Here is a 57,671-nt window from a genome sequence, read left to right as displayed (position 1 = left end):
CTCCTTGCTGATGTGTTGCCCTCCGCCTATATTGAGCCATTGCATTTGGGCTAGGGTGTCGCCAAAATGCGCGCTGACATGCTCTAGGGTTTCTTGCAAGGCTGGCGCGTCTTGTTCGCAATGGGTGTGGAAATGCAACCCGCTCACTCCCTCCAAACCATAGCGTTCTAGACCCTCTTTAAACGCCTTAGGGGTGATCCCCAAACGGCTATGGGGCGCACAGGGGTTATAAATCAAGGGGCGCACACGGCTAAAAAGCGGGTTGACACGCAGACCTATTTTAATGGGAGAAAGCCCTAATTTGTGCAGTTTTTGGTTTTTTTCTAGCACCAAGTTTTTATAGGCGTGGTATTGGGCAAAAGAATTAAAGATGATATGCGTGGCGATGGGCAAAATTTGGGCAATGTCGCTAGGCTTAAAAGCCGGACTAAAGACGCAGATCTCTTTAGTGCTCTCTCGTGAGCCAAATTCTTCATAAGCCAACAACGCCTCATGCACCCCACTTGCGCAACACCCATGCAAACTCGTGCGCACCCATTCAAAAGCCCGCCAAAAGGCAAAACCCTTCAAGGCTAATACGATCTTAATGCCCGCCTCCTTCTGGGCTCTCTCTAAGAGGGCAAGATTATGCTGGAGCTTGGCTAACTCTAGCACATAACAGGGCGAAGGGATGGCGTGGTAATCTAACATCACGCGCTCTTGACGGGCAAGAAATTCTTAATGATGCGCTCTACATCTAGGGGGTTGGATTTGGAGATAAAATCATCGGCGTGCAAGGAACGCGCCATCTCTTCATTAGAGCTCCCGCTCATTGAGGAATTCACCACAATGGGGATTTTAGCCATGGTCGAATCTAACTTCACGCGTCTAATCACCTCAAACCCGCTAGCCTCTGGCATTTCTAAGTCTGTGATGATGAGCCCGATGTCCTCTATAACGGTTTCTTTGTCAAAGAGATAGTTCAAGAGTTGTTGCCCGTTGATGAAATCTAGGTGTTTGATGCCTAGTTTGTCTAAGATCACCTGCATGGTCTTTAGCACGCTGGGCGAATCATCGGCTAACAACACCATTTTATCGCTGTAAAGCTTGGAGAGTCGACTAAGTTCTTCATGGCTTTCTTGTTCGATCCATGGGAAGACATCGGTGAGCATTTTTTCAATATCCACCACCTGCACCAAGCGCCCATCAAAATAACGCGTCCGGCTTACCAACTTGGAATTGCCACTATTGCCCCCCACGCCTGCGCTCTGTTCGATCTCCGTCCATTTCTTATTTAAAATGCGATCGGCTTCGTAAATACGCACCCCAATGGTCCAGCGCGAAAACTCGCAGATCATGATAATGTCGTCCTCATTAGGCTCTTTTTCAATCCTAAAGGGGCGCAAATCCTTGAGCTTGTTATTGCTATCGTAGTAAAACCACTTTTTCATGTCAATGAGGGGGATGGTGAGCTCCCTGATAATGATCAAGCCCTCCACCAAAGAGTTGGGCTCATGGCTAATCATGGTGAGAGTCCCATCGTATTTCACCACTTCGCGGATTTTAAACACATTCACCGCGTAGAGGTCTTTGTTCTTGCCTAATCTAAAGCATAGAAGTTGCAATTCATTGTTGCGGTGCAGATTGGTAACTTGATCGATGTGGGCAAGATTATTGGCCATGCATGTCCTTAAGGGTGAGATAAAACCCTATTATAGCACACTAGACATTGAACCTAAAGTGCATCACATCGCCATCTTGCACGATGTAATCCTTGCCCTCAATGCGTAACGCGCCCTTTTCCTTTGCGCCTTGTTCTCCCCCATAGGCGATGAAGTCTTCATAGGCGATTGTTTCTGCTTTAATGAAACCCTTTTCAAAGTCCTTGTGAATCACCCCAGCAGCCACAGGCGCGCTAGAACCCTTAGCAATCGTCCAAGCGCGCACCTCTTTGACTCCAGCGGTGAAATAACTAATGAGTCCTAATTGCGTAAAACCCATTTGGATAACGCGTTCCAACGCGCTTTGTGCGATCCCTAGACTCTGCAAAAACTCTTGGGCTTCTTGGGGGGGCATTTGCGCGATCTCTTCTTCTAATTTGGCACACAGACTTACAAAGCGCGCCCCGCGCTTTTTAGCCAAAGCCTGCACCTCCAAGGCGTAGCCATTGGGCGCGCTAGTATGTTCCTCACTGACATTGGCTGCGTAGATCACCTTCTTGGCGCTCAAAAAACGCAACTCCTGTTTGAGAGTGTCTAAATAGGGGTGGGGGTGGCTAAAGGTGCTTACTGGTTGCATGCGCTCTAAATGCGCTAGCAGGGCGCGCGCACATTCTAATTGCTCTTGGGCTTGTTTGTGGCTTTTGGCGTTCTTGGCTAGGCGTTCTAGGCGTTTTTGCAAACTCTGTATATCTGCCAAGATGAGCTCTAGTTCAATGGTCTCTATATCGCCTATGGGATCGATTTTGGAGTTGACATGCACCACGCTACTATCCTCAAAACAGCGCACCAAGTGCAAGATCACCTCACACTCTCGAATATGCGCCAAGAATTGGTTGCCTAAGCCCTCGCCACTAGATGCCCCCTTGATGAGCCCAGCGATGTCTATAAACTCCACACTGGAGTGTTGGATTCTCTGGGGCTTGACAATTCGGGCTAGAGCCTCTAAACGCGCATCGGGCACATCCACTAAGGCTTTATTAGGATCAATGGTGCAAAAGGGGTAGTTAGCGCTCTGGGCTTGCGCGGTGCGTGTGAGCGCGTTAAAGGTGCTGGATTTGCCCACATTGGGCAGACCCACAATCCCAATAGAGAGTCCCACTACTTCAAACTTTCTAGCACAAACTCCACACACGCGCGCACGCCCGCCCCGCTAGCCCCGGGGGTGTTGACATCCCAATCCTTTTCCACATAAGCTGGACCGGCGATGTCAATGTGCAACCATTTGTCCTTGTATTCCTCGCGGATAAACTCATTTAAGAATAGCCCTGCTGTGATCGCGCCCCCATAGCGCACGGGGGTGATATTGGCAATATCAGCCATTTTAGAGTCCAAGAGTTTGCGCAAGTGGCGGTTAAAGGGCAATTTAGCCATCAATTCCCCACTCTTGAGCGCGGCGTGCTCAAATTGGCTTTTGAGTTCCTCATTATTACCCATGATTCCGCTAGTGTAAGAGCCAAGACCCACCACGCATGCCCCCGTCAAGGTAGCAAAATCCACAATCAGATCGGGCTCTAAATCTTGAGCAAAACTCAAGCAATCTGCCAGCACCAAACGCCCCTCTGCATCGGTGTTGCGCACTTCTATAGTCTTGCCCTCTTTGGAGATGAGAATATCATCGGGGCGGTAAGCATCCCCGGCAATCATGTTTTCTGCCAAGCCTAACACGGCGTGCACCTCTGCTTCTACCTTCAGGTGTGCGAGCGCATTGACCACCGCTAACACCGCGCACGCTCCGCCCTTGTCCGCCTTCATGGTGATCATGTATTCAGGGGTTTTAATGCTCAACCCTCCACAGTCATAAGTCAAGCCCTTGCCCACTAACACAACTTTTTTCTTGGCGTTTTTGGGTTTGTAGATCACATGCACGAGTTGGGGGGGATTAGCTGAAGCGCGATTGACCGCTAAATAAGCGTTCATACCCTTTTCTTTGAGATAGTCCTCCCCGTGTACAAAACACTCCAGGGCATTTTTTTCAGCCAAATCTTGGGCTTTTTTGGCGATATAGGGCGCGCTGGCGACATTGGGGGGGGTGTTGACTAAATCGCGGGCTAAATTGACATGTTCGACTAGCACACGGGCTTTGTGGATCAATTTTTCTAGATTGTGCTCTAGGGTTTTAACCTCGTGTTTAAACTCGTGGGCTTCCCCTAAGGCTAGGACAACCTCTTTTAAATGCACGGGCTCTTTTTGACTCTTATAAGCCTCATAACTGTAAAGCCCAAATTGCAAACCCGTCAAGATCGCCAACATGGTTTGCCCTAAAGGACATTCGCCCTCGCTGGTGTGTTGGGCGGCATACAACCCCACTTTTGCGCTTTTGAAATGGTATTTTTTGAGTGTGCGCACCGCTAAACACGCCGCCTCTCTAAAGAGATGCGCATCATTGTGCGCCACCCCCACATACAGCCGTTTATGGGCTTGGTCCAAAAACACGCCCTCCCCTTCGTAGTGGAAAGTGTCTAGCACCTCTTTATGGTGCACCCATGGGTGGTTGCAATTTTTCTCCACCACAAAGACAATAGACACATCAGCTTTGACCTGCTCAAAGGGGGCATGGTCTAACTTAACTTGCAACATCGCTATCCTTTCTTGAGTTTTAAGCCTTGCTGGACTTGTTGGATCTTTTTGTCAATCTTCTTGGTGTGGGTTTGGAAATACCAAAACACAAGTCCCAAGACACAGACCAATAGTAGTATAACAAGGTAAGGATAATGCTTAAGCACGCCCAACACTTGGAAAATTTGTTCTCCAAAAAACCACGCCAGCACGATCGTGATAGAAGCCCACACAAAAGCGCTTAACAAATTGATCAAGGCGAATTTGAGCGCGCTGTAGCGGGTGAGCCCAATACTAATAGGGATAATGGTGCGCATGCCATACATGTAGCGCTGGATAAAGATCACAAACCAGCCGTATTTTTGCAAGAGCAAATGCGCTAGGGCGAGTTTACGCCGTTGTTTCTCTAGTTTTTTATTGATGTAAGCCTTGCTGGTGCGCCCGATGTAAAAGTAGATTTGATCCCCGCTAAAGCCCCCCAAAGCCGCCACCACAATCGCCCATAGCAAGTGCATATGCCCGGCATAACAAGCCATGCCCGCTAAGATTAGACCTATTTCGCCCTCTAAGATACTCCAGAAAAATAAAATCACATAGCCCCAAGTGGCCGCGTAATTGTTCCATAATTCTATGATATAGGCTTCCATCAATGCCGACTTTGAACATTTAACATGGATACTCCAAAACACTAAAGACATTGACCTTTTCCCCCACCTTCTCTAAGCCCCCCAGTTCTCTTAAGCCAATTAAAAAGCAAGCTTCTAGGCACTTAGCCTGCAACCTGTCTAAAAGTTCCAAGCTGGCTAAGGCTGTGCCCCCCGTGGCGATCAGATCATCAACCAGCAAAACACGCGCGTCCTTGATCTCTCTTAGCGCATCTGTGTGTATTTCTAGGCTATCTACGCCGTATTCTAACTGGTAGTCCACCCGTATTGTCTTAAAAGGCAATTTCCCCTTTTTGCGCACGGGCACAAAGCCTGCCCCTAAGGCGTAAGCCAAAGCCGCCCCCAAAATGAATCCGCGCGCTTCAATCCCCACCACAAAATCAATGCTATGGTGTTGGTAGCGCAATTTCAAATTGTCTATGAGCTTGGCAAATAGAGTAGGGTGGTTGATAAGCGGGGTGATGTCCCTAAACAAAATGCCCGCTTTGGGGTAATCCTCTATCTCTCTAATACACTCATGAAGCTGGGTTTTAAATTTCTGGTTAAACATGCACTTCCTTATAGCAACGCTTCTATTTTTTGCTCCAATTCGCGGATACGGGCTTTATATTGATCGGTTTCCAAGCGGTATTGGGCGTTGCGCTGCTTTAAGACCTTCACTTCATCCTTTAACATGTTCATCTCATGGGTGAGAATATCAATATTGCCCAGAGATCGCTGTAATTGCAACTGGTGCTTTTGGATCAGCACTTCTGCTTCCTGTAAGGTGAGTTTCATGGATGCGGCGTATTTTTCTTGGCGTTTGGCTACAGAGCGGTAAAAAAAGGCGCGAATCGCCATGTAAACCACGAACAAGACAATGAGAGTAACAATCATCCACTGGGCTAACATGGCATACCCTCCAACTTGGCGATGCGTCTAGCATGCCTACCCCCCTCGAACGCGCCTTGCAAAAAGGCTTCTAAAATGCTTTGAGCTACCCCAAAGCCCACCACATTTTGCCCCAAGCACAAGACATTCGCGTCATTGTGCAAACGCGCCATGGTCGCCATATACGCGTCCGTGCACAAAGCCGCGCGCACCCCGGGCATTTTATTGCATGCCATGCTCATGCCAATCCCACTCCCACACACCACCACCCCCACCACCCCCTGTTTGATCTCTTGGGCAACCTGTTTGGCGATATCGGGGTAATCCACCTTGATCCCCCTTGGGGGCTTAAACACGCGCAGGCGCGCCCCACGCGCCTGCAACACCCCTTGCAAAAACTCTGCCAAATCCAACCCGGCATGATCGCAACCTAGCACAATCTCCCTCATTTGCGCTCTCCAGCGATCGCTTCAAGCCCGCTTAGACTCTTAAACATGCGTTTCCAACGCACCTTAAACACATTCCTAGGATTGCTTGTGCCCTCGCTATTGGTTAGATTGAGACTAAAATATGTAAACCACGGTGTGCCCACGATGTGGCTATAGGGCACACTCCCCCAAAAGCGCGAATCGCTGCTGTCATCGCGGTTATCTCCGATCATAAAAAAGTGATCGGGTTGCACCTTGGTGTAAAACACCACCTCATCGCCCATATCTAATTCTTGCATACTCACCTTGAGGTCTGGATGATCTGCGAGTTGGTGGTGGTAGATCGCGCGCATCACATGAAAGGTTTGGTTGTGCTGGGCATAGAAAATCCCCTTGTGATCAGCTTGGTAGGGAGCAAAGACAAAGTCCTTCCCCATAAAGCGTTTGATCTTGTGTTGGGGGAAGTGTTTGGGAATGTAACTAGAATCGCTTTGGGCTTGAAAGGGACGCAGATAAAAGCCCTCGGCATTGAAGATCACTTCATCGCCCCCTGTAGCAAAAAGTCTTTTGACCCAGTAGCCCTTATTGGTGTAGGGGATAAAGACCACAATTTCACCCCTTTGGGGTCTTTTGCCCTCAAATAAATGCCCATTCCCCCTAAAATCAGGAAGTAGGGAAAAATCCAGCCATGGGAGTCTAGGTAAGGGGATGCCATAGCTAAACTTTTTCACAAAGAGCATGTCGCCTTCATAAAGAGTGCCCACCATCGAGCGCGAGGGGATGATAAAAGCTTGGGCGACAAAGAAGATCGCCAAGAGCACTAAGATGATTGTCCCTACCCAACTAGAAGCAAAGCGGTTAATCTTTTTTAACATGGGCGCTCCCAAGAAGTTTTAGCCGCTAAAAGAGTGTTTTGCAATAGCGCGCTAATGGTCATAGGTCCCACGCCCTTAGGCACAGGGGTGATATGGCTCACCTTATGGCGCACCGCCTCAAAATCCACATCGCCCACAATCCTATCTCCCTGCTTATTGATTCCAATATCCACCACCACAGCGCCCTCTTTAACCATGTCCGCTCCTATGAGTTTTGCACGCCCCACTCCCACGCATAAAATGTCTGCGCGCGCGCTATAGGCTTTTAAATCCTTAGTGAGAATGTGGCATAAACTCACGCTTGCCCCCGCGTTCAACATCAAGGACGCTAAGGGTTTGCCAATGATATTACTCGCCCCCACAACCACCACATCTTGACCCTTGACTTCAATGTTATAATGTTGCAAGAGTTGCATCACCCCCATCGCGGTGGCGGGCAAAAACCCCTTGAGTAAACTATTAGAATAAACCCGCCCAACATTCAAGGGATGGAAACCATCCACATCTTTAAAAGGGGCGATCGCCTCTAAAATCTCGCGCGTGTCCATGTGTGCGGGCAGGGGTAATTGCACCAAAATCCCATGCACGCTTGAGTCCGCATTGAGGGCATGCAATATTTCCAAGAGTTTGTCTTGAGAAGTGGAGTCTTCTAAATGCTGGAGTTGGCAGGTAAGTCCTACGCGCGCACAGGCTTTCATCTTCATGCTGACATACACCTGACTAGCCGGATTAGCGCCCACCAAGATCACCGCCAAAACAGGCGGTTTTTTTAACCGCGCCACTTCCTCCTGCAAGAGGCGTTCTTTGTGCTTTGCTAACGCCCACCCATCTAATAAGACCATATGCGTCCTAAGAACTTTTTGCGCTATTATAATCAAAAATCTTTGAAAAGGGCTGGTATGCGTCGAGCGTTCGCGCTGTGGTTGTGCTTAAGTGCTTTAGCGGAGGGCGCGCCCAATGCGCCCAAAAACAAAGAAAATAGCTTCATCACCATTTTAGAATACGGCAAGGAATTGTATAAAAACCCTAGAGATATTAGCTGTGTGAAATGCCATGGTTTGCTAGGCGAAGAAAAGGTGATCACGCGCTTTATCCAGCACCACAAGCCACGCGTTTTTAAAGCCCCTCCCATTTATAATTTGAGTTTTGAGCGATTCAAAAACGCCCTAGAGCGAGGGCGATCCATCATGCCTAAATACAATCTCACCCCCGAAGAGATCAAGGCGATCTATTACTACATCACCTCCACGCACAAGCACTAAGCCCCTTGGTTGTAGCGTTTAAACACCTCTTGGCTCACCTTATAGCTGCAAAACTTGGGTCCGCACATGGAGCAAAACTCCGCTTCTTTAAACACCTCTTGGGGCAAGGCTTCATCGTGATACTCTCTAGCCCTGTCGGGATCTAAAGCGAGCTCAAATTGTTTATTCCACTCAAAGGCATACCTAGCATCGCTCATCAAATCATCGCGCACGCGCGCATTGATACGCCCTCTAGCAATGTCAGCGGCATGGGCAGCAATTTTATAGGCTAAAATGCCCTCCCGCACATCTTTGGCATTGGGCAAGCCTAAATGTTCTTTAGGGGTTACATAGCACAACATCGCCACGCCCTTCCAGGCGGCTACACATGCCCCAATCGCGCTAGCGATGTGATCGTAGCCAGCCGCAATGTCGGTTACTAGAGGTCCTAGCACATAGAAAGGAGCTTGGTTGCAAAACTCTTGTTGGAGTTTGACATTGCGCTCGATTTGGTTTAAAGGCACATGCCCGGGACCCTCGATCATCACCTGCACATCTTTTTCATAGGCGCGTTGGGCTAACTCGCCTAGCACTTTCAACTCGGCAAATTGCGCGGTGTCGCTCGCATCTGCCAAACACCCGGGACGCAGCGAATCGCCCAAGCTCAAGCTCACATCGTATTGCTGGCAAATGGCTAAGATGTCATCAAAAGCTGTATAAAAAGGGTTTTGTTTGTGGTAATGCATCATCCACGAAGCCATCAAGCTACCCCCACGGCTCACAATCCCCATTTTGCGCTTACTTACAAAGGGCATGTGCTCGAGCAAGAACCCGCAGTGGATGGTGAAGTAACTCACCCCCTGTTTGGCTTGTTTTTCTAGCACCCCTAGCATCGTGTCAATGTCTAGTTTCATGACATCGTTATTGACATCGTGCAAAATCTGATACATGGGCACCGTGCCAATGGGCACGCTTGAGGCTTTAATGATCTGCGCACGGATCGCGTCTAAGTCCCCACCGGTGGATAAATCCATCACCGTGTCCGCCCCGTATTTGATGGCGGTTTGCAATTTCTCTACTTCTTCATCTATAGAGTGGATGATGGCAGAACTCCCGATATTGGCGTTGATTTTGGTTTTGAGCGCAACTCCAATGCCCATAGGTTCTAAATGGGTGTGCGCAACATTAGCAGGGATGATCAAACGCCCGCGCGCCACCTCCGCGCGCACCAGATTAGGGCTTACCTCCTCTATGTTGGCAATATAAGCCATTTCTTCAGTGATCACACCCTTTTTAGCGTAGTGCAACTGGGTTTTAATGGGATCGTTGGTGCGCTTGGCGCAGTATTCACGACTCATAAGACTCCTTTATTTGAAAGTGTCTAAGACTAGCACATTTTTATCTGCTCTGCGCTAAAAAAGCGCGTTGCTGTCCAAATCCCATACCCGCCAATTATCAAAATATTTCCCCCTAAATTGCATTTCAATGTCTAGTAGTGTCCATTTGTCGCTGTCATGCACACCACTCAAGCACTCATAGACAAAACAATGGCAATTGCGCTCATAATTTTCTGTAGGGACACTTCCATAACGCAGTGTCTGCCCCACCATCGCGCGTGCGCGCTTGGCTGCCTCAGGGAAACCCACCGCCTGTGTGCCCTTGCAAGCGACATAAATGCTCAACGCTTGGGTGCCACTGATAAATTGCTTGGGGGTGGAGAGGCGCACTTGACCTGAGCCTAGTAATTCCACAATTTGGTTTTCTCCCACATAAATACCCGTGTGGGTGGTGGGACCATACAGACGGCAATACAGAATGCTCCCTAGCTTAGGGGTAACTTTGTCAAAGATCACATTATCCACAAAAGATTCGGCTAAATTCAGCGCGGCAGGGATGCCTAGAATCATGAGGGGTAAAGCCATAAACTTTCCTTTTAGTGGCATTAAGCACAAAATTTTAACATAAAAACTCTTATCTTAATTCCTATTAAGTTTAAAAACGCTAGAATCGAAAGTTTTACTTTTTCTGCGTAAATCTTAAGAAGGGGCTTTTTTGGACGGGAATTTTCAGGTGTTTAAGCCCATGGGTCTTAGCCTCGTGTTGGCTGCTGCAGGGAAGGGCACGCGCTTTTTAGAGAGTTTGAAACACCCTATCAAGATCAAAAAGCAATGGTTGCTGGTGCGCTCCACGCCTTTGTGGCAAAGGGTTTGTGAACAATTCATGCGCTTGGGGTGTTTTGAGCGCGTGGTGGTGGTGGCTGGTGATCGCATAGAACAGGTGTTCATGCAAGCGCGTTTGCCTGACGCGTGCGTGGTGGTAGGGGGGGAGAGTCGCCAAGAGAGCGTGCAAAACGCCTTAAAACAAGTGCAGAGTCCTTTGGTGGTGGTGAGCGATGTGGCGCGCTTTGGACTGGATTTGGGGGTGCTTCATAATCTCTTGGATCGCATGCGTGATCCCAGCTTGCAAGCCATAGCCCCCGCTCTACCCCCCACAGACACGCTCATTTATCAAGATCGCCCCCTAGATCGCGATCACGCCCTTTGCGTGCAAACCCCCCAAGTGTGCCGGACTAACGCGCTCAAAAAGGCGTATAGTTTGGGGCGTTTTAGCGATGAAAGTAGCGCGTTGTTAGCCAGCGGGGCGCGCGTGGATTTTATCCCAGGAAGCGCGCATTTACACAAACTCACCACCGCAGGGGATTTAGCTATGCTAGCCCCCTTGCTAGACCCCCCAGCCCAGCATGTGGGTATGGGCTTTGATGTGCATGCCTTTGAGTCTAATAAGCCCTTGAAATTGGGGGGGGTGTTGATCGATCCTAGCGATTGCCAAAATTTGGGGCTAAAAGCCCATAGCGATGGCGATGTGCTCTTGCACGCGCTTTCTGACGCGCTCTTAGGGGCGATCAAGGGGGGGGATATTGGTATGTATTTTAGTGATCAAGATAGCGCGTTTGCCAATTTGGATTCTAGCGTGATCTTAGAGGCGATTCACGCTCTAGCCCAAAATATGGGGCATGAGATCAGCGGGGTGGATTTGAGTTTACTAGCCCAAATCCCCAAGATCGCCCCCTATAGGCAGCGCATTTGTGAGAATATCGCGCGCTTATTGCGCATTCCCCCCTATCTTGTCAATTTGAAAGCCAGCACAACAGAACATTTAGGATTTATTGGAAGAAAGGAAGGCATGGGGGCACAGGCTGTCGTGCAAACCAAAACCTACCCCCCCAAATACAATGAAAAGAGTTGAAAAAGTCTTGATTATTGAGGATGAGGTGCATTTAGCCCAGAGTATCGCCAACGCCCTAGCTGGGTTGGGTTATAAATGCCAAAGCGTGTCTAGTATTTTCCACAATTTCAAAGAAGACTACGATGTGGTGCTGGTGTCTTCTAAGGTTTGCGTGGATCGTTGCGAACACTTTGTGCGCAAGAACTCCAAGGCGATCACCATCATGATGGCTTCCTTCATTAGTGAAGATAGCGTGAATCGCCCCATCCAAGCGGGCGCTAGGGACTATATTCTCAAGCCCTTTAAAATGGACGATTTGATCCGCAAGATCACTTACCATAAGTCCTATCAAGAAACCCTGCAACGCGCTCGTCTGTATGACAAATATTTGGAGTTCATGCATGCCCCTAAGGATTTCAAGCCCCTTTTAGATCACAACCCCCCCTTCATTGTGCGCGCCCACGCCCAAAGCAGTGCGGATCTCTTTGCCCTGCACTACGCGCGCGCCAACCACCTGGATCTAGAATTTTTCTCTCTCAAGGACACCCCTCCAGAATCCATGCGTGGGGTGTTCTATGTTACCCATTTAGAAACCCTCAAAAGCGCAGAGCGCGACAAATGCTTAAAGGTCTTAAGCAAGCAACAAGCCATCATCTCCTATGTGGGCGCAGGACCCATAGAATTTGAAAGGGTGATCACCCTAGACACCAAGCAACCCCAAAGCACCCCTTTAGAATTACTCTCCATCCAAGATTACGAAAAATACGCGATCGTGCACTTTGGTCCCTTTTACACGGACACCCAATTAGCCAGACATCTAGGCATTAGCCGTAAATCTCTTTGGGAGAAGCGCCGGCGTTACAATTTACCCCGTAAGCCTAATTAGCCCCTAGTGCCAACACCACCCCAAAGTGCACCCGCACCCCAGCGTGCGCTAGAGTTTGCAAGGCTTGTTGCATAGTAGTTCCAGTGGTGAGAATATCATCTAGCAAAAAACAATCTAATCCCTCTTGCCCTTTGTAGATAAAGCCCTTGCTATGGCTTTGGCGGAAAGCTAGGCTTTGCCCGGCATAGGTGATCTCTTGCGTGGCTCTGAGTTGGTAATAGAGTGGGCTAAAGGGACTGTATTGGCAAAATTGCCTCAAGATCACGGCTGTGGGCGCGTAAGCGCGCTTGAGTGTGTCATCGATGCAAATCCCATGTAGGGGGTGGGGTAAATTAAGAGTGGGGTAGACTTGTTGCAAAAAGCTTGAGCGCGCCTTGCGGGCTAAAAGGGCTAAAAGGCGGCTTCCGATGTCGTGGTATTTGCTCTTTAACAACACTTTTACCTCATCATAGAGATAGAAGCCATAGACACTTATCCCCCCTAGCGCGCGCTTTAAGATCGTGGGGGTTAACAGGCTATCACAAGGCGCGCACACCAAGCTAAAGGGGCGCACCCATGTTTCACACAGCACACAGCGCATGCGCCAACACGATTTTTAACACGATTTCGTGCACCTGTTCTACACTCTTGGACGCGTCTATGCTATGCGTTGGCACGCCCAATAGGGTGGTGGCTTGCTCCAAGCGTTCCTGCACGCCCATGAGAAAATCCACTCCCTGAATTTCGATCCCATCGGGGTGTTTGGCGCGCAAACGCGCCTTTAAAGTGGGTTTATCTAGTTTTAAAAACAAGACAAAATGGGGCAATACATCTAAGTTGTGCGCGCAGTGTAATTCCCAAGCGCGTTCTAAATCATAGCCAGAGTAAGCCAGTCCAGAGACAAGGCATCGATCGCTAAAGAGGAGTTTGTCTAAATTAGGCTTGATGACTTGTTCCACATGCACAGCTCGATCGGCTAAGAATAAGAGAAATTGGGTAGGGGGAGAAAAAGCGTTATGCAGGGCAGCATGGCGCAAGCGCTCCCCTAAAGGCGTGCCTCCGGGCTCACAGCTAAAGATCGCTTCAGGGAAGAGGGGTTTGAGTAAGTTAATTTGGGTGCTCTTCCCGCTTGTGTCCACCCCCTCAAAGGCGATCCACATCGCCTCTCCTTTGGATGAAATCCACTACACTAGAAGGCACAAGATGGGCGATTTGCCCCTTATGGGCTAAAATGCTACGCACCACAGAGGCGCTAATGAAAGCGTTTTGCAGGGCGGGCATGAAGTAAATTGTTTCTAATTGCGGGTTTAAAGACTTGTTGGCATAACCCATTTGGAATTCAAATTCAAAATCGCTCAACGCTCTAAGCCCTCTAATAATATAACGCGCGTGGCGCTCCCTAGCTAAGTCCACCAAGAGTCCCTCAAAGCCCACGCACTCCACCCCCAAAGAGCTAACACTCAAGCGCATCATCTCTAGGCGTTCCTCTAGGCTAAAAAGAGGGGTTTTGGTTTTAGAGCGCGCGATAGCCACCACAAGTTTGCCAAACAAGGCATGCGCGCGCTGGATAATGTCCAAATGCCCATTGGTGATGGGATCAAAGGTGCCCGGGTAAATGGCGCAATGCTCTAGCATGGTTACCCCCAACGCTTGTAAAGATGATTTTCAATCCCCAAAGCGTCCAGCCACTTCCCCACTAAAAAGAGTTCCATGCTCTCTAGGGTTTTGGGTTGGGTGTAATAAGTGAGCATGGGAGGGGCAATACAAACCTGTGCGCGCGCCAAGATGCGCAAATTTTCTAAAGCGATAGCATGCAAGGGCAACTCCCTAGGGGCGATCAAGAGCTTTTTTTGCTCCTTTAACATCACAGCCGCGCAACGACTCATCAAATCATCGCAAATCCCATGCGCGATCTTGGCGATGATATTGAGACTAGCTGGGATGATCGCCATCGCTTGCGCCCCAAAGCTCCCCGAGGCGATGGGCGCGTCAATTTGGCGTTCCTCAAAGATGTTTAAGGGGCGTTGCATGGCTTTTAATGCGCTTTTAAGGCAAATTTGTTGTTCACAACGCGCCACGCGCTTGGCACTTTGGCTGATGATGACAAATAGGGTGTGTTCTTGGGGCACATGTTCTAGGAATTTTAAAGCCAATTGAGTCCCGCTAGCCCCGCTAATGCCCAAGACCAATTTCATAGCACTTCGCCTTTAAGCAATCCGGTGATACGCACCTGCACGCGTCTTTTGCTCTCTATATTCAAGGCTTCGATCACTTGGTTTAAACTCCCATTTTGCAGGGCTTGCAAAGAGGTTTCTAAAGAAATGGGTCCGCTTTGCAGGGTGGCGCTAAACATTTCGTTTTTGTAAACCAGAATCTTGGGCGCGATCTTGTCTATGCTCAAAAGGGTGTTGGGGGCTAAAAAACTCTTGGTGCTACTATTATTGATGTAAGAGGCATCTAGGGGCATGGTGTTGAATCGCTCAAAGGGCACGCTTTGGGAGTAGGTGTTGCTAGAGTCCAAATTGACATCTTTTTTGAGCATGTTCTTGGTTTTAAAGACTTCAATTTGGGCGATCACTTGGTATTTGAGTAAAGCCTGTCCCACGCGCACCAAACCCTCGTTTTTCAAAAACTGGGGGGGACGCAGGTTTAAAGGAGGCTTAGCTTGGGCTAAAAAGGCATCTAGGCGCGCTTGATCCCCGCTGACTAATTGCACTTGCACAGAGGTGATATGGAAGTGATAGGCATGGTAAAAATTCTGGTAGGCTTCTTGGATTTGCTGGGCGAGCAGGGCGATCGAGTCGCCAAATAGGCATTGCCAGCACAATAAGCTCAAGAAAAGCGCGCGCACTAACACCCCTTGATGATCTCTTTGAGGAAGGCTGAGGGGCGCAAGCCGTGTTGCAAAGTGTTAAAGTAGACTCTTTGTTGCGCGCTACACAAGTAAAGTTCCTCCTTAGCCCGCGTGATAGCCACATAGCACAAACGCCGCTCCTCTTCTAAATCCGCCTTGTAATAGGGAAAAAACCCCTCTTCAAAACCCACCACAAACACGACTCTAAATTCTAGCCCCTTAGCGGCGTGCACACTCATGCAAGAGAGCGCGTGCTGGGCTTTGGGGGTGGGTTCCTCTAAGACACTCTGCTCTAAAAAACTGCCTAGATTGGCTTGGGGCTCTTGCAGGTGCTCGTCTAACATGGATTCAAAGGCGTGCAAGTATTCTAATTCCTCCTCCTCATAGTGTATCTGCAAGGGCACGGCTTTCAAGAGGGCAGAAAACACCTGCTTGGGGGGGGTTTGTGCAAGCGCATCTAAGAGAGCGCAAAACTCCTTTAGGGCTTTGAGCGATCTTTTGGCTAGCACGCCTTGGAGCTGATCTTGTTGGCAGAGTTGATAAAGGCTACATCGGCGCGCTTGGCTAAGTTCTTGGAGTTTTTTAAGGCTATGACTCCCTATGCCCCTAGGGGGGGTGTTTATCACCCTAAGCAAGCTGGCATCATCATTGGGGTTGCTAACCACGCGCACATAGGCGAGTAGGTCCTTGATAATGGCACGCTCAAAAAACCCGGTAGCCCCCACCACCCTGTAAGGAATATCCGCCCGGCGCAAGCCCTCTTCAATCCCCTTAACTAGCATGTTAAAGCGGTATAAGATCGCCATTTGGTTATAGGGGATGCCCCGCTTGGCACATTCTAAAATCGTCTTGATTAAAAAAGCGTTTTCGGCTTGGTCGTCTAAGAAATGCTTGAAGACTAGGTGCTGGTGGGTAGGGATGGGGTTGTGGCTAAAGAGGACCTTTTGGTGGCGGCGCGTGTTGTGCTGGATTAGGGTGTTCGCGCATGCCACGATGTCTTTAGAGGATCGGTAATTTTGCTCTAACTTCACCACCTTAGCTTGGGGGAAGTGATCGCTAAACTCTAGGATATTGTTGATGTCAGCCCCCCTAAAACCATAGATGCTTTGATCGTCATCGCCCACCACGCATAAATTTTGGTGGGCGCTGCAGAGTTTTTGCAATAGCTTGAATTGGAGGGGGTTGGTGTCTTGGTATTCATCTACCATGATAAATTCATAGCGTTGGCTGGTGTCCATGGCGAGTTCATGGTAGGCTTCTAGCAGGGCGTAGGGCAGTGTGAGCAAGTCGTCTAAATCTATCCCATTGTGTTCTAGCAAAATATCTTGGTAGGCTTGATAAGCCCTTTGGGTGTCGGCATAACAATCGCGCAGGGCGATTTGGTGGTTTTTCACCATAGAAATGTATTTGAGGGCATTGCCCAAATAAGCCTTTTCTTCTATGTGCGGGGGTTTGTGCTTTAAAATCGCCTCTCTGCTTAGGGTTTTGGCTTCTTGGGGAGATAGGAGCTTGAAATCTTGCATATCGAACAAATGGGCATGCTGTTTGAGAAAAAAGAGTCCAAACTTATGGAAGGTGGTAAGTAGGGGGGGGTTTGGATCAACATACCCGCACGCGCGCAAGAGGGCGTTAGCGCGCTCTCTCATCTCACAAGCGGCTTTATTAGTGAAGGTAAGGGTGAGCGTGTTTTCAGGACGCACCCTTTCACAGGCTAACAAATAGGCTAGACGCGTGGTAAGGGTTTTGGTTTTGCCACTGCCCGCCCCGGCTAAAATGAGTAGGGGACCTCTGGTGTGCATACAGGCTTGCGCTTGGGGGGTGCTCAAGCCCGCTAAGAGTTTGTTTTTCATCGGAAGTCTTCTTGGTTGGTGGGGGGTTCGATAATGAAGTCTAAATAGGTGGATTGGAAATCCCTATCCTTAATCGCCCCAAAGTGGTTTAAACTCGCCTCTAAATTCCCATTGTGCTGGTAGAGTAATCCCAAACCATAGCGCACATCGTAATTATTGGGCAACTTGGTTTTGGCAAATTCTAAGATCAAAGCCGCATCGCTGTAGCGTTTCAGGGCGATATTTGCCAAAGCCCCTAACATTAGGGGTTCAGCGTCTGTTTCCTTGCGCTCATCAATGAGAAAATTAAACAAACTAACCGCCTTTTCGTATTTCTTTTGAAAAATGCTAATGAGAGCTAGCATGCGCACTAAATCCGTGCTCAAATCCGGATCTTGAGTCGCGCTTAGGCGCAAGCTGAGATCTCTTTCTTGCTGGTTTAATAGCCCTGTGATAAAGCCCAAGTAAATATACATTTTACGCGCCAACAAGGGACCATGCACAAGCTCTTCCCAGTTCATATGCTTATTAGTCAAAAAGGCGTAAGCCCCTAACATCTGTTTGATATCCGCGCGGTATTTGAGCATCATCTCATAAAACAGATTGGTGAGCATGTTATCTGGTTGCATGGCTTGCAAAGCCTTAAAGCTCTCCACAAGGCGTTGTTTATCATGGGCTTTGTGCGCGTAGGCGATATTGAGCGCGTAGTAAATTTTAAGGGGTTTGCGCACATGGCTTAACCAACTCAAGTCGTCATTGCTCGCGTCGTTGAGATAGGCGATGAAGGAGTGCAAGAAGGCGCGCTGAGTCTTGCTGGTGAAATTCATCGCCTGAAACTCTGTGGTGAGCCTTTTTAAAAACATCTGCGTGTCTTCGTAATTGAGTCGCCCAGCCAACACGGCAAAAATACCCGCTAAAACATTACGGCTATCTAGGTAGTAAGATTTCTTAAAATGGAAGCTCGCGTGGTCGAAATCTTCTAGTTGGGCGTAGATGAGCGCGGCGTTATAGTGGCTCACCGCGTTATTGGGGTTGGTTTGCAGGGCTAATTTGAGCTGGCGCAACGCGTTCCTCAAGTGGGATTTTCCCACATCTTTAAGGGCGATCAAGGTGTATTGATCCGAAGTGCTCATGTCCTTGCCCGTGTCTAGAGCTTTTAGCGCGCTTTGCAAATCCATGGCCCCATTGGTGTCCACAAAAGAAACCCCCTCTTGCACCGCCGTCAACCCACCTTTGACATCTATGAGATTGAAGGGCGCGTAATAAAAAAAGATACGGTAAATAGGCAAGCCAATGCTCTCTTTAAAATTGTTCTTCCAAAAGTCGCGCCTCACGGTGTTGATGTCAAAAAAGCGGGCGTTGAGGATGGGGGCGATGGGGTAGGTGTCGCTTAGGATTTTGAGTTTATGCGTGTCATTGGCGCTGTGCTGGTTGAGAAAATCCAGCATACGGCTCGCTTCAATGAGATTGCCCATTTTTAAATAGATGATCTCCATAGCCATGAACGCGCTCATGTCCTCAGGGTATTGATCGCTGTAGCGTTTGAGGTGTCCTAGCGCGCCATCGTAATCTCCCAAGCGCGCGGCTAGCAAACCTAGGGCTTTTTGATCTTTGGGTGTAGAGACCGCGTCCAAATTGTCGAGCGCGTTTTGCGCATCCCCAAAGAGGAGGTAAATTTTGCTAGCCAACCTTTGGCGCGCGCTTTTAAACAGCGTAAAATTAGAGTGGTTTAAGGTGGATAGGGTTTCAAAATAATGCCCCCCGTAGTAAAGCCCTAGCGCGTAAGTGTAGGCATAAACGGGCTGGTTGGCGATCTCAGGGAGATGTTGCATGGTGAGTTTCAAATAGCGGGTGTATAAATCCATGTTATTGAGATAAAAAGCGGCGACCATCGCGTTGATCGCGTTCACACTGGTGTTTTGCCCGGATTTAATGGCGTTATTGAAGGCCACAAGCGCGCCGGTGTAGTCGTGTTCGCGCATTTTAATCACGCCCAAATTGTGGTTAGCGATACTAGAAGAGAGGCGCGAAATATCATTGAAGATATTGAGGGCTTCTTGCTGTTGACCTCGCTGGTAGAGAATATCGGCTTTGGCGATCAGGGCATTGATCTGTTCTTCATTGCTCAAGCGAATCGCACTGCCTTCCTGCAAGGTGGGCAAGCGGGCAAAATCCTCATCTTGACTGGCATTACTTCTCTCGCGCTCTTTTTGGAGTTGCCCCTCCGCTTCTAAAAGCTCTTTGCGCTCGCTACGGTGCTTGTGGTGGATTGCCACTGAGATACCCAAGATCAACAACACAAGGACTAAAACCCCCCCACCCACGCCTATGGCTAATTTGGGGTGTTCTTTGATCCCAGCTAGGCTATTGGTGATCTTCTCAAAAGCGGTGTGGCTGAAGACCTGCTTGAGAGATTGCAATGACACGCCGAATTTGGATTTATTGGCGTTATTATTATTGTCATCAACCATGCTACACCCAGCTTTTCAAATAGGGTTCTAAGACTTTGGGGATGTGAATCTCCCCATGGCGATCTTGGTGGTTTTCCATGAGGGCAACCAAAGTGCGCCCTACAGCCAAAGAGGAGCCATTGAGAGTATGCACTAGCGCGTTTTTCTTGCCTTCTTTGTAGCGGATTTTAGCCCGCCGGGCTTGGAAATCGCGCGTGTTAGACACCGAGCTAATCTCGCGATAACACCCCTGCCCGGGCAACCACACCTCAATATCCACCGTGTTACTTGCGCTAAAACCTAGATCGCCACTGCAAAGTTGCACAAAGCGATGGGGGAGCTCTAGGGCGCACAAGATCGCGCTGGCTGCCTCTAACATCTTTTCTTGCATGCGATCACTTTCATTAGGGTGGGTGAGCGCGACTAACTCCACCTTGTCAAATTGGTGTTGGCGAATCATGCCATGTGTGTCCTTAGAAGCGCTCCCGGCCTCTTTGCGAAAACATGGCGTGCAAGCGGTCATCATAATAGGCAAATCCTCTAGGGGCAAAATCTCATCGGCGTAAAGATTGGTCAAACTCACCTCAGAAGTGGGGATCAAATACAGCGATTCGTCCTCAATCTTAAAAAGGTCTTCTTGGAATTTAGGGAGTTGCCCCGTGCCAAACAGACTTGCGCTATTGACAACCACCGGCGGGCTGACAATCTCAAAGCCACGCGCGGCATTGGAGTCGAGCATAAAATTAGCCAACGCGCGGTGCAGTAACGCCCCTTGGGCGCGCAAGACATTGAAGCGACTCTTAGAGATCTTCACCGCCCTCTCAAAGTCGATCCAGCCATTTTTTTGGGCAAGTGTGTGGTGTTCTTGGGGGGGGAAGTCAAAACTCTTAGGGGTTAACACCCTCTTGATCTCCACATTATCCTCTTCATCTTTGCCAAAGGGGGTAGCCAAATCTAACAAATTGGGGATACCCGCCAAAAGGGTGTCTAGCTTGTCTTCTAAGGTGTTGGCTTGGGCTTGCAGGTGGGCGATCTTGCTCTTGTTTTGCTCTAGAGAAATTTTGATCTTATCAGCCTGTGGGTCATTTTGGCGTTGTGCGGTGTAGAAGTCTTTAGAGATCTTGTTTTGGAAGGCTTGTGCTTCTTCAAGTTGGAGCTTTTGGGCTTTAAACTCCAGCAACACCCCCTTTAACTCCAGTAAAACTTGGGGATTTACAAAGCGTTTTTGCAGGTTTTCTACCACACCCTCAAAATCTTTCAGCAATAATTTTTTATCAATCATGGAACTCTCCTAGATGAGTTTTAGGGGTTCTAAAGCCCCATTCGCGCGCCCATGCGTCCAAATAAGCCTTTTGCACCTCTAGGTGCAAAACCCCCTCTTGCCCCTGCAAGCTGTCTTCAATCTGTCCATTGGGCAGAGCCACAAAGCTATCCCCATAAAAACGCCAAGCAAGATTGCATTTGTGTTCTTGGTAATACTCTTGGCGCACCATGCCCACTCGATTAGCGCGCGCCACTAACATAGAATTACAAAAAGCGCGCGCGCTACACACGGCACGCCAGCGATCAAAGGACTCAAAGGTGCTAGCTGTGCTCAACAGCACCATATCCACGCTGGCTTCCTGCAACATCACCCATAGCTTGTCAAAGTGCAATTCATAGCCAAAGAGCAAGGCGATCTTAATGCCCTCTAACACGAAATTTAAGGGCATTTGTAATTCTTGGTGCGGGTTAGCAAAAAAGGCGCGCTCATTCCAATGATCAAAGGCGATCAAGCGTTGCTGGAGGCAGTAACGCGTGTGCTTAGGGCTAATCCACGCCATTTGTTTGTAGAGCTTGTGATCTTGCAATGACAAAGTGGGCAGGGCTAAATGCACCCCCCTTTGGCGCGCTAGGGCTTCTAGCTGGGCTTGGCGGGCTTGGGCTTGGCTGGCGCAGTGTTGTGGATCGCTTTTGAGTAGATCCAAAAAGAACGGGCTTAACACATACTCGGGAAAAAGGCACAGCGCGCCCTCAGGGATTTGGGCTAAATTCCTTTGCAAGAACTCTAAATCTAGGCGCGCTATTTGGAAGATCGCTAGGTGCATGCTTACCCTTGTGCGTTTTTGAGCGCTACAATGCAAGACACGCTCTTACATAGGTAGTGCTTTTTCTCCACCACCTCCAAGCCCACCGCATTGAGCTCGTCTTCTAATTCGTCCACACTAATAAAACCCTCAATAGAAGCGGGCAAATAGGCATAAGCCTTGTAGTTGCGGCTAAGTAACATGCCAAAGATGGGCAAAATCTTAGCCGTGTAAAAATGCGCCAAAGTGCCTAAAATCCCGCGTTGATCGCAACGCATAAACTCTAGCACTAGCAACACTCCGTCCTTTTTAAGTGTGCGGCTAAATTCGCTCAGGGCTTGTTGCCTCTCTAGAACATTGCGTAAACCATAGGCGATAGCAATTAAATCCAAACTTTGGTTAGGCAATATGGAGAGATCCTTAGCCTGCAAGCACTCTAAAGAAATACAGAGGTGATCTTTAGCGCGCGCGGCGATCTTGGCTTGGGCGAGGTGCAACATCTCTTTAGAAGGATCGATCCCATAAATATGCGCCACACTTCCCCCAGACATCTCCAGCGCGCTTAAAATGTGCAAGAGCATGTCAGCTGTGCCACAAGCCACATCGGCTACGCGCAAACCGCGCAAATTCCCCCTAAAGGCGTAGACCCAGTGCAAAGCGCGCGCGATCGAATCCTTGCGCCATCTCTCATCTTGTTTGAAACTCAATAGGCGATTCGTGCTGTCATAAGTGGGCGCAATGGCATCAAACATGCCAATGATCTGATCTTGTTTGTGCTCGCGCCCTGAGCTCAAAAGAATTTCCCCACCACGCAAAAGACGATCACGATCATGCAGATTGTGGGCACTTCGTTGATCCACCTAAAGAAAGACGGGCTTTTATACGCACTATCATGGCGCAATGCGCGCATGAACTTTTTGCACATGAAGTGGTAGTGCAATAAGATCAGCACGCAGAGTAATTTCAAGTGCAACCACCCATGGTGGAAGACTTCTGTGCCTAAGATATAGAGCAAGAGCACTCCGCTGAGCACAGAGAGCACCATAGCAGGCATGGCGATGTAGCCATAGAGTTTGTCCTCTTGCACCTGCACGATGCGCACAAACTCCTGTTTGTCTATGTTTTCACGGTGGTAGACTAACAAGCGAGGCAGATACAACAACGCCGCCATCCAAGAGATGATCGAAATCACATGCACGATCTTAAGCCACACATATAAATTATCCACACACTTCTCCTAAAATATTCAAGGCTTGCGCGCCTTTTAAGCGCACCCACACGCCCTCTAATTCCAAACCCTGTTTTTCTAAGACCACGCCACACTTTTTAGCCCGCGCGCTCAGGCTGTCTAGCTTGGCATAGGGCACAAAGCGCAATAGGGGTTCTTCAAAAACCTCTAGGGCGTTTGTGGCGTGCATTTCTTGGATACAAAGTTGCACACTGGTCGCATAGGCTTTCATCAACCCCCCCACCCCCAAGAGTACCCCCCCAAAGTAGCGCACCACGATCACCGCGCTTTGGCATAAATCTTCATGGCGCAAGATGTCCAAAAGCGCGCGCGCGCTGTTTTTGGGTTCTTTGCCCTCATGCAAGGCTTCTTGGACTTGCCCTTTTTGCACACGGCGGTAGGCATACAAGATATGGCGCGCCTTGTGGTGTTCTTGCTGGATTTGGGCTAGAGTGTTTTCAAAGCGCGCGCTAGGCATTAAAAAGCCCAAGAATAGCGAACCCTTAACTTTGTGCTTGGATTGTATAGAGGTGTTGAGCGTATACATGGCTTCAATGTTGCAAGTAGATTTGCATTTTTTGGTTATCTAGCACCAAAGTCTTTTTATCGCGCGTGATGGTAAAAAGCCCTTGTAAATGCCCATAAAAGGCTAATTCAAAAGCCATTAATTTCTCATTCTTGCACACCCGGCGCGAAATACCCTTGTCTTCAATGTGGAGATGATCGTCATCGCGAAACGCGTAACTGATGAAATACTTATTGCAATAAGCCGTCCCATAGGCGCGTAATTGTTTTTGATCGAATTCCACACGCCCTATGGGGCTACTGGCGATCGCGCTGGCGTATTTGGGGTCTTGGGCGTTTTGGCGGTTGCGCGCGATGTCCTCTTGGAGGCGTTGGATGTCGCTTTTAATCAAGGAAGTATCGGGGGGCAAGCCCTGCGCGTTGAGATTTTTGATCTTGGTTTCTAGTTGCGCTTTGAGTAAATCCAATTTGTCCTTAGGGGCGGGGGGTTGGGGGTTGATCGCCTCTAAAATGAGATCGGCGGTGTTAAAGCTCTGTCCGTCCATCACCACGCGCACAATGCGGTAGGAATTATAGGCAAAATCCTTGCTAAAAAAACGCACCAAAAAACACCCACTCAAAAATAAGGCGATCAGGCACAAGCCCAAGCCCCAGCGCGCGCCCTTACCCATAACTCCAAAAACACTTCCTCGCACTCCAGCCCCTTACGCGTTAAAGCCTAATTATAGCATAAGCCCGCGCGCATATATTGCACGAAAATACGCAAACGCGCTAGCATGGTTTCCACATCGTCTAAATGCGCTTGCAGGATTTGCACCAACGCCGAACCCACGATCACCCCTTGCGCGCCCATTTGCAGGGCTACTTGGGCATGTTCAGGTTTAGAAATACCAAAACCTAGCAAACAAGGGGTGTTACCATGCGTGCGCAACTGGGCAATGACCTCTTTTGCCCCTCTTTGCAAACACTCCTGGGTCCCTGTAACCCCCGCGCGGGCTAGCACATAAATATAGGCGTGGCTGAGTCTAGCAATTTGCTCTAAGTGGGTAGGAGAAGTGTGGGGGGCAGCGATGAAAATAGGGGCGATGCGGTGTTTTTGCGCGCTTTGCAAAAAGGGCGCGCTCTCAAATAGGGGCACATCGGCTACCAGCACACTATCCACCCCGTTTTCCAAACAGGCACGATAAAAATCCTCAATGCCAAAGCGGTGCACCAAATTCGCATACACCAATAAACCAATGGGGATGTGGGCGTTATAGGCGCGGATTTTTGCTAGCCATGCAAAGTTGGCGCGCATGCTCACCCCAGCGCGCAACGCGCGCACATGGCTAGTTGAATCGCCGCCCCATCGGCTATTGGATCCGAGAAAGCAAACCCCAATTCGAGCGCATCCACCTCCAAATCTATTAGGGTTTTCACCACGCTAAAACTCACCTCATAGCAGGGATCGCCCAACATCACAAAGGGCACAAACACCCCGGGTTTTTCAAGTGCTTTTTTGTATCTCATGGGGGCTACATCGGCACACAAGTTAAACGCTAAAAGCCTTAAGCTTAACTTGTGCATAATCCCCTAAAAAGCAATAAAATGACTTGGATTGAGAACTATTTTTATGCGCCCAGCCTCCCCCAAAAGATTTTAGCCTACACACTCTACCCCTTTAGCCTTGTCTATGGGGGTGTGGCTACGATCAAACGCGCCCTAGCCCCCTATGAAGACTTGGGCTTGCCCATTATTAGCGTGGGGAATTTGGTGGTGGGGGGGAGTGGCAAAACCCCCTTTATTTTAGAGATCGCCAAAGCCCTAGAACCCTTGCATGTGGGGGTGGTGAGTCGGGGTTATAAGCGCGCTTCTAGGGGTTTGGTGGTGGTGAGCCAGCGCGCTCAAGTGCTAGTACCCCAAGAGTGTGCGGGCGATGAAGCCTATCTTTATGCGCTAAATTTGAAGGCGAGTGTCATTGTGAGCGCGGATCGCAAAGCTGGGGTGCTAAAAGCCAAAGCCTTAGGGGCGCAGGTGGTGTTGCTAGATGATGGGTTTCGCTTTAATTTTAAGAAACTCAATATCGTGTTACAACCCGCGCGCGCGCCTTACTTTAACTTTGTGTTGCCCAGCGGGGCGTTTCGCGAATTTCCCCGCAATTACAGCCAAGCGGATATGCTCTTGCAAGAAGGGCGCGATTACACGCGCCAAGTTTGGGTGCGCGATCCTACACCCAGAATGATCTTAGTGAGCGCAATTGCTAACCCCAGTCGTTTAGACCCCTTTTTGCCCGCGCAAGTGGTGCACAAACTCTACTTTAGAGATCATGCCCGTTTTGATCTGCGCGTTTTAGAACAAGCCTACCAAGCCCACCAAGCCACTTCTTTATTGGTTACCACTAAAGACGCGGTGAAACTTAGAGACTGCCCCCTGCCTTTGAGTGTGCTAGAACTCAGCCTAGAGATCGCGCCCGCTCATAAGCAAGCCATCTTAGATTACGCGCAAGTCTAGAGCTTTAGCAAATCCAACACCAAAGAAGCTCCTAAGGCGGGGGGTTGCAAGTTTAGTAATGTGCGATCGCCCTTGTGGGCAACTTGGACGCTTGGGCTGGGCTGGGCTAGGGCGTATTTGCCATCAATGATAATGGTGGTAGGTTGGGCGCGCTGGCTAGGATCGGCGACACTGAGTTGTAAGCCCTTGGGAGTGGTGATCTCTAAAAGAGAAAGCGCGTCTGTCAAATAGAGATTGGCGATTTTGAGCCCCCCGTGCTGGTATTTATTGATGGCTAAGAGGTGTTTAGAATTGACGCGCACGGCATGGTATGAATCCTTTTGGGCTAAGATCACTATGTCGTCAATGGGGTAGGTTTCCACCTGCGCTTTAGAAAAGTTGGGGAGCACCAAATAGGCGTAAGTGGCTTGGGGGGTGGTGTGCGTGATGAGGGCTTGCAAAAAGGGCGCGCGCAACACAAGGGGGGATTTGCCCCCAATTTGGGCGTAACTCCCACTTCTTAGCACTTCTTGAACGGACACGCGTAAGTCTTGCATGAGAATATAGCCGATGTTAAAACGCTTGGTGGGGTTGGTGAAGTTGAAAAAATCCCCTCTTTTGGACAGAGTGGCTAAAGCACTAAGGGGTTTACCATTGGCTTCAACGCTAATATGGTCTGTGGGGTTGATCTTTCTATTGTCTATGGTGGTGATGGCTTGCTTGGGGCTATGCACATTGCCTAGGGCTAATAGCACCCCATCTAGGAACAAGTAGGATTTTTTGGCGCGCAAATCCCCTGAGCGAAAATCCATCCCCACAAAGCCATAGTGTCCATTAGACACGCCCCCCACCCAAGTTTGGCTACTTAATTTCCCCTTACTAGGGGGTTCTTGGGTGGTGTTCTCAGTGGTTCCGGGCAATTTAAAGGGATCCACAAGGGGCCAATAATCTATAAACGCCCTAGCATCTCTGCCATAAATATAAGTCATCCCATCGCTGGTGTCAAACCCCTTGAGATTTTCTCCGTTCATTCTCTCGTAGTTCAAAATCCGCTTGGAGTGCATGGCTAGCACAATATTACCCCCCACCACGCGATCCATCGCCCCAAAAATACGCACAGAATCTAGGCGCAAGGGAGCCAGATCGCTCTTGGCGATTTGTTCTAGGGCTTGCTTTATGAAGGTGTGCTTGATGGTGGGGTGGAATTTCAAATTGTCCTTGATGAGTTGTTGGAGGGGGATTTTATAGGGGGGCGGTGCGTGCTGGGCTAAGATCGCCAAAGCAAAGATGAGACTCGAGGCGCGGCTAAAGTCATCTTCGCGATCACGGCTGATCGATCGCCCACATATTGAAGCGTTCAACCCCCCTTGGATCAAAAAATACGGGTAGGATTTGAGCACACTCGCATACAAACTAGGGCTAATCAAGTCTGCTTGCATAAAGCGCGTGTGATCTAACACCCACATGAACAGGGCTAAACCCCTCAGCAACACCAGTCCATAAGACCCATTAGAGGGGACATGTTGGTGCTGGATAAACGATCCGTCCGCATAAAAGCCATCGCCATGATCTACGATTTGGGACACCGGGCGCAGGGCATCAAGGGCTTGTTGGATTTGGGCAGTGTCATTTTCAAGCGCGCCCCTTATCAAGCTGATGAACGCGCTATCCACCCGGTTAGCCCCCTGACTTAGTCTTGGCTTGGGGTTGCTACTCACACGCGCCCCTGCGCTTAAGCCTGAATAGCGCGCATCGGGTTGGTAGTATGTTTGGGCACTCAAGAGTTTAGCGCGCAAGGCTGTGGGGATAAAAGTCGCCCCCAGCACCAAGATCTCATTGAGAAGTTTGGGAATCCCAATTTCATAATGCCACCAATTACCTCTTTCAAGCCCCCCCACGACATAGTAACGCGCAACCACCTCTAGGGCTTGCACGATTTGTAGTTGGAGTGTTGGGCTGTGGTAATAGGGATTCTTAGGGGTTTGTTCTAATTTGAGCAAATCTTCAATGCCTGCTAGTGTGGCTTGTAATAGCTTGCCTGAGCTTAGATCAAGATAGGAGCTAAAGACATGACTAGAGGACAAGTCCCACTGCTCTAAAGCTCTGCGCCCCCTTTTGAGATAAAGAGCGCTTTGGCTAGGCTCTAGCAAATAACGCTTAAAATTTTCTTGTAGGCGTCGCAAAGAGGTGTCCGCCTCCAACACCATAGCAATAAGACAGATCAACACCAAACGCGCCATAACAACCTTTTAATCTCATTTGGCAAATAAAGCCCAAATTAAGACGATCCTAAAGTATAATGCTTGGCAAATTTTGATCAAAGGTTTACCATGAATCCTCTGCAGGCGATCCTCCATGACTCCCAAAAGCGTTTGATCTTAGACGCGCGCGCCTACGCGCATAGAGTGTTAATGCAACACAAACCCTACCCATGGCATGATCCCACGCTCTATAGCAATTACATGAAACAAGTCGCCTCTTTACTAAAGGCGGACGCGTTGGTGTTGCGTTTTGATAAACTCTTAGAAGAAGAATTGCAAAACAATAGCGCGCTGGTGGCTAAGATGGGGGAGAAAAAGCGTAGCGGATACGCCCTTAAGGTGTTTTTAGGCGATGAGACATTGCGTGCTATCACAACTTCGCTCATCAACACCGCCACCCAAATTTTGCATGTGCATATCCTAACCCAGCTCCCCTCTCCACTCACACTTTTACAAATGACAGCTAAGGCTGTGGGGGCTAGCCAAGATTTTGAGGACGAACATATAGAAAACGCGGGGGTGTATTACGCCGATTGGTTGCGATCTTACAAGGATTCTAAGGTGCGTGGCTTGCTCTTTGATGCGCGCCCCCACGATCTCAACACAAGCTTATACCAACCCATCACCAACACCGCACAGAATTACGCATGGCTGGTGGGCTTTAGAAAAGAACAATCCCTAGAATTTTTAAGCGAGTCCAAGAGTATCCCGGTTTTAGACAGCGATTTTTGGATCGATCAAAGTCAGGGGGGGGCATGCGCGGGGGGGGCGTGTGTGAATCGCGTTTTTTTCACCGAAATCCACCAGGATGCCGTGCCTGAGGTGGTGTTAGAAAAACTCACAGAGTTTGTCAGTTAGTCTTTGAGGTGCGAAATCTCTGTAACACTGTAACGGGTAACCTGAAAGCCGGTTGGGTTTTTGGGCATGGGGGCGTAGTCAAATTTGGGTTGGGGTAGAAAGGTGTAGCTAAGAGTTACATTGTAGCGTTTCTCATAAAGCAATTTGCCCGCGCGGAAGAGTTTTGCGCTGATCTGGGCGTTGGCAAGATTAGCCCCCTTAGCCCTTTGTAAAATGGCGACATTGATGACCTTGATGTCGCGTTCCATGTGTGTGTCGGTGTAAATGCTGTTTTTAGAGGCGACTAAACTCTCAAAGATCGCCCACACCTTGTGATCGCTTTGCAGGCGCACCACCTCGTAGCGTTCTTGATCGTCAATGTGGTTAACGCTCTCGCGATTGAGGATATAAGTGCCTATGAGCGATCGCGCCAACGCCTCATTGCTGGAGATACTCTCATCAGCACGCTGGATAATGGCGTAATGCTTGTCTTGATTGGCGAAGTCCACAAAATGGTGTTCTGTGCGCTTGAGGGGCAAGAGCACCACCAAAGCGATGGCTAGGGCTAAACTCACCACACTCAACACGCCCACAAGTTTATAGGCGATAGCCACGCGTTGGCGTTCCAATCTAAAAACGCTGTTTAAGTCCAGTTTCTGGCTTGCCAAACTCTCCATTTGCCGGCGCATCTCGGTTTCAAAGGCTTGTTGTTGGCGCGTGAGTCGTTCTAGCAATTCTGCAAACAAGGCTTCTTGTAAGGGGTCTTTATCCATTGGGACCATTATAGTTAATCCTAACTTAACGCAAAGACCACTATAATAGCCCCATGTGGGAGAAGTTTGGGAGTTTTTTGCGCGCTAAGGCTTGGGATTTGCTCGTGGGAGTGAGTCCTAAAGTCTATTCTATGGTAGAAGAAAATAATATTTCGGGGCTTTATGACACGCGTTTTTTACTCACCAAACAAGAACAGCTCGTGGGAGCGGTGCAAATTGAGGGCTTGAGTCTGAGTGCCCTAGCCCAACAGGATTTAGAAAATTACTTTGAGTGCAAACACAACGCCTTGAGCCAACTCTGTGGCATTGTCTTGCGCATTTACACCAAACGCCAAGAAATCACCCTCAAGCAAAATCCCCGCGTGCAAAACCCGCACGCCCAAGAGATCATCTACAATTTTGAGAGCAAATCCATTTATGAGAATAGCTATTACCTTATTTTAGAAACCACCACCACCCCGCTTAAGGGCTTTTTTGAAACCAAAAAGCGCGCCTTGATCGCCTCTGATGCCAAAGACCCCTACGCGCACAAACTCTCTTTGCTCAACGATGCCATCGCAAAAATCACCCATGCCCTGCAAGATTTCCACCCCCAAATCCTCAACGCGCACGAAGTCCTAGAGTTTTACGCCGCGATCATCAATGGCATAGAATTGCCCTTGCAACCCCATTGGGGTTTTTTAAGCGATAGTTACATCGCCACTAATGTGTTCTTCCACAAGGATTATTTTCTGCAAGAACGCTATGGCATGCGCGTTTATAAGCGCATTTTAGGGATCAAAGCCTATGAGAGTCAGAGCATCACCTCCATAGCCCTGTCTTCTTTGCTCCACCAGCCCAAAGAATTAGACATTGTCTTTTCTATCAAGCCCTTGGGTTTGCAAGAAGCCCTAGCCTTTATCCAAGAGAAGATTCGTTTGAGTTTAAGCAAATTGGTGCGCGCCCAATTAGAACATTACTATGAACTCCTCAAATCCAAACAGCTTGTTTTGCAACAATGCGCTTTGAATATCATTCTTAAAAGCCCTAGTTTAGACGCGCTTAACCAGCACACCCAAGAGGTCTTAAGCCTGCTTTCTAACCAGCACTTGGTGGGCGTGGTAGAAACTCTGGGGCTCAAACCCGCTTATTTTTCGCTTTTTCCGGGGCGTATCCAGCTTAATCCCCGTTTGCGTCTGTTGAGCGCGCAGGCGTTGGCGTGTTTGGTGGTTTTTGAGCGGGCTAACCGGGGCTTTAAAAGCAATTCTTGGGGGGATATGCCCTTGAGTGTCTTCAAAAATTTGGATCACTCCCCCTATCTTTTTAATTTCCACAACCAAGAAGTGCGCCATAAGGGGGTAGCCGCCCATAGTGTCGCTAAAGTCAATGGGCACACGATGATCATCGGGGCGACAGGGGCGGGCAAGACGACTTTAATGGGCTTTTTGATGATGAGCGCGCTCAAATACGACCACCTCAATATTCTCGCCTTGGATCGCGCCTATGGGCTTTTTTCTTGCACGCATTACTTTGGGGGGGTGTATAATAGCGGGGCGCATTTCCAAATCAACCCCCTATCCTTAGAGCGCACCCAAGAAAACCACGATTTTTTGCACTCTTTTTACGCGGCGATGCTGGAGGTGGGCACACAGGACATAATAGAACGCAATGCGATCCACAAAGCCCTAGAGAGCTTGTATGCTACCCTCTACCCCCAAGCCTTTTGCTTGCAAGACTTCAAGGACGCGCTTGTGCACAACCCAAGACTTTCTCTTGCCCTAGAACCCTATTGCAACCACCCCCTTTTTAACGCCATGCAAGATAGCTTAGAGTTTAAAACCCCGTGGACAACCATCAACATGGACGCGATCACCCTCAACACTAAAGATTTGGGCTTACTAGCCTACTACATCTTTTACAAGGTCTTATCGCGCGCGCTCAAAACCAAGCAGGGCTTTTTACTCTTTGTCGATGAGTTTAAGAGTTACGCCCAAAATAGCGTGCTCAACGATCACATCAATACCCTTATTACCCAGGGGCGTAAGGCTAATGGGGTGGTGGTGCTAGCCTTGCAGGATGTCCACCAACTCTACGACTTAAAGCATGCCAAGAGCTTTATCAACAACATGGGCACTTTGATTTTCTACCCCCAAAAGCACATGGATAGCGCTTTACTCAGCACCCAGCTAGGCATCCAACTAAGCCACATGGAAGCGCATTTCCTAGAAAACACCCCCACCCACGCCCACCAAGTGCTCATCAAAAACATGGGCGATGGGAGTTCTAATATCGTGGATATTAGTCTTAAAGCACTAGGTCCCCATTTGCAAATCTTTAGCTCCAATGCCACCCATGCCCAGCATTTAGAACAACTCATGCGCGCCCACCCGCGTGATTGGCGCGCCAAACTTCTCACACAAGGGGCTTAGGAATGCTACTCACTTTACAGATTTTGGGCTTATTGGGGGCGATTTATCTAGGCGTGCGCTTGGGGGGTATGGGGATTGGCTTTGCGGGGGGCTTGGGGGTGGTGGTGTTGAGCTTGTTTTTAGGCATGCGCCCGGGTCATATCCCTTGGGATGTGATTCTCATCATCATGGCTGTCATCGGGGCGATCTCTAGCATGCAACTTGCTGGCGGGTTAGATTATTTAGTGGGTTTGGCTGAAAAAATCTTGCGGGGCAAGCCCAAATACATCAACTACCTAGCCCCCCTAGTTACCTACACCCTGACTTTATTAGCCGGCACGGGGCACACCGCTTTTTGTGTCTTCCCCGTGATTGTAGAGGTGGCTAAGGGACAAGGTATCCGCCCCTGTCGCCCCCTATCCCTAGCCGCAGTGGCTTCCCAAGTGGCGATCACAGCTAGCCCGGTGTCGGCGGCTGTGGTGGCGATGAGTGGGTTTTTAGAACCCTTGGGGGTGTCTTACCCCACCTTGTTAGCCATTTGTATCCCCACAACTCTGTGCGCGTGTTTGATCACCGCCTTTTTGGTGAGCGCGTTTTTGCCCAACCAGCTAGAAAACCCTCTTCCAATTACAAACATGCCCGAGCGCGCGCCCAAAGAGATGCGCAGGGGCGCAAAACTCTCTGTGCTGATCTTTGCTTTGGGGATTGTGGCGGTGGTGTTTTACGCCAGCGCGATCTCTAAAAATGTGGGCTGGATCAAGCCCGTAATTTTGCCACGCAACGATGCGATCATCGCCTTCATGCTCACCATAGCGGCTAGCATTGTGTTAGCGTGCAAAATTGATGCCAATGAGTTAGTGCATACCAGCACCTTTAAGGCGGGCTTGAGCGCGTGCGTGTGCGTGCTGGGCGTGGCGTGGCTGGGGGATACCTTTGTGAGGGGTTATATTGAACCCATCAGAGCCATCGCCTCTACTTGGCTCACCCACTACCCCTTTTTACTCGCCGTAGGCTTGTTTTTGACTAGCATGTTGCTGTATTCCCAAGCTGCCACCACCAAAGCCATTATCCCTAGCGTGATCATAGCTTTGGGGATCACCCCTGAGCACACCCAGCATGTCTATATCGTGGTGGCTTCCTTTGTAGCTGTTTCTGCGCTCTTTGTTTTGCCCACTTACCCTACCTTGCTAGGGGCTGTGCAGATGGATGACACGGGGAGCACGCGCATTGGTAAATACATCTTTGATCACCCGTTCTTTTTGCCCGGTTTATGTGTGGTGAGTTTGTCTGTGGGGTTGGGCTTTGGGCTAGCCCCTTTACTCATTTAAAGAGGGTTTAGGGGAGGGTTTAAAGAGCGATTCGAGCATGCTTAAACCGCTTTTGGTGGGGGTGGTGGGGGTGGTGGCTAGGACATCAAAATCAATATCGTAACCTGTGAGCATGCACGCTAGGCGCACATTGACTCCGCTTTTGCCAATGGCTTTACTCTTTTGATCCCCATGCAAAGTTACCAAAGCGTTTTTTTGCACCTTGTCTTCTAAGGGGGTTTGACTCAGTTCGATCTTGATGATTTGGGCGGGGGATAGGGCGTTGGCGATGTAAATTTCTGGCACTTCGTGGTAGTGCACGCAATCGATACTCTCATTGCAGAGTTCTTTGCTGATGGCGTTAATGCGCGTCCCTTTAACCCCCACAGTCGCGCCAATGGGGTCAATCTGGGCATTGTGTGAGCGCAAGGCAAGTTTAGCGCGATCGCCCGGAATGCGCGCGATCCCCATAATTTCAATTTCTTTATCGGCGATCTCAGGCACTTCTAAATGCAAGAGAGCTTCTAAAAACTTGGGCGTGGTCCTAGAGAGTTCTAAGATCAAGCCTTGCTTGCTAAAGCGCACACTCTTTAAAATCGCGCGCAAGGTGTCGCCCGCCTTGAAACTCTCTCCCTTGATACGGTTGCGCAGAGCTAATACCGCCTGCACGCCCTCGATCTCCACAAAGGTGTTCTGGTGCTTATCCACATCTAAAACCACGCCACGCACAATGGTGTTAAGCATGCCCTTGTATTTTTGGAAATATTGGTCTTCTAGGCTTCTTTGGATATTGTATTCCAAGTCCTTAAAAAGCGCGTTCACAGCACCGCGTTTCATGTCCTTTAAACTGATCTCATAATACACTAGATCGCTAGGCTTCAAAGAGGGGTCATCTTGCAGGGCTTTGCTCAAGGGTAGCGTGTTTGTGGGGTCTGATTCTAGCTTGGGATCGTCATCGGCGCACACTTCTACGGCATGCAATAGGGTAAAGTCCTTATTGTTATCATCAATGATAAAATTAGCCTGTGTGTCGATGGTGTTTTTTGCCACTTTCAAAATGCTATTTTTGACAACTTCTTTTACCATCTCTAAACCCAAGCCCTTTTCATAGGCGATCAATTCTACGATGTCCAAGATTTTTTCCATCTATGTCCTTAAAATGTGGGGATTTAATCAAAGTAGATAGGCGTAGTATAGCAAAATTCGGGTTAAAACCCCTTTGGGATCGATTAGCCATCGTGTTTTATAATGGGCAAAAGGATTGGAATGAAACAAATAGCTAGCGTGCGCGGTGCTTCGCGTAAACATTGGGTGGGCGATGGTTTTTATGTCAGCACCATGCTCAGTTATAACCACCAGCACGATCTTCACGATCCCTTTTTGCTTTTAGACTACAACCAGCCTTATTACTTTCAAGCAGGGGAAGTGCATGGGGTGGGCGAGCACCCCCATAGGGGTTTTGAAACGGTTACGCTTGTCTACCAAGGGGAGGTGGCGCATCGAGATTCGCATGGAGGCGGGGGCGTGATTGGGGCTGGCGATGTGCAATGGATGAGCGCGGGGTTAGGGGTGATGCACCAAGAATTCCACTCAGAGGCGTTTGCCAAAAGGGGCGGGGTGTTTGAGGCGGTGCAAATTTGGGTGAATTTACCCAAAGTCCATAAGATGATTCCCCCCAAATACCAAGCCATCCAAGCTAAGGATATTCCGGTGGTAAAGCTCAAGCAGAGTGCGCGCGCGCGCGTGATCGCTGGGGAATTAGAGGGGGTAGAAGGGATCGCGCGCACCTTTAGCCCTATTGGTATGTGGGATGTGTGTATGCATGCCAATAAGAGCTATGTCTTTGGCGTGCCAGAAACCTGTAATTTGGTGATCTTGGTATTGGAGGGGAGCGTGCTTATAGGGGAGCAGGAAGTTTCACAGGGGCATTTGGTGAGTTTTCAAAGGGGGGGATCTGGGGTAGAGATAAAGGCTAGGAGTGAAGCTAAATTGTTGATTTTAAGTGGCGAACCTTTAAATGAGAGTGTGATCGGGTATGGTCCCTTTGTGATGAATAGCCAAGCAGAGATCAAGCAGGCTATTTACGATTTGGAAAGGGGGGTGTTTGGGCAGATCGTGGGGGGCTGAAACCCTACTCCCGGATAAAGGCGCGGTGCTTCACTTTATAAGATTTGAAACCCATAAGTGAGGGTGAACATCAAATGGCTACGATCCGAGTCCACATTGCGGGGCAGGGGGAAGGCTCCCCATGAGCTACAATAGCCAATGCAGTAGCCCTTTTTGGTGATGTTGTTGTAATACTCTATTTTGAGATCGAATTCTAAATTGTATTTGCTCCAAAAGTAGTTGAGGAATAGGGCTAGGCTTTGTTCGTTGGCGCGCGGAGAACCTGTCAAACGCCCTAAGATCTTCCAAGTGAATCCCCGGTAGTGCGATCCAAAATACAAAAAGCCATTGAGCGCGTCCTTGCCTACAATGTTGTTAATCTCAGCGTCATAAATGCTATTAGTCCAGATGTTGTAACCCAAAGGGTCGCCATAAATCCCAATATCCCCATTGGCGTTGCCAATATTCTTATAGATACTGCCCCCAAAACTCCATTTATTGTAATAAAAGCGTGAGCGGAAGAATAGAGTTTGCCCGTCCTTACCCATGTTTTCTTGCTGGAAGAGAATGATGTCAGGTCCGCGCCCTGAGGGGGGGAAGAAGGGGAAAAAGCCCACGAAAGTGCCCACCCATCTAAAACCCTTGTCTTTGAAATTGGGATTAGTGTCGTAGGTGATATTGATTCCGGGGGCGTTCATGCGCCCAAAGATGGAGTAAAAATAGGGGTTGACTTTCCAGCCCTTCTTTTGGTAGCGCACTTCAGCGATCATCAAGGGTTTGCCGCTGGTGTAGTAACGCCCAAAGGGCCAAAACCAGTCGCTAGAGGCAGAGGCGCGCGCATCGGAGTAAAGCACGCGTAATTTGGTGTCCTTGTATTTGACATAGCCCTCCACGCCCTGACTAAAAGAAGTGAACCAATCGTAGTCAGAGAGTTCATAACGCCCTCCCTTGATCCCAAAAATACCCTTGTAGTCATAACTCAAATAAGCGTTATGCACCATAAAATAACGCGGTTTTTGCACATGCAAGCCACTGTGCCCGGCAAACCAACCGATGTATTCCCAAAATATCCCCCCATCATGCTGGTAATACTGCCCGGGTCCTCCGGGTTGACCCGGGGGGATATTATTGCCTTGATAAGCTGTGGAGTCGTAAGGCAGGGCTGAAGCCATGGCTCCCACTTCGGCGCGCAAACCCTTGTAAAGGTCTAAACTCAAATTCATCTCGGCTAAAAGAGAGGTGTAACTTCCGGTGGGGTAGATCAAACGCGCAGGGTTGTATTTTTGGTTATTGAAACCAAATTTGGTGTAGGTGCTTAACTTGCCCGTCAAACTCATGTCAAAGGCGGATAAACGCCCTAGAAATGCGAATAAAAACCCCAAAAGAAAGAGTGTTTTGTGCACGACAATCCGCCTTTAAGCTGTTTTTGCGATCAAAAGGCGATTATAGCAGATTCCGCCCCGCTTAAAAAGCGCAGGCAGACATCCCTTAGAAGCTGTAGCTGATATGGGTCATCAAGTGGCTGCGATCTTGAGCAACGGTGTTTCTGATATAGCCCACATTGGCAGGTCCTTGTGCGAACGCGCTAGAGGAGAAAAGCCCGGTGTTGATGTCTAGGGGCTGACCGTATTTACTCAAGTAGCCCACGCCCGGGTTATAGCCCGCGCGGATGACTTGCAAGAACCATTCGAGTTTGATCCCCGCTTTGATGTGTTTGCCAAATTGGTAGTCTAGATACAAGGCTAGGGCTTGACCATCTGCGCGCGGAGATGTGGTGTAACGCTCCGCTAGCTCCCAGTCAAATTTTCCATAAACACCCCCGACTTTTGCGTAAAGCGTTAGAGCGTCCGCAGCGGTGATGTTGTTGATGCTGGCAAACCCTAGCGAGTAGATACCACCCGTCCATTGTTCCACACCATCGATGGCAACGGGGTTACCATAGGTCCCGATATTTGGGTTGGGGTTACCTAGGGCGTAGTAGACACCAAAGGAGGCGTTGTGGTTATTGAAGTCAAAGCGTTGTTTGAAGAGCAAGACCGCCCCACCGGGTCCTTGCAACCCGCGCCATTGCCCTTGATCTAAGAAAGGGTCCCAAGTGTTATAACGCGCGGGAGCATAACGCCCAAAACTAGCGTTATCCCATTGGTAGACATACATGCCATAGAAAGTGGTTTGCGATCTAAAGCCCCGCCCATCAAAATCCGGGTTGGTGTCATAATAGATCTTCACTTCGGGTGCGGTGAACACCTGCGGGGAGAACCACACATGGGGGTGGACATAGAAATGTTTGTTCACTTGGTAGATAAACCCGATCTTGTGCTGACCCCAAGGCTTTTCGCGGTAGATAGGGAACATCCATTGCCCATCAGCGATACCACGGCCCCAGGAGCTAAACACTTGGAAAGTCAGTTTGTTGGTCAGCTTGAACATCCCATAAAAGCCCTGTGTGAGTTGGTAGAACCAGTCGACCATTTGTATTTGGGTGGTGTCATAACGCCCAAAGATCATCCACACCCTATCGCTTTTATACTGGATATTAGCCTTGTAGATTTCATAGCGGCGCGACTGCCCCGGGGTATAAGCGCTAGCTGGGTAGTAGTTGGGGAACAAGCCATTCCACTCGCCCATAAACATATAGCCAATCCCCCTAGGATCGGCGATGCCCCCGGGCTGGTATTGGTTGGCATAAGGACCGCCCGTAACGATGGACGAACAGAATTGACCGCCTGCAGTGCTACATTGGTTTGCGTATTGTTCCCATTGCTTCCACAACGCTGGATCGGAAGACTTGACATCTGTCGCATAACGATCGTAGCGCGTGCCATCGTAGGGCATACCCCCTAGCGCGCCTCCCACAGTGGCACTCCAACCCTTGCCCAAGTGCAAGGTGCCCTCTAGCTTACCGGTGAGCTCCACAAAAGTGCCCGTGGGGTAGATTCCCTTGATAGGATTGATGGGAGAAGTGTTAAAGCCCACTTTAGAGAAGTTGATGAGATCCCCATGCACCTCGTAGCTCAAAGCGTCTAAAGCGCACACCCCTAAGGACGAGGACGCGACAAGAGCCGGGACAACCCTACTCAGCCCCAAAGCGCGGAGCCACCCGTCCCTCTGCCCCTTTTGTTGATGATTGATTGTTACTTCCATGTTACACTCCCTTTCAAATAGCTTAATAAAGATTGCCTTGTTTAAAAGACCTGTTTAAAACACGCGTCCTTGTGCGCGCATTGTAATATTTTTTTTCTTAAAGATACCCTAGTTTCTACCTTTTTCTCCCTGCTTGAGAACATTATGTGATCTTTTTCACCCATTGCCCCACCTAGAACTTCAAAGTGATGTTAGTCATCAGGTGGCTTCGATCTTGGTAGTTGGCTTGGTAGGCGGGGTCGTTGAAATGGGGCAGACCAAAGTAACCCACGCGGTAGCCTTGATGGATTTGCACCCCATAATACTCAATTTTAAAGTGCAAAAACACAGAGGGGCTAAAGGCGTAGTCTAAACTCAGGGCGGCGGAGTATTCATTAGCCCGCCCGCGGTGCCCTTGGGCATCTTTATTGGCATTGCTCACGCGCCCAAAGATATGCCAAGCGAATTTTTTATACACACTCCCCACAGAGCCATAAATGGTTGTGGTGTTGGCGTTAATCATCGCGTCAGCCAACCCGTCAAACCCGGTATTATCCCAGAAATCATAAGCCACGATCCCATAAATATCATTGACATAAGAGGTGTTATTCCCCATGGGCATGGTATGGTAACCGATGATCGCATCTGAGTTGCCAAAGGTGTTATAGAATCCTAAAATGTAGGTGAATTTGTTCCAGCGAAAAATTTGGCGGATATTCAAAGTTACCCCGTATTTGCCCATGCGTGATCCAAAGTGCGCGCTGTCCCAAATGCTATAGAGCCCGGTTTGGGGATCATACCAGCCCGAGTTATAAACCGGGATTGTTACCATCAGCAAGGTTTGGGAGCGAAACCCCACTTGCTGGAAATTCCTATTGGTGTCATAAACGAGCTTAAAACCCGGTGCGTTGTAGGTTTTGGGCGCAAAGTAGTAGTAAACTTCCGCGCTCAAGCCTCCATGATCGTAGGTTGCGCTAATCCCATGCCAGCCGTAGTTGATGAATTTGCCATTTTTTTGCAAATAAGGCACAACGGCATAGAATTGGTAAATCCAAGAGTTAAACGCCAAACCCCGCCCAAAAGAGCTCCACCACCACAATTTGAGATTCTTCATGGGTCTGTAGTAAAGCTCCCAGCCTTGGTTAGACCCGCTCATCAGGTCAATATTGGCTGCGTAACGCCCCAACTTCACCCCAAAGATGTTTTTATACTCGTAATCTAAATACGCCGTGTCTAGCACATAGGGGCGCGCGTTGTAAGCCCCGGATTTGCTAGGTCCTTCATAATCCGGTCCAAAATACTTATTGAAGAAGTAGCCATGCCAGCCCCCAATGAAGTTGTAGACATCAGAGCCAAAGAGTTTGCCATTAGACTCGTCTATGAGATACTTAGTTGAGTTATAGGGCACTCCAGCCATCTCCCCACCTAAGTAAAAATTGAGTTTGTGGTTAGCCGTGTGCTTGGGCAGTAGACCTACGCGCACTTGGGCGATCCCGGCTACATCTACAAAGCTCTCTGTGGGGTAAATGCCCTTAGCTGAATTGAGGCGGGAGTGGTTAAAGCCGATCTTAGAGAAAGTGTCTAGGTGCCCGCTAAAACTATAATCAAATGCGTGTAAAAAATACACACATAACAGCCCCCATAGACTAAAAAGGCGCATCAACGCCATTTGTGTTCCCTTGGTTAGTTGGTTTATCATAGTAACTCCTTTAATATCTTGTTACCATAGAAGGTTTTTTTAGTCAAAAATTTTACAGGCATGCCACTCCATTGTGTTACCAAAATACTTAGAATTGTGCTTTTAAAGAGGTCATGATATAACTGCGATCTTGAGTGTTAGGAGCAAAGTTGGGGTTATTTGGGTTATAAGCCCCATTGTAGCCCACCTTATAGCCCCTATGCGTGCTCACTTCATGGTAAACCAAGCGTATATCGCTGGTGAAGTAACGACTCCATTTGATCCCAATATTAAAGGATAGAGTTTGTTCGTTGGCTCTAGGGGAATAGGTGAGCTTACCCAACATCCCCCAAGAGAGTCGCCTATACACCCCTCCCCCAAAGGCGTAAATGGTGATCGCATTGGGTGCAAGCATATTGTCCATTAACCCCCCATAGACGCTATTATCCCGGTAATCTATGGCAATGGGGCTTCCATACCAGTTAATTTTGGCGTTCGCGTTGCCGATATTTTGGAAATAACCCACTCCAAAGTTGAACTGGTTGTAGTCAAAGCGTTGTTGGAAATACAAACTCGCCCCCCAAGACCCCAAAGCAGAACCCCTAAAGTAGTCGTTGTAAAGATGGGGGCTATAAACCGGAAAGATCGCCACAAATTCGCTCAAGGATTTAAACCCCACCCCCTCGAATTTGGGGTTGCTATTGTAGTGGAATTTAAAACCGGGAGTTACATAGGTGTTAGGGGAGAAATACACAAAGGGATCAAAGAACACATAGGGGTTCTCATAAGTCAGCCCAAAGGCGTGGATGCCTAGGTTAATGGGTTTGCCCTCTTTAGTGGTGGTGGTTACTGGGGCATACCAATCGCGCACAAATTCCCCCACCGCCAAAGAACGCCCAAAGGAGCTAAACCACCTAGTCCGCAGGTGTTTCAAAAGCTGGTAAGAGATTTCAAAACCCTCTGTATAACCGCTCATAAAGGTTGCTTTGGCTAAATACCTGCCCGCTAGAATTGTGAGGGTTTTGCCATAGTCGTAGCGCAAATACGCGCTATAGAGCACATAGGGGCGCACACGCCGATCTGACTCCACATTGGAACTCTTCCATGGGGCATCGCCCAAATACCCCCACCACCTGCCTATGTAATAAAACACCTTAGAGCCATAAACCTGCCCGGTGCTTTGATCCACCAAATAGCGCGTGCTATCGTAAGCCACCCCCCCCAAAGCCCCCCCCAAACCGCTACTAATTTTGTGCATGCTTTTGTTAAACAAGGTCGCGTCCACTTGGGTTTTTAAAGTCATAGCCACAAAGGTTTCTGTGGGGTAGATTCCCTTTTGGGAGTTGATAGCAGAGTGGTTAAAACCCACTTTGGAAAAAGACTCCATCATCCCACTCAATTTATAATCAAACCCCCATAAGAATCCCCCCTTTAGCATGGACACCAAAACTAGCGCGCGGGCAAGCTGGCGCATCGCACTACAGACTTACCTTAATTTCTGTAAAGATATGGCTTCTGTCTTGATCGGTGGCTGGCTGGCTATCCAAGCGGGGACCATTCCAACCCATTTTATAGCCTTGGTGCATCCCCACATTGTAATACTCTACTTTGATGTCCGCGTAGAAGTGTTTAGAAAACTCATAACCCAAGTTGAAAGAAAACACCTGTTCATCTGCCCTAGGTCCATAGGTGAGTCGCCCCAAACAACCCCATAAGAAACGCCCATGCACACCCCCCCCAAAGAGAAAGGCGGTAAAAGCGTCCGCGTCCATCATGTAAGAGAGGGAGTTAATGGTGTTGGCATATACGCTATTGGTCCAAAAGTCAAAACCCAAACGGCTCCCGTGGTAGCCAATCATCCAGTTGGCGTTCCCAAAACTCTTGTAAATCCCGCCCCCAAAGTTGTAGTTATTGTAGTCAAAGCGTTGTTTGATCATCAAGCTATGCGCGTTCTTTTTAGAGAGCATGCCAAACTGGTAAGTGTCCCAAAAACGCTTGGCATAAAAGGGGTTTAAAACCGTGATGTCGGTTTGGGATCGCCAGCCCAAGCCTTTGAAGTCTGGCTTGCTATCATAGAGGATTGTGAAGTTAGGGTCGTATTCATTATTGGGTGAGAAGTAGACAAAGGGCACAATACTAAGCCCCTTATACTGCCAAGTGATATAGAAGGCATGCACCCCCGGGTTGATCTGCTTGCCATTAGCCAAAGTGTAGGTTTTAGGTGAGTAGAAATTATAAAGCCACTCATTATAGGCAAAGCCCCGCCCAAAGGAGCTAAACCACCAAAATTTAAAATTCTTAACCTTAAGGGTCATATCAAGCCCTTGGGTGTAACCACTCATGTAGTCTGCCGGGGATTCATAGCGTCCCCCCCTAAAGCGGAAAATGTCCTTATAGGAGTAGTCGAGATAAGCGTTGTAGATGACATAATGTCTAGAGTTGTCGGCATAACCCTGCGCGCAACTCTCATGGGTTTGATCGGAAAGGGCGGTGAGCTGGGCTTGGGTCATGCTCTGCCCTTGGGCATAACTACTCACCCCATTGCTCAAACTGCACTGTGCCCAAGGCTTTTGCCCCACCAGCCCACCCCAGTAGCCAAAGTAGTTCCAAGCCATATCCCCATAGGGTTTACCGGTGGCTTGTTGATGAGCCCGCGCGTGCCATCATAGATCAACCCCCCTCCCATACCCCCCAAACTCCCCGAGAGGTGATGCCCGGCCGCAGTCGCGCTTTTAGAGAGCAATTCTGGGAAATCTAGTTGTAAATACGCCACCACGGTTACAAAGGTTTCTGTAGGATAAAGCCCTTTGTTAGTGTTGATAGGTTTGTTATTGAAACCCACTTTGGAAAAGGATTCCGCCCCTGCCTTAAACTTGGCAAAAGACTCTAAATTGCGCCAATCCAGCGCGTCCACTTCGCCCAATAACCCCAATGCGGCTACCAAACTCTTGGATAGCAAAGCGATCTTCTTCAATGCTTGCCCCTTGTATGATGTAGGGAATGTTTGGGCGCGCGCTTTAAGTGCGCTTACCTTACATTGATTTTAACATGCTAGGCGTGAATTTTCTCTTAGTTTGCGTTTTTCAAGAAAAGACACCCCTAAAAGCCCTAGAAAGTGGCAATCAAGTTGGTGGTCAAGTCGCTGCGATCTTGATACCCACCCTGACAGCCGGTGGTGCAAAGTCCATTCAAGCCCGCTTGATAACCCTTGTTGGTGTGGATTCCATAGTAGGCAAGGGTGATCGCCCCACTGAGGATTTTATTAAAGGTGTAACCCAAGCGCAGGGTAACGCGCCCCTCATAGGACACCGGCGCGCTACTCCATTGCCATTGCATCTCCCAGCTGAAAGTGTCTTTAAAATGCCTGCCCCCATACCCAAAGTTGCCCGTAACCGCATCCGCCTTCATCGCCGTGCCCGATCCGCCCGCATACAAGCTATTGCCCCCCAGTAACACCCCAACAGGGTTACCCATGTTGCCCACTTTGAAATTGGGGTTTTGGAAGTTCTTGTAGAAAGTGCCCGCGATGAAAAATTCGTTGAAATCAAAGCGTTGTTTGATGGCTAGACTTTGCCCGGATTGGGTGGCTGGGGTGTCATAGGAGTAGTTGCGCGCGCCCTTGCTATTGAACACCACCCAAGGGTAGTAGGTGGGGAAGAATAAGAGCAATTCGGTTTGGGAGCGAAAACCTCTTCTAGAGAAGTTGGGGTTAGTGTCCCAAGTTAGCTTCACCCCCGGAGCGTTGAAGATCTTAGGCGAAAAGTAAAAGAAACCCTCCATTAAGAGTTTATTCCATTGGTAGTTGACCTGCACGGCATGCGTCCCTAAGAGCACGGGCGCGCCATGTTTATCCCAGCCCCCTTGGGCGTTTTTGGTGTAATTGCCCGTGTAGGTAGGGCGCGCGGCATACCAGTCCATGATAAAAGAGCCGTACGCAAACGCCCGCCCAAAAGAGCTAAACCACATTAAGCGGAAATCCTTAGTCCCTCCATAGACCTCAAAACCCTGAGTTTGTGCGCTACGATAGGACATGCGGGATTTATAACGCCCCCCCTTGAACCCAAAGTAATCTTTGTATTTATACTCGATGAAAGCCTCGCTAAAGACATAGTTGCGCACGGCTTTAGCAAATTTGGCGTTCTTGGTGGGCAGATCATCATCATCCAAGATATTGACATAGCCCCCCATAAAACCATTGTAATACCCAAAGTAGTCATGCACCACAGAGCCTCCGGGGAGAAACCTCGTGCCATCGTAGAGCACGCCCCCCACCATCCCCCCTACTTGGATCAAGGTCTGGTGGGGGGAATTTTTAGGAGTCAAATCCAGCTTGAGATTCAAATAACCTGTGATCGTGGCGTAGGTAGGAGTGGGGTAGATTCCCTTTGCTCGATCCATTTTGTTGTTGTTAAAACCAATGGTGGCAGATTGATCGGCAAAGCCTCCGATTTTATAGCTAAAGCCCTGTAAAGAGCCTGTCGCCAACGCCAAAGAACCCAAGAGGACTAGAAGAGAAGTCCTAGGGGGGGGTTGTTTGAAAAAACGCGATCCCTGTGGCATGTCGCCTCCTACAATTGAGATTTAAAAAATATTGCATTAAAACCCATTTGATTACAAATGGTTTACCTTAATGTAACTAAAAAATTGTAGGATAGCCTTTATTTGTGCGTATGCTTCGCATTTTCAGCGATAAAAATAGACCAAATGCTACATAAAGCAACAATTGGCGGGCTCTTATGGGCTATTTGAGTCCTTGAGCGCGTGTAAACTCTAGGGCTTCTTGTAGGCTGGCTTGGTTGGTGATACTCAAAGTAGGTTTGGAGCTCAGGCGTTTGTTGAGACTCTGTAGCACGCTTGTGCCAAACTCTAAATAATAGCGGGCATGTTCCTCACAGAGTTGCAAACACGCGTCATAGCGCACGGGTTGCACCAACTGCACCCCCAGACACTTGAGTGCCTCTGCTTTAGAGCGGTATAACAAGGCGTTAGCGTTAGAAACCACGCCAAAGTCATAGTTATCCTCCAAACTCTGGGCTAGGAGCGCGCTAAAATCCTCTAGCATGGGGGCTAAAATTTCACAATGACTCACCACGCTCATGGGCAATAAGACCAACTTTTTAGCCCCTAAATCCTTAGCTTGCAGGGCGCATAGCACTTCTTTAGCTCCAGCCAACACGATTTGAGAGCCATTAAAATTAGCCGCATACAGCACGCGCCCCTGCGATCTAGCTTGGGCGCAAAAATCCAATAGAGGCTCTTTAGACGCGCCTAAAACAGCCAACATGCCTAATTCTTGGGGGTTTTGCGCGCACACGCGCTCCATCAAACGCCCCCGCTCAAACACGAGTTTTAACCCCTTGGCTAGACTGAGTGCCCCACTAGCCCCATTAGCGCTAATTTCGCCCAAAGAATGCCCTAACCCAGCACTAATTGGCAACGCTCCCACCTCTGCTTTAAAGACTCTAAAAGCCACCATAGAAACCAAAAACAGCGCGCTTTGGGTGTAGGGGCTTTGGTTGAGTCGCGCATCTTGCTCCCATAGCAATGCCTGCATGTCCGTTTGCAAGACATCGCTAGCTTCTTCAAACATCTCCCTAGCCAAACTAAAATGCGCGCAAAAATCCTTGCCCATCCCCACTTGTTGCGCGCCTTGCCCGCCAAATAACGCCACTGCCATTGTGATCCTTTTTTAGAAGAAATTGTAGCCTAAAAATACCAAGTGTGGGAGAGAAAGATACTATAATCGCGCACAAATTTAGAACCGATCTCGCCATCAAGTGGGACCTTAAACCCAAACTCCACAGAAACATCATGGTAGAGAATAACCGTTTGGAAACGCACACCCACTTGGGCGAAGATTCTAAAAAAGGTATGCCTAAAGCGCAAACTGGTAAAGGAGCGGTAGTTTTCGATCAAAAAATTGCGCGAAAAACGCGAAGTCGTCCAAGTGTTACCCCCTACCATCATGCCATAGAATAGCCCCCACACATTCAAGGGGTTTTTATGGTATTCCACCACCAAATCCCCCCCCACTCCGTAAGTAAACATATTGGTTTCTATATTGCTATTTTTATCCAACATCACAAAACCATAATCTAAAAAGCCATAATAGCGGGTGTAAAACCAACGATCTAGGGGGTTGTATTCGTAACCAAAAAGGATACTCGCCCCCTCAATGGTGCGGTAATGCCTTTGTAAAGTGCCATTAGCACTCAGGGTATAAAAGTGCATCTGCCCCACCTGGTATTGGCTAAGCAGGAAAGTGCGACTCTTAGCAGCATGCAAATGGAGAGCAAAAAGCCCCCACACTCCCATAAAGCACAGAAGACGCGCGAAAATACCCGCTCCTAGTAATTGTGGTTGAGCGGTGAGCTCAAATTGTCTTCGTGGTTGTTCCAATTTTGCAAAACATTATTATTCTGCGGGGTATACATAGGACCTGTGGGCTGTTCAGCATTTTGAATCGCGTCTTCCACGCTGATAATTCGATCCACCTTTTGGGTGGTTTTGGCATCGTCAATGCGGTGTTCTAAGCCCTCTATGGCACTATCTTGCTTCACCACATTTTGGGGCTTGAGTTTTTGGGCGACTCCGGTTTGGGGCGCGTTTTGGGGGTGGGACTTGCTAGACCTTGGGGTATCCTTGCACCCCACCAATAAGCCCAAACAACCTAAGATGAGGGCACAAGATTGCAACAAGTTTAACATCGCATATCCTTCATTTTTGGGCTATAATAGCATGCTTGAGGTAAGAAAAGACTAACTAGGTGTGTTGGTGGCTAGATTAGATAGCAAACTGGATTTAGGCGTAGGGCTTTGCTTGGTAGATTTTTTAGAACTCGTGTTGCACCCCCCCAAGGGGTATAGCATTTACATGCTTTTAGAAAATCTCCAGCCAAACCAACAAGGTTGCCTAGAAGTGCAGTATTTGGGCATGAGTGCGGCTAAAGTGCTCAAAGTGCGCGCCCTAGCCCTAGCCTTCCAGCGCGAGATTGAATTAGTCTGCTTTAATTACTCTGCTTACCACACCCAAGTCCTCTCCCAAAAGCGTTACTTCGTCTATGGCAAGATTAGCCACAACAACTACACCGGCGCGCTCCAAATCACCCAGCCCCAAGTGATCCAAAACCCCCAAAGCATCGCCTTGTACTTCAAACAAGAAGCCAAATACACCCGCGCTTTCAAAGCCCAAAAAGCCATTAAAAATTATTCTAATTTTGTGCGCCAAGTCTTGAGTGTAGACAATCTTGCCAAATTAGCCCTAGTGGGCGTATCCCAAGAGATGATCCAAGACATCAGTCTACTCTTCCATCCCACTTTAGAATTTGTGCGCGCCTTTGATGCCCATAAAGGCATTTTTGGCAAATACCTAGAGGCGCTCAAATTTATCGAGGCGCTGGTTTATATGTTGCGCTTGAGTGGCAAAAAATGGGAGTTTCCTAGTAAATTTGCCGGGCATGCCAATACCCAAGCTCTTCAAGAGTTTATCCAAACCCTACCCTTCGATCTCACCTGCGATCAAGAACGCGCGATCGCTAGTATCCAAGAGGACATGCAAGGGGAATTAGCTAGCAAGCGTCTAGTGATGGGTGATGTGGGTTGTGGTAAAACGATGGTGATTCTAGCCAGTGTGGCTTTAGCTGCGCCCTATAAAAGCCTTTTAATGGCACCCACTAGCATCTTAGCTAAACAACTCTATGAAGAGGCGCGCAAATTCTTGCCTCCCTATATCAAAGTGGCATTACTCTTGGGGGGGTATACCCCCAAGAAAGCCTTGCAAACCCTGCAAGAAGCGACCTTTATCATCGGCACAACCACCCTTTTATACGCGCCCTTGGACATGTCTCAAGTCGCTCTAGTGCTCAGTGATGAACAACACCGCTTTGGGACTAAACAACGCCATGATCTAGAACAGCGCGCGCGTATGGGGTTTGCAGATGGTTTTGTGCACAAGCCCCATTATCTGCAATTCTCTGCTACCCCCATCCCCAGAACCCTAGCGATGATGGGCGCAAAATTTGTCAAAACCACTCTCATTAAAGACAAACCTTACCACAAAGACATCGCCACTCACTTGATTGATAAAACCCACTTCAACGCCCTATTAAACCATATCCACCAAGAGATCGCCCAAGATAAACAAGTCGTCATCATCTATCCCCTTGTAGAAGAGAGCACGCGCGCCACTTATATGCCCCTCAAACAGGGTGCGCTTTATTGGCAAAAACACTTTGAAAAAGTCTATATCACCAGCGGAAAAGACACGGATAAAGAGGAAGTGTTGGAAGAGTTTGCCAAAGCGGGCAATATTTTACTCACCACCACCCTTATAGAAGTGGGGATCAGCCTGCCTAAACTCTCTAGCATCGTGATTGTGGGAGCGGAACGCTTGGGGTTAGCCACCCTGCACCAACTCAGGGGCAGGGTCGCGCGCTTGGGCGGTAAAGGCTATTGTTTTTTATTCACGCATAACACTGATAACCCCCGTTTACAGGAATTTAGCAAAACCCTAGATGGGTTTGAGATTGCTAATTTAGATCTCAAATACCGCGATTCGGGGGATTTATTGCAGGGCACACAACAGAGCGGGGCGCATTTTAGCTATTTAGATTTGAGCGCCGATCAAGCCCTCATCACCCAAGCAAGCGCGCTATTTTAGTCCATTTCATTAGCCGACTTCGCTAGAAACTATGCTATACTCAAGCCTTTTAAACTAGATTGAGGAGTGTGCATGGATGTTGGCATGCAACAAGGCTACGCCAAATCTGTTGGGGTAGCAAGGGGGGAGGTCGCGGAGTATGACTACTCTATAGCGCGCCTTTTCATTATCGCCATGATCGCCTTTGGGGTCATTGGCATGGTGATTGGCGTGATCTTGGCGTTCCAGCTGGCTTTTCCTAAACTCAATTACATCGCCGGAGAGTATAGTATCTTTGGGCGTTTGCGCCCCCTCCACACCAATGGGGTCATCTATGGCTTCACTTTGGGGGGTATTTGGGCGAGCTGGTATTATATCGGGCAAAGGGTCTTGAAGATCACCTACCACGACCACCCGTTTTTAAAGATGGTGGGCTATTTGCATTTTTGGGTGTGGATTGCGGCGTTGGTGGCGGGTGTAGTGAGCTTGCTTGCGGGCATCACCCAAAGTAAAGAATACGCCGAACTAGCTTGGCCTATTGATATTTTGGTGGTGATCGTGTGGGTGCTTTGGGGGGTTAGCATGTTTGGGAGCATGGGGGTTAGGCGCGAAAATACGATCTATGTATCCCTGTGGTATTACATCGCCACTTATGTGGGGATCGCCGTGCTGTATATCTTCAACAATCTTTCTATCCCTACCTACTTTGTGGCAAACATGGGGAGTGTGTGGCATTCCATTTCGCTTTATGCGGGCAGTAATGACGCGTTGGTGCAGTGGTGGTGGGGGCATAATGCGGTGGCCTTTGTCTTCACCAGCGGGGTGATTGGCACGATCTATTACTTCTTGCCCAAGGAAAGCGGACAACCTATTTTCTCTTACAAGCTCACCTTGTTTTCTTTTTGGAGTTTGATGTTTGTCTACATCTGGGCGGGTGGACACCACTTGATTTACTCCACCGTGCCTGATTGGGTGCAAACCCTCTCCTCTGTTTTTTCGGTGATCTTGATTTTGCCCTCTTGGGGGACAGCTATCAACATGCTACTCACTCTTAGAGGACAATGGCATCAACTCAAAGAATCGCCCTTGATCAAGTTTTTGGTCTTGGCTAGCACCTTTTACATGCTCTCCACCTTAGAAGGCTCCATCCAAGCGATCCGCTCTGTTAACGCGCTCGCCCACTTTACCGATTGGATCATCGGGCATGTGCATGACGGCGTGTTGGGCTGGGTGGGCTTTACAATGATCGCAGCGGTCTACCACATGGTGCCCCGCGTCTTCAAAAGAGAGTTGTATTCGGCTAAATTGATGGATGTGCAATTTTGGCTCATGACCTTGGGGATTGTGCTCTACTTCTCCTCCATGTGGGTGGCGGGCATCACACAGGGCATGATGTGGCGCGATGTGGATCAATACGGCAATTTAGTCTACCAATTCATCGACACCGTGCGGGTGTTGATCCCCTACTATGTGATTAGGGGTATAGGGGGTAGTTTGTATCTAGTTGGGTTCTTCATCTTCCTTTACAATGTGTTGATGACGATCCAAAAAGGGCGTGTGTTGGAGAAAGAACCCGCTTACGCCACACCTATGGGTGTGCGCTAAGGAGTAGCCATGTTTGATTTCCTAGAAAAAAACCCGTTCTTTTTTACTCTAGCTTTCGTGGTTGCCTTTGCCATTGCGGGGATTGTAGAGATTCTGCCTAACTTCTTCAAGTCGGCTAGACCCATTGAGGGGCTAAAACCCTATAGCATTTTAGAAACCGCCGGACGGCAGGTTTACATCAAAGAGGGGTGCTATAATTGCCACTCCCAGCTTATCCGCCCTTTTCAAGCAGAAGTGCAACGCTATGGGGCTTATAGCTTGAGTGGGGAATACGCTTACGATCGCCCCTTTCTATGGGGTTCTAGACGCATTGGACCGGATTTGCACCGCGTGGGTGATGTGCGCACCACCGCTTGGCATGAAAAACACATGTTGGAGCCCACTAGCGTGGTGCCCGGAAGTATTATGCCCGCCTACAAACATCTCTTTGTCAAAGATAGCGATTTTGACACCGCCTATGCGGAGGCTTACGCAGAGAAAAAAATCTTTGGCGTGCCCTATGACACCCCCAATGGAGTCAAGCTAGGCGATATTAAAGAGGCTAAGAAGCTCTTCTTAGAAGAGGCAAAAGCCATCGTAGACAACATGCAAAACCCCCAAATCGCCCAAGCTCTCAAGGAAGGGCGGGTTAAGGAGATTGTAGCCTTGATCGCCTATTTGAACAGCTTAGGGCAGTCTAGGATCGCCCACTCCACCCCCACTAAGGAGAATCATTGATGGATTTAGACACAATTAGAGGGCTTGCCTATGTCTTTTTTACAATCCTCTTCACGCTGTTTCTCTACGCCTACATCGTTAGCATGTATGTGAAAGACAAAAAGGGCATCACGGATTACGAACGCTATAGCCAACTCGCGCTCCAAGATGAGCTCCACGATGCGCCCATAGAACCCCGCCCATCTCTAAATCCGCACAAAAGAGGCTAATATGGATATTTTGAAAGACCATATCAATTTGTTTGCGCTAGGGGCAGCCCTAGTGATCTTGGTGCTCACTTTGAGCATGAGCTCCTCTTTATTCAAGGCGATGCGTGAGAAGACTAGTGGGGGCAATCTTTACAATGGGGGACACCAATACGATGGGATCGCTGAGTTTTTAAACAATATCCCCTCTGGATGGATCATCAGCTTTTTAGCCATCATTGTGTGGGGTGTGTGGTATATTTTTCTTGGCTATCCGCTTTTCAATTACTCCCAAATTGGGGAATACAATAAAGAGATCGCCAAGTATAACCACAATTTTGAAGCGCGTTGGAAAAATTTGAGCGCTAAAGATTTGGAGCAAATGGGGCAGGGAATCTTTTTGGTGCAATGCTCACAATGCCATGGTCTAGAGGCGACCGGTTTAGATAACACCGCGCGTAATTTAGTGAATTGGGGTAAGGAGGCTGGGATTATGGAGATCATCAAACAGGGTTCTGTGGGCTTGGGTTATCAGGCTGTGGAGATGCCTCCCCTTGAAATGAGCGATGAGGACGCTAAAGCGGTTGCTAGCTATGTGATGGGAAAAATCTCTGATCTCAAGCACACCAGCAACCCGCAGTTGGTGCAAAAAGGTGAGACGATCTTTGCAAACATGTGCGCAAGTTGCCATGGGGCAGATGGCAAGGGGCAGGGTGGCATGGCGGCGGATTTAACCCACTATGGCACACAGGTGTTCCTCAAAGAGGTTCTGGACAAGGGTAAAAAGGGGCATATTGGGGAGATGCCTAGCTTTGCTTACCGGCATTTCAACGATATTCAGGTGCGCGCGCTCGCCCACTACATCCAGTCTTTGCGAGGAGAGGAATGATGAAATGGCTCAATGGTTTGTTGGGGTATTGGCTTGTGGTGGTGGTGCTCTTGGGCGTGGTGGCTTTTCTTGGCTTTAAGGCGGTGCGCATCCAGCAAGAAGAGGCCACACATTACTACAAGTTAGACACGGGCAAGATTCAAATGTTTGAAAAAGATCGCCAATTCTATCAGAGTAAGGAATAACATGTTTACGGGTATGGAAAAATTGCTAGGGTTGTTTCTCATCATCTTGTTTGTCATCTCAGTGGTGCTTTACTTCATTAAACCTACTTTCTTGTTTGCGGTTTAAGTGGGGCGCGCGCTTAGGCTGGTGCTCTTGCTATGGGGGGGGCTTTTAGCCGACCCGGGCTTTGTGCGTGGCAATGTGGCTTTGCACCTTGTGCCTAAGAGTGTGGCGTTAGTGCAACGCGTTTCTGCAGAATTGCAAGAAAAAACCGGGGTTTCTTTGGTGTTGTTTGTCGTAGATACAGGCTTGCAAGACAAGCAGGCGCGCTTAGATTACCAGCAGGCGCGCTTAAAAGAGTTAAAAAGTCCTTTTGTAGCGTTCTTTGCCTATTTTCAAGCCCAAAAAATTGCCATTGTTACCAATCCTGCCGATTTACTCAGCGTGGATCAGATATTTTTTGAGCGCATCGCGCCCTTTTTACCTAAGAAATGGGGAGATGATATGCAAGAGAACAACGCCCGCTTTTCCTTTGCCCTACTCAATGGTTACACCTACATGGCTGATGCGATCGCGCAAAAATACCGTGTGCATTTGCAAAACAATATCCAAGAAGAAAACCATAATAGTCTCATCAAAACAACGCTCTATGTCTTGCTCTGTTCTCTCTTAGCATTGTTTTTCTATGCTTATTTCTTTGGGAGAAACCATGAACGCTAGAGAAAAGAATTATTGGCCCTTGGGAATTTTAGCCATACTTTTGCTAGGGGTGGTTTTGGTGAGCGCGCTAGTGGTTGTTGCCATTAAGAACACCCCCCAAGACGACAACTCTTATTTAGAAAAACACACTTTCACAGACGCGCATATCAACACCATGCTAGCCCATTACCGCGCCTTCTTGCAAAATTACGATCTTGTGTTGTTGAGTCAAGATCAAAGTCTAACCCCTCTATTTCCCTATTATCTCACCCAAAGCACACCCACACTTTGGTTGCGCTTGCGCCATAATCAGGTGCGTATTGTGGTGGAAAAACTCCAGTCCCAAGCCCCCCCCTTAGAATTGTCCGTGCTTCTCATCAGGGGTAGGGATCACCTACAGCCTTTTAGAGAGCCCGAATGTGTGGAGAACACTAAACAGATTACCTGCCAGCTACACCCCTTTAATTTACCCTCAGAGGGGCATTACAAGATTCTCATTCGAGCGCGCTTTCAAGGGGAGAATATCCCCTTAATTCAGCCTGCTTATGCGCGCCCTAAAAAGTGAAAGTGTAATTGATATACCAAGAGTAAAGACGGCGGATATAGAGATTGCCATCGTTCTTGGTTTTCAAGAAGGGGTTTTTCTTCATCATGGGGAATTTGACCCCAGCCTCAATACTGCTGTGCTTTAGCAAGCGCACCCTACCCCCGACATTGAACAAGAATTGGAAGTTCGTAGGTTTTTTATCCAACCCCACATAAGTTAGGGCGACATCTTTAAAATCGGGCGTGGCTAAAATCCACGAATTGCCCGCAAATTGGATGCCCCCCACCACCCCTAAAGCCATCGCTTTGTTATTGATCACATTGAGCACAACATCTGCCCCTGCACCATAGGTGAGCATATTGGGGGCAATAGGCTTATTGCTCCCTATCAATTCCTGCAAGATACCCATGACATTGAGCTGGCAATTAGGTAAGCCCACATTGGGCAAACCGGGGGGGAGTCCAGGAATGGTAGGTGGCACAGGGATTGGCGGCACGGGAGGGGGTGTGGTGGGGGGTTTTACCACGGGGGCTTGGCACACCAGCGGGTTGCCAGAGGCGTTTTTCTTAGAGGCAAACTCAATGCCTTGTGCATGGGCGTAGTCAAAAAACCCATAAAGCTTAACCCCGACATACTTGAGCGGGAACAACTGGTAACCTATTTGGATTCCAAACCCCTTTAGCGGGGCGGTAAGAGTTGTAGTTTTGCCTTTATCTTGCATTTGTAATTGCGCTTTACCTTGTTGGTAACCCCCCCCGATAAAAAGCCCACTCCCATCAGCGGCTCCTAACACAGAAACTAGAGAAGCCAAAGAGAGGGCAATAAGAGATTTAGCACGCATCATTGTCCTTTACATGGATTTTTCTTAAAATCGGTTAATCGCGCTCGCGCTTAACCTTTATATAGATGCGCGCCTATGAATTAGCTTAAAAATCGCGTAGGTAACTAATCTGGAAAGCATAAAGACGGCGCACGCTGGCTTGCAAACTATCCCCATTGGCGTTTGTGATGCTAAAGTAGCGGTGCGTGATTGTGGGGATTTTGATCCCAAGCTCAATCCCATTGCGTTTAGCAAATTGTGCGCGGAACGCAAAATTCACCAGAAATTGGAAATTAGCCGGGCTGTAGCTGGAGTCCTTATGTGTTTTGGTGTAGTTTTGAATTTCTGTTTGGATAGAAGTCGCCCAGCTATCCCCAGCTAGCTGAAACCCTAGGGCTAAACCAACAATGAAATACTTGTTGGAGAAAAAATTATAGAGCATATCTAGCCCTGCTCCATAAGTGTAGAGATTGGCAGCATAAGCCCCAGCGTAACTATCTGTTTCTCTAAAGCTATAAGGACCAAAGCTAAAGGGCTGTTCTTTGGAAGTGATGACCCCAAAACGGCTGTGGTTGTAGTCAAAAAAGCCAAAGTAGCGTAACCCAAAGGTGTGTTTCTTGCCAAAGAAGTGCTTGTAACCCACCTGCACGCCCACGCCCATTAGGGGGGGGAAACCCATGGTAGGGGTGTGTATGCCCGTGCTATTAGCATAGCGCACCATATTACCAAGACCGCTAGCTTGGTAGTTGAAGCCCGCAAAAAAACTAGATTGCTCGCCTAGAGGGGTTGGTTTTTTAGCAGAGGTGTTTTTTAAGAGAGTTGGTTTAGTTGGGGGAATATGATCGTGATCGCCCTCATTGGTATGTTCATGGTGTTGAATCTGCTCGATTTTCTTACTATCTTCTAGGAAGGGATCGTTTGGATTTGAACCGGGCGTGTCTGTTGGGCTGAAGCCCCTAATCCCTACGCCATGCAAGGGAAACGCGATTAAGGTGGCGATCATCAAACTCCGCGCCCACCCAGAGGAGAGCTCCCCATGCAACCCATTAGACATTCGAACATGCCACCCCATCATCTAAAAATCCTTAGTCTTATTTTATTAGTAATAATATTATCGTATTACTTAATACTTGCTAAAATATAAAAATTTTTTTTATATTCATAATGGAAACTAAAAATGTTTGCGCTCCATTGTCTTTTTAAGAGACTTCATGTTAGAATGCCAAGCTATATCATACCCTAGTATGCGTATATGCCCAGTTCATTGCGAGGTGAGCATGTCCCTTATCTTATGTTTAAAAAGCGTCTTGGAGGGGGTTCTTTTGGTGTTTTTGTTTCTGTGCCTGCCCTTGCATGCCCGTGTCATGTTTACTCCAAAAAGTAAAACCGAGTTACAATCGCTTTTAAAAAACCCCAACACCGCGCTCTCCCAAATCAACACGCGCTACATCACTGACATGAGCTACCTCTTTTGTCTACAAAGCCCTCTAGAGAGAAAAGGCATTTGCACTCCCTACCGTGAAGATTTCAGCGGGATTGAAACATGGGATGTCAGCCATGTAGAAAACATGGAGGGATTATTTATGAATCAGGTGCGTTTTAACCAACCTCTCAAGAGCTGGAACACCGCCCGCGTGAGGAATTTCAGCTACATGTTTGCTAACGCGATCAGCTTCAACCAACCTTTAGCGCGCTGGAACACCGCTAAGGGTGTGGATTTTAGTTACATGTTTGCTAACGCCACTAATTTCAACCAACCCTTAAACGCGTGGAACACTTCTAGAGGCGTAGATTTTAGTTACATGTTTTACCGTGCCAAGTCTTTTAACCAACCTCTCAATCGTTGGAATCGCTGGAATCGCGCCCATAAACCCCGCCAAAACTTCAGCTACATGTTTGCCGATGCCACGCATTTTGACCAAGATCTCCACATGTGGAAAGGTTTACAGCAGGCTAATACACAGGGCATGTTTTTAGGTACACGGCTTGAAAGCGCCTCCGATGTTCCTAGCACCCCCTCTAATCTCTTCACCTTTTTGCACTACCCCCAAACCAAACAAGAACTCATCGCGCTGTTAAAAGACCCCAGCGTGGCATTAGAAACTATCAACACCGGTCTCATTGAAGACATGAGTTACCTCTTTTGTAATAAAGAGAATATCTACGCGCGACTCCAACAGCTCCCTATCAAAAGTGGGATTTTATGGGAAGTGCAAGATAACGAATATGGCAAAATTGTGGAATTTTACCAACATTGCCATGCCTTAGAGGGACGCGCAGATTTGGAGGGTATCCAAACTTGGGATGTTAGCCATGTCAAAAATATGGAGGGGTTGTTTATGGGAAGAGAGGTGCGGGTGTCTTTAAATAATTGGGACACCAGTAGCGCAGAGAATATGAAAGCCATGTTTGCGCTCGCATCGTTTAATGCTCCCCTAGACGCATGGGAGATGCAACATGTCAAGGACACGAGCTTTATGTTTTATGGCTGTAAGGATTTCAACCAAAATCTCAACACATGGGATGTTAGCCATGTAGAAAACATGAGCTACATGTTTAGCTTGACCTATAACTTCAATGGCAAGATCGCGCATTGGAACCCAACTAATGCCACGAATTTACAGGGCATGTTCAAATACGCGACTAGCTTTAACCAACCCATAGGCGCATGGAATGTTAGCCATGTAACCAATATGTCCTATCTCTTTTATGGAGCTTTTGCCTTTAACCAACCTCTAAACACATGGGATACCAGCCATGTTACTGACATGCAAAAGATGTTTTTTTATGCCAAGAGTTTTAACCAGACCCTAGCAAACTGGAATACCAAAAAGGTGATGAATATGTATAAAATGTTTGCTTACACCCAAAACTTCAATCAGGATTTGAGCACATGGCACTTGCACCAAGCCAATGTGCGTTGCATGTTCTACCACGCTGTGGGGATGAAAATCTCGAACGCGTCTAAAGATTTTGATTGCACCTAGTCCCTAAGCCCCCCTTAAGCTTTCCAACGATAGAATGCGCTTTTGCCTAAGCAAATGTGAGTAACTTGAAAGTTTTACCAATAGGACGCGTCTTTGAGGCTT

General features: G+C 48.6%; 54 protein-coding genes and 3 pseudogenes (1 of these 57 running past the window's edge). 17 read left to right on the top strand and 40 right to left on the bottom strand.

Features of this window, described 5'->3' with window-relative positions; translation table 11 throughout:
- The 10 genes in view from nspC to EAO37_RS05095 are tightly spaced (at most 40 nt apart) and all read right to left on the bottom strand, a layout consistent with a single transcriptional unit that may run on beyond the window.
- A protein-coding gene (gene nspC / locus EAO37_RS05140; protein WP_120952021.1) for a carboxynorspermidine decarboxylase crosses the window boundary here: on the bottom strand, positions 1-690 show its 5' portion. The gene continues 516 nt to the left of window position 1, outside the view; the window shows 690 of its 1,206 coding nt (coding positions 1-690); its start codon is at positions 688-690; the stop codon falls past the left edge of the window.
- Complete coding sequence (locus tag EAO37_RS05135) at positions 690-1,661, bottom strand: chemotaxis protein (RefSeq protein ID WP_120944881.1); 972 nt, start codon at positions 1,659-1,661, stop codon at positions 690-692. The genes nspC and EAO37_RS05135 overlap by 1 nt, the downstream gene beginning before the upstream one ends.
- Before the next feature lie 40 nt (positions 1,662-1,701).
- The gene (gene ychF, locus EAO37_RS05130) at positions 1,702-2,799 is read right to left on the bottom strand and encodes a redox-regulated ATPase YchF (protein ID WP_120944883.1); all 1,098 of its coding nucleotides are present in this window, start codon (positions 2,797-2,799) and stop codon (positions 1,702-1,704) included.
- A complete protein-coding gene (locus EAO37_RS05125; protein WP_120944885.1) occupies positions 2,799-4,277 on the bottom strand; it encodes a leucyl aminopeptidase in 1,479 nt (492 codons plus the stop codon). Before EAO37_RS05125 ends, ychF begins: the two co-directional genes overlap by 1 nt.
- Positions 4,278-4,279: 2 nt before the next feature.
- Positions 4,280-4,903 carry a DedA family protein gene (locus tag EAO37_RS05120; RefSeq protein ID WP_120944887.1) on the bottom strand — a complete coding sequence of 208 codons (624 nt, stop codon included), beginning with the start codon at positions 4,901-4,903 and terminating at the stop codon, positions 4,280-4,282.
- 19 nt (positions 4,904-4,922) lie between these two features.
- Positions 4,923-5,471, bottom strand: a complete 549-nt coding sequence (apt, locus tag EAO37_RS05115) for an adenine phosphoribosyltransferase (RefSeq protein ID WP_120952018.1) — start codon at positions 5,469-5,471, stop codon at positions 4,923-4,925.
- A gap of 8 nt (positions 5,472-5,479) precedes the next feature.
- Positions 5,480-5,812 carry a hypothetical protein gene (locus EAO37_RS05110; protein ID WP_120944891.1) on the bottom strand — a complete coding sequence of 111 codons (333 nt, stop codon included), beginning with the start codon at positions 5,810-5,812 and terminating at the stop codon, positions 5,480-5,482.
- Positions 5,806-6,240, bottom strand: coding sequence for a ribose 5-phosphate isomerase B (gene rpiB, locus EAO37_RS05105; RefSeq protein ID WP_120952015.1), 435 nt, complete (start codon positions 6,238-6,240; stop codon positions 5,806-5,808). Before rpiB ends, EAO37_RS05110 begins: the two co-directional genes overlap by 7 nt.
- Positions 6,237-7,094 carry a signal peptidase I gene (gene lepB, locus EAO37_RS05100; protein ID WP_120952012.1) on the bottom strand — a complete coding sequence of 286 codons (858 nt, stop codon included), beginning with the start codon at positions 7,092-7,094 and terminating at the stop codon, positions 6,237-6,239. The genes rpiB and lepB overlap by 4 nt, the downstream gene beginning before the upstream one ends.
- Positions 7,088-7,936, bottom strand: a complete 849-nt coding sequence (locus tag EAO37_RS05095; protein ID WP_120952009.1) for a tetrahydrofolate dehydrogenase/cyclohydrolase catalytic domain-containing protein — start codon at positions 7,934-7,936, stop codon at positions 7,088-7,090. The genes lepB and EAO37_RS05095 overlap by 7 nt, the downstream gene beginning before the upstream one ends.
- Before the next feature lie 57 nt (positions 7,937-7,993).
- Between EAO37_RS05095 and EAO37_RS05090 the strand changes: the two genes are divergently transcribed.
- Positions 7,994-8,356, top strand: coding sequence for a cytochrome c (locus EAO37_RS05090; RefSeq protein ID WP_120952037.1), 363 nt, complete (start codon positions 7,994-7,996; stop codon positions 8,354-8,356).
- Here EAO37_RS05090 and thiC read toward each other — a convergent pair.
- Entirely contained in the window at positions 8,353-9,693 is a 1,341-nt protein-coding gene (gene thiC / locus EAO37_RS05085; protein ID WP_120952006.1) for a phosphomethylpyrimidine synthase ThiC, read from the bottom strand. The genes EAO37_RS05090 and thiC overlap by 4 nt on opposite strands.
- Positions 9,694-9,747: 54 nt before the next feature.
- A complete protein-coding gene (locus EAO37_RS05080) occupies positions 9,748-10,257 on the bottom strand; it encodes a hypothetical protein (protein ID WP_120952004.1) in 510 nt (169 codons plus the stop codon).
- Positions 10,258-10,387: 130 nt separating this feature from the next.
- Between EAO37_RS05080 and ispF the strand changes: the two genes are divergently transcribed.
- Entirely contained in the window at positions 10,388-11,581 is a 1,194-nt protein-coding gene (gene ispF, locus EAO37_RS05075) for a 2-C-methyl-D-erythritol 2,4-cyclodiphosphate synthase (RefSeq protein WP_240451732.1), read from the top strand.
- Positions 11,568-12,446, top strand: coding sequence for a response regulator (locus EAO37_RS05070; protein WP_120944904.1), 879 nt, complete (start codon positions 11,568-11,570; stop codon positions 12,444-12,446). The genes ispF and EAO37_RS05070 overlap by 14 nt, the downstream gene beginning before the upstream one ends.
- Here EAO37_RS05070 and EAO37_RS05065 read toward each other — a convergent pair.
- The 14 genes and pseudogenes from EAO37_RS05065 to trpA form a co-directional block, all read right to left on the bottom strand.
- The gene (locus tag EAO37_RS05065; protein WP_120952001.1) at positions 12,439-13,026 is read right to left on the bottom strand and encodes a ComF family protein; all 588 of its coding nucleotides are present in this window, start codon (positions 13,024-13,026) and stop codon (positions 12,439-12,441) included. The genes EAO37_RS05070 and EAO37_RS05065 overlap by 8 nt on opposite strands.
- Positions 13,007-13,585, bottom strand: coding sequence for a dTMP kinase (gene tmk / locus EAO37_RS05060; protein ID WP_120944908.1), 579 nt, complete (start codon positions 13,583-13,585; stop codon positions 13,007-13,009). The genes EAO37_RS05065 and tmk overlap by 20 nt, the downstream gene beginning before the upstream one ends.
- A complete protein-coding gene (gene coaD, locus EAO37_RS05055; RefSeq protein ID WP_120951998.1) occupies positions 13,569-14,060 on the bottom strand; it encodes a pantetheine-phosphate adenylyltransferase in 492 nt (163 codons plus the stop codon). The genes tmk and coaD overlap by 17 nt, the downstream gene beginning before the upstream one ends.
- Positions 14,061-14,062: 2 nt before the next feature.
- Complete coding sequence (locus EAO37_RS05050; RefSeq protein WP_120951995.1) at positions 14,063-14,620, bottom strand: UbiX family flavin prenyltransferase; 558 nt, start codon at positions 14,618-14,620, stop codon at positions 14,063-14,065.
- Entirely contained in the window at positions 14,617-15,276 is a 660-nt protein-coding gene (gene flgA / locus EAO37_RS05045; RefSeq protein WP_120944914.1) for a flagellar basal body P-ring formation chaperone FlgA, read from the bottom strand. The genes EAO37_RS05050 and flgA overlap by 4 nt, the downstream gene beginning before the upstream one ends.
- Positions 15,276-17,129, bottom strand: coding sequence for an ATP-dependent helicase (locus tag EAO37_RS05040; RefSeq protein WP_120944916.1), 1,854 nt, complete (start codon positions 17,127-17,129; stop codon positions 15,276-15,278). Before EAO37_RS05040 ends, flgA begins: the two co-directional genes overlap by 1 nt.
- Entirely contained in the window at positions 17,126-19,579 is a 2,454-nt protein-coding gene (locus EAO37_RS05035; protein ID WP_120951992.1) for a hypothetical protein, read from the bottom strand. The genes EAO37_RS05040 and EAO37_RS05035 overlap by 4 nt, the downstream gene beginning before the upstream one ends.
- Before the next feature lies 1 nt (position 19,580).
- A complete protein-coding gene (gene serS, locus EAO37_RS05030; RefSeq protein ID WP_120951989.1) occupies positions 19,581-20,840 on the bottom strand; it encodes a serine--tRNA ligase in 1,260 nt (419 codons plus the stop codon).
- A complete protein-coding gene (locus tag EAO37_RS05025; protein WP_120951986.1) occupies positions 20,833-21,645 on the bottom strand; it encodes a carbon-nitrogen hydrolase family protein in 813 nt (270 codons plus the stop codon). The genes serS and EAO37_RS05025 overlap by 8 nt, the downstream gene beginning before the upstream one ends.
- A 2-nt stretch (positions 21,646-21,647) precedes the next feature.
- Positions 21,648-22,418, bottom strand: coding sequence for a ubiquinone/menaquinone biosynthesis methyltransferase (locus tag EAO37_RS05020; protein ID WP_240451731.1), 771 nt, complete (start codon positions 22,416-22,418; stop codon positions 21,648-21,650).
- On the bottom strand, positions 22,415-22,795 hold the full coding sequence (gene hemJ, locus EAO37_RS05015) for a protoporphyrinogen oxidase HemJ (RefSeq protein ID WP_235853027.1): 381 nt from the start codon (positions 22,793-22,795) through the stop codon (positions 22,415-22,417). Before hemJ ends, EAO37_RS05020 begins: the two co-directional genes overlap by 4 nt.
- 49 nt (positions 22,796-22,844) lie before the next feature.
- On the bottom strand, positions 22,845-23,399 hold the full coding sequence (locus EAO37_RS05010) for a YigZ family protein (protein WP_120951983.1): 555 nt from the start codon (positions 23,397-23,399) through the stop codon (positions 22,845-22,847).
- 4 nt (positions 23,400-23,403) lie between these two features.
- Positions 23,404-24,072 carry an META domain-containing protein gene (locus EAO37_RS05005; protein ID WP_240451730.1) on the bottom strand — a complete coding sequence of 223 codons (669 nt, stop codon included), beginning with the start codon at positions 24,070-24,072 and terminating at the stop codon, positions 23,404-23,406.
- A gap of 23 nt (positions 24,073-24,095) precedes the next feature.
- Positions 24,096-24,886 (bottom strand): annotated as a pseudogene (gene trpA, locus EAO37_RS05000) (tryptophan synthase subunit alpha).
- A gap of 78 nt (positions 24,887-24,964) precedes the next feature.
- Here trpA and EAO37_RS04995 point away from each other — a divergent pair.
- A complete protein-coding gene (locus EAO37_RS04995) occupies positions 24,965-25,867 on the top strand; it encodes a tetraacyldisaccharide 4'-kinase (protein ID WP_120951977.1) in 903 nt (300 codons plus the stop codon).
- Here EAO37_RS04995 and EAO37_RS04990 read toward each other — a convergent pair.
- Positions 25,864-28,086: a polysaccharide lyase family 8 super-sandwich domain-containing protein gene (locus EAO37_RS04990; RefSeq protein ID WP_120951974.1), complete on the bottom strand. Its 2,223-nt coding sequence runs from the start codon at positions 28,084-28,086 to the stop codon at positions 25,864-25,866. The genes EAO37_RS04995 and EAO37_RS04990 overlap by 4 nt on opposite strands.
- A 90-nt stretch (positions 28,087-28,176) precedes the next feature.
- Here EAO37_RS04990 and EAO37_RS04985 point away from each other — a divergent pair, with 90 nt between their 5' ends.
- Positions 28,177-28,965: a hypothetical protein gene (locus EAO37_RS04985; protein ID WP_120944934.1), complete on the top strand. Its 789-nt coding sequence runs from the start codon at positions 28,177-28,179 to the stop codon at positions 28,963-28,965.
- Here EAO37_RS04985 and EAO37_RS04980 read toward each other — a convergent pair.
- A complete protein-coding gene (locus EAO37_RS04980) occupies positions 28,962-29,717 on the bottom strand; it encodes a VirB8/TrbF family protein (protein WP_120951969.1) in 756 nt (251 codons plus the stop codon). The genes EAO37_RS04985 and EAO37_RS04980 overlap by 4 nt on opposite strands.
- Positions 29,718-29,770: 53 nt before the next feature.
- On the opposite strand from EAO37_RS04980, the gene EAO37_RS04975 reads away from it, so the two are divergent.
- Together EAO37_RS04975 and EAO37_RS04970 are read left to right on the top strand one after the other, a co-directional pair.
- Positions 29,771-32,125, top strand: a complete 2,355-nt coding sequence (locus EAO37_RS04975; protein ID WP_120951966.1) for a TraM recognition domain-containing protein — start codon at positions 29,771-29,773, stop codon at positions 32,123-32,125.
- Between the two features lie 2 nt (positions 32,126-32,127).
- A complete protein-coding gene (locus tag EAO37_RS04970; protein WP_120951963.1) occupies positions 32,128-33,432 on the top strand; it encodes an anaerobic C4-dicarboxylate transporter in 1,305 nt (434 codons plus the stop codon).
- Here EAO37_RS04970 and nusA read toward each other — a convergent pair.
- Entirely contained in the window at positions 33,421-34,557 is a 1,137-nt protein-coding gene (gene nusA / locus EAO37_RS04965; protein WP_120944942.1) for a transcription termination factor NusA, read from the bottom strand. The genes EAO37_RS04970 and nusA overlap by 12 nt on opposite strands.
- 120 nt (positions 34,558-34,677) lie before the next feature.
- On the opposite strand from nusA, the gene EAO37_RS04960 reads away from it, so the two are divergent.
- Positions 34,678-35,538, top strand: a complete 861-nt coding sequence (locus tag EAO37_RS04960) for a pirin family protein (protein ID WP_120951960.1) — start codon at positions 34,678-34,680, stop codon at positions 35,536-35,538.
- A gap of 35 nt (positions 35,539-35,573) precedes the next feature.
- Here the strand turns inward: EAO37_RS04960 and EAO37_RS04955 are convergent, their stop codons facing one another.
- From EAO37_RS04955 to EAO37_RS04915, 9 genes and pseudogenes are all read right to left on the bottom strand, one after another.
- A complete protein-coding gene (locus tag EAO37_RS04955) occupies positions 35,574-36,920 on the bottom strand; it encodes an outer membrane family protein (protein WP_268877453.1) in 1,347 nt (448 codons plus the stop codon).
- A gap of 85 nt (positions 36,921-37,005) precedes the next feature.
- Entirely contained in the window at positions 37,006-38,661 is a 1,656-nt protein-coding gene (locus tag EAO37_RS04950; protein WP_120944945.1) for an outer membrane family protein, read from the bottom strand.
- A 172-nt stretch (positions 38,662-38,833) separates the two neighbouring features.
- Positions 38,834-40,309: an outer membrane family protein gene (locus EAO37_RS04945; protein ID WP_120944984.1), complete on the bottom strand. Its 1,476-nt coding sequence runs from the start codon at positions 40,307-40,309 to the stop codon at positions 38,834-38,836.
- Positions 40,310-40,427: 118 nt separating this feature from the next.
- On the bottom strand, positions 40,428-41,792 hold the full coding sequence (locus EAO37_RS04940; RefSeq protein ID WP_120944947.1) for an outer membrane family protein: 1,365 nt from the start codon (positions 41,790-41,792) through the stop codon (positions 40,428-40,430).
- 4 nt (positions 41,793-41,796) lie between these two features.
- A pseudogene (locus tag EAO37_RS04935) lies at positions 41,797-43,250 on the bottom strand (outer membrane family protein).
- Positions 43,251-43,426: 176 nt separating this feature from the next.
- On the bottom strand, positions 43,427-44,878 hold the full coding sequence (locus EAO37_RS04930) for an outer membrane family protein (protein ID WP_120944950.1): 1,452 nt from the start codon (positions 44,876-44,878) through the stop codon (positions 43,427-43,429).
- Between the two features lie 181 nt (positions 44,879-45,059).
- Positions 45,060-45,995 (bottom strand): ACP S-malonyltransferase, encoded by a 936-nt coding sequence (locus tag EAO37_RS04925; RefSeq protein WP_120944953.1) that lies wholly within the window; start codon positions 45,993-45,995, stop codon positions 45,060-45,062.
- Between the two features lie 29 nt (positions 45,996-46,024).
- Positions 46,025-46,549: an outer membrane protein gene (locus tag EAO37_RS04920; protein ID WP_235853023.1), complete on the bottom strand. Its 525-nt coding sequence runs from the start codon at positions 46,547-46,549 to the stop codon at positions 46,025-46,027.
- Between the two features lie 116 nt (positions 46,550-46,665).
- Entirely contained in the window at positions 46,666-47,025 is a 360-nt protein-coding gene (locus tag EAO37_RS04915) for a hypothetical protein (RefSeq protein ID WP_120944957.1), read from the bottom strand.
- 67 nt (positions 47,026-47,092) lie between these two features.
- Between EAO37_RS04915 and recG the strand changes: the two genes are divergently transcribed.
- The 8 genes from recG (at position 47,093) to EAO37_RS04875 (ending at position 53,780) form a co-directional block, all read left to right on the top strand.
- A complete protein-coding gene (gene recG, locus EAO37_RS04910) occupies positions 47,093-48,976 on the top strand; it encodes an ATP-dependent DNA helicase RecG (RefSeq protein WP_235853024.1) in 1,884 nt (627 codons plus the stop codon).
- A gap of 84 nt (positions 48,977-49,060) precedes the next feature.
- Entirely contained in the window at positions 49,061-50,560 is a 1,500-nt protein-coding gene (gene ccoN / locus EAO37_RS04905) for a cytochrome-c oxidase, cbb3-type subunit I (RefSeq protein WP_120952028.1), read from the top strand.
- A 9-nt stretch (positions 50,561-50,569) separates the two neighbouring features.
- The gene (gene ccoO / locus EAO37_RS04900; RefSeq protein WP_120944959.1) at positions 50,570-51,277 is read left to right on the top strand and encodes a cytochrome-c oxidase, cbb3-type subunit II; all 708 of its coding nucleotides are present in this window, start codon (positions 50,570-50,572) and stop codon (positions 51,275-51,277) included.
- Entirely contained in the window at positions 51,277-51,486 is a 210-nt protein-coding gene (locus tag EAO37_RS04895) for a cytochrome c oxidase, cbb3-type, CcoQ subunit (protein WP_120944961.1), read from the top strand. Before ccoO ends, EAO37_RS04895 begins: the two co-directional genes overlap by 1 nt.
- Position 51,487: 1 nt before the next feature.
- Entirely contained in the window at positions 51,488-52,351 is an 864-nt protein-coding gene (ccoP, locus tag EAO37_RS04890; RefSeq protein ID WP_120944963.1) for a cytochrome-c oxidase, cbb3-type subunit III, read from the top strand.
- Positions 52,348-52,536 carry a DUF4006 family protein gene (locus tag EAO37_RS04885; protein WP_235853025.1) on the top strand — a complete coding sequence of 63 codons (189 nt, stop codon included), beginning with the start codon at positions 52,348-52,350 and terminating at the stop codon, positions 52,534-52,536. The genes ccoP and EAO37_RS04885 overlap by 4 nt, the downstream gene beginning before the upstream one ends.
- Before the next feature lie 106 nt (positions 52,537-52,642).
- Complete coding sequence (locus tag EAO37_RS04880) at positions 52,643-53,236, top strand: hypothetical protein (RefSeq protein ID WP_235853026.1); 594 nt, start codon at positions 52,643-52,645, stop codon at positions 53,234-53,236.
- Positions 53,226-53,780 (top strand): hypothetical protein, encoded by a 555-nt coding sequence (locus EAO37_RS04875; protein WP_120944965.1) that lies wholly within the window; start codon positions 53,226-53,228, stop codon positions 53,778-53,780. The genes EAO37_RS04880 and EAO37_RS04875 overlap by 11 nt, the downstream gene beginning before the upstream one ends.
- On the opposite strand, the gene EAO37_RS04870 is transcribed toward EAO37_RS04875, so the two are convergent.
- Positions 53,770-54,603: an outer membrane protein gene (locus EAO37_RS04870; RefSeq protein WP_120951955.1), complete on the bottom strand. Its 834-nt coding sequence runs from the start codon at positions 54,601-54,603 to the stop codon at positions 53,770-53,772. The genes EAO37_RS04875 and EAO37_RS04870 overlap by 11 nt on opposite strands.
- Positions 54,604-54,688: 85 nt before the next feature.
- Positions 54,689-55,357 (bottom strand): annotated as a pseudogene (locus EAO37_RS04865) (outer membrane protein); the annotation flags it as partial.
- A gap of 550 nt (positions 55,358-55,907) precedes the next feature.
- On the opposite strand from EAO37_RS04865, the gene EAO37_RS04860 reads away from it, so the two are divergent.
- Positions 55,908-57,569 carry a BspA family leucine-rich repeat surface protein gene (locus tag EAO37_RS04860; RefSeq protein ID WP_240451733.1) on the top strand — a complete coding sequence of 554 codons (1,662 nt, stop codon included), beginning with the start codon at positions 55,908-55,910 and terminating at the stop codon, positions 57,567-57,569.
- Positions 57,570-57,671 lie beyond the last annotated feature (102 nt).

Source organism: Helicobacter sp. L8, from assembly GCF_003660355.1.
In the GTDB taxonomy this organism is placed as follows: domain Bacteria; phylum Campylobacterota; class Campylobacteria; order Campylobacterales; family Helicobacteraceae; genus Helicobacter; species Helicobacter labacensis.
This window is presented reverse-complemented; position numbering and strand designations above follow the sequence as displayed.

Coding starts and splice junctions, on each gene's coding strand:
- EAO37_RS05135 (WP_120944881.1), bottom strand. CDS start 1,661: ATGGCCAATAATCTTGCCCACATCGATCAAGTTACCAATCTGCACCGC.
- EAO37_RS05125 (WP_120944885.1), bottom strand. CDS start 4,277: ATGTTGCAAGTTAAGTTAGACCATGCCCCCTTTGAGCAGGTCAAAGCT.
- EAO37_RS05120 (WP_120944887.1), bottom strand. CDS start 4,903: ATGGAAGCCTATATCATAGAATTATGGAACAATTACGCGGCCACTTGG.
- apt (WP_120952018.1), bottom strand. CDS start 5,471: ATGTTTAACCAGAAATTTAAAACCCAGCTTCATGAGTGTATTAGAGAG.
- EAO37_RS05110 (WP_120944891.1), bottom strand. CDS start 5,812: ATGTTAGCCCAGTGGATGATTGTTACTCTCATTGTCTTGTTCGTGGTT.
- rpiB (WP_120952015.1), bottom strand. CDS start 6,240: ATGAGGGAGATTGTGCTAGGTTGCGATCATGCCGGGTTGGATTTGGCA.
- lepB (WP_120952012.1), bottom strand. CDS start 7,094: ATGTTAAAAAAGATTAACCGCTTTGCTTCTAGTTGGGTAGGGACAATC.
- EAO37_RS05095 (WP_120952009.1), bottom strand. CDS start 7,936: ATGGTCTTATTAGATGGGTGGGCGTTAGCAAAGCACAAAGAACGCCTC.
- EAO37_RS05090 (WP_120952037.1), top strand. CDS start 7,994: ATGCGTCGAGCGTTCGCGCTGTGGTTGTGCTTAAGTGCTTTAGCGGAG.
- thiC (WP_120952006.1), bottom strand. CDS start 9,693: ATGAGTCGTGAATACTGCGCCAAGCGCACCAACGATCCCATTAAAACC.
- EAO37_RS05080 (WP_120952004.1), bottom strand. CDS start 10,257: ATGGCTTTACCCCTCATGATTCTAGGCATCCCTGCCGCGCTGAATTTA.
- EAO37_RS05070 (WP_120944904.1), top strand. CDS start 11,568: ATGAAAAGAGTTGAAAAAGTCTTGATTATTGAGGATGAGGTGCATTTA.
- EAO37_RS05065 (WP_120952001.1), bottom strand. CDS start 13,026: ATGCGCTGTGTGCTGTGTGAAACATGGGTGCGCCCCTTTAGCTTGGTG.
- tmk (WP_120944908.1), bottom strand. CDS start 13,585: ATGTGGATCGCCTTTGAGGGGGTGGACACAAGCGGGAAGAGCACCCAA.
- coaD (WP_120951998.1), bottom strand. CDS start 14,060: ATGCTAGAGCATTGCGCCATTTACCCGGGCACCTTTGATCCCATCACC.
- EAO37_RS05050 (WP_120951995.1), bottom strand. CDS start 14,620: ATGAAATTGGTCTTGGGCATTAGCGGGGCTAGCGGGACTCAATTGGCT.
- EAO37_RS05040 (WP_120944916.1), bottom strand. CDS start 17,129: ATGAAAAACAAACTCTTAGCGGGCTTGAGCACCCCCCAAGCGCAAGCC.
- EAO37_RS05035 (WP_120951992.1), bottom strand. CDS start 19,579: ATGGTTGATGACAATAATAATAACGCCAATAAATCCAAATTCGGCGTG.
- serS (WP_120951989.1), bottom strand. CDS start 20,840: ATGATTGATAAAAAATTATTGCTGAAAGATTTTGAGGGTGTGGTAGAA.
- EAO37_RS05025 (WP_120951986.1), bottom strand. CDS start 21,645: ATGCACCTAGCGATCTTCCAAATAGCGCGCCTAGATTTAGAGTTCTTG.
- hemJ (WP_235853027.1), bottom strand. CDS start 22,795: ATGGCGGCGTTGTTGTATCTGCCTCGCTTGTTAGTCTACCACCGTGAA.
- EAO37_RS05010 (WP_120951983.1), bottom strand. CDS start 23,399: ATGTATACGCTCAACACCTCTATACAATCCAAGCACAAAGTTAAGGGT.
- EAO37_RS04995 (WP_120951977.1), top strand. CDS start 24,965: ATGACTTGGATTGAGAACTATTTTTATGCGCCCAGCCTCCCCCAAAAG.
- EAO37_RS04990 (WP_120951974.1), bottom strand. CDS start 28,086: ATGGCGCGTTTGGTGTTGATCTGTCTTATTGCTATGGTGTTGGAGGCG.
- EAO37_RS04985 (WP_120944934.1), top strand. CDS start 28,177: ATGAATCCTCTGCAGGCGATCCTCCATGACTCCCAAAAGCGTTTGATC.
- EAO37_RS04980 (WP_120951969.1), bottom strand. CDS start 29,717: ATGGATAAAGACCCCTTACAAGAAGCCTTGTTTGCAGAATTGCTAGAA.
- EAO37_RS04975 (WP_120951966.1), top strand. CDS start 29,771: ATGTGGGAGAAGTTTGGGAGTTTTTTGCGCGCTAAGGCTTGGGATTTG.
- EAO37_RS04970 (WP_120951963.1), top strand. CDS start 32,128: ATGCTACTCACTTTACAGATTTTGGGCTTATTGGGGGCGATTTATCTA.
- nusA (WP_120944942.1), bottom strand. CDS start 34,557: ATGGAAAAAATCTTGGACATCGTAGAATTGATCGCCTATGAAAAGGGC.
- EAO37_RS04960 (WP_120951960.1), top strand. CDS start 34,678: ATGAAACAAATAGCTAGCGTGCGCGGTGCTTCGCGTAAACATTGGGTG.
- EAO37_RS04950 (WP_120944945.1), bottom strand. CDS start 38,661: ATGGAAGTAACAATCAATCATCAACAAAAGGGGCAGAGGGACGGGTGG.
- EAO37_RS04945 (WP_120944984.1), bottom strand. CDS start 40,309: ATGGCGTTGATGCGCCTTTTTAGTCTATGGGGGCTGTTATGTGTGTAT.
- EAO37_RS04940 (WP_120944947.1), bottom strand. CDS start 41,792: ATGCGCCAGCTTGCCCGCGCGCTAGTTTTGGTGTCCATGCTAAAGGGG.
- EAO37_RS04930 (WP_120944950.1), bottom strand. CDS start 44,878: ATGCCACAGGGATCGCGTTTTTTCAAACAACCCCCCCCTAGGACTTCT.
- EAO37_RS04925 (WP_120944953.1), bottom strand. CDS start 45,995: ATGGCAGTGGCGTTATTTGGCGGGCAAGGCGCGCAACAAGTGGGGATG.
- EAO37_RS04920 (WP_235853023.1), bottom strand. CDS start 46,549: ATGCACTTTTATACCCTGAGTGCTAATGGCACTTTACAAAGGCATTAC.
- EAO37_RS04915 (WP_120944957.1), bottom strand. CDS start 47,025: ATGTTAAACTTGTTGCAATCTTGTGCCCTCATCTTAGGTTGTTTGGGC.
- ccoN (WP_120952028.1), top strand. CDS start 49,061: ATGCAACAAGGCTACGCCAAATCTGTTGGGGTAGCAAGGGGGGAGGTC.
- ccoO (WP_120944959.1), top strand. CDS start 50,570: ATGTTTGATTTCCTAGAAAAAAACCCGTTCTTTTTTACTCTAGCTTTC.
- EAO37_RS04895 (WP_120944961.1), top strand. CDS start 51,277: ATGGATTTAGACACAATTAGAGGGCTTGCCTATGTCTTTTTTACAATC.
- ccoP (WP_120944963.1), top strand. CDS start 51,488: ATGGATATTTTGAAAGACCATATCAATTTGTTTGCGCTAGGGGCAGCC.
- EAO37_RS04885 (WP_235853025.1), top strand. CDS start 52,348: ATGATGAAATGGCTCAATGGTTTGTTGGGGTATTGGCTTGTGGTGGTG.
- EAO37_RS04875 (WP_120944965.1), top strand. CDS start 53,226: ATGAACGCTAGAGAAAAGAATTATTGGCCCTTGGGAATTTTAGCCATA.
- EAO37_RS04870 (WP_120951955.1), bottom strand. CDS start 54,603: ATGCGTGCTAAATCTCTTATTGCCCTCTCTTTGGCTTCTCTAGTTTCT.